The organism is Streptomyces sp. AcH 505 (assembly GCF_000818175.1).
GTDB lineage: Bacteria > Actinomycetota > Actinomycetes > Streptomycetales > Streptomycetaceae > Streptomyces.
This window is the reverse complement of record NZ_JTIY01000002.1, coordinates 93,272-142,112: the sequence shown is the minus strand read 5'-3', so window position 1 is coordinate 142,112 and position 48,841 is coordinate 93,272. Positions and strand designations below refer to the sequence as shown.

General features: G+C 71.0%; 55 protein-coding genes and 1 riboswitch. Of the genes, 29 read left to right on the top strand and 26 right to left on the bottom strand.

What is annotated here, in order from left to right:
* Both HY68_RS30790 and HY68_RS30785 read left to right on the top strand, forming a co-directional pair.
* Window positions 1-619: ABC transporter ATP-binding protein (locus HY68_RS30790; protein WP_157874533.1), on the top strand; the 619-nt coding region annotated here is incomplete at its 5' end.
* Window positions 616-2,397, top strand: coding sequence for an ABC transporter ATP-binding protein (locus HY68_RS30785; RefSeq protein ID WP_041998002.1), 1,782 nt, complete (start codon window positions 616-618; stop codon window positions 2,395-2,397). The genes HY68_RS30790 and HY68_RS30785, both read left to right, overlap by 4 nt.
* A gap of 79 nt (window positions 2,398-2,476) precedes the next feature.
* Here HY68_RS30785 and HY68_RS30780 read toward each other — a convergent pair whose 3' ends face one another.
* Window positions 2,477-3,094, bottom strand: coding sequence for a TetR family transcriptional regulator (locus tag HY68_RS30780; RefSeq protein WP_041998000.1), 618 nt, complete (start codon window positions 3,092-3,094; stop codon window positions 2,477-2,479).
* 94 nt (window positions 3,095-3,188) lie between these two features.
* Here HY68_RS30780 and HY68_RS30775 point away from each other — a divergent pair, with 94 nt between their 5' ends.
* Window positions 3,189-4,238: an NAD(P)-dependent alcohol dehydrogenase gene (locus HY68_RS30775; RefSeq protein WP_041997998.1), complete on the top strand. Its 1,050-nt coding sequence runs from the start codon at window positions 3,189-3,191 to the stop codon at window positions 4,236-4,238.
* Between the two features lie 18 nt (window positions 4,239-4,256).
* On the opposite strand, the gene HY68_RS30770 is transcribed toward HY68_RS30775, so the two are convergent.
* Window positions 4,257-5,048, bottom strand: coding sequence for a metal-dependent hydrolase (locus HY68_RS30770; RefSeq protein WP_041997996.1), 792 nt, complete (start codon window positions 5,046-5,048; stop codon window positions 4,257-4,259).
* Window positions 5,049-5,109: 61 nt separating this feature from the next.
* On the opposite strand from HY68_RS30770, the gene HY68_RS30765 reads away from it, so the two are divergent.
* Window positions 5,110-7,683: a DEAD/DEAH box helicase gene (locus HY68_RS30765; RefSeq protein WP_198533454.1), complete on the top strand. Its 2,574-nt coding sequence runs from the start codon at window positions 5,110-5,112 to the stop codon at window positions 7,681-7,683.
* 79 nt (window positions 7,684-7,762) lie between these two features.
* Window positions 7,763-8,251 carry a glutathione peroxidase gene (locus tag HY68_RS30760; RefSeq protein WP_041997994.1) on the top strand — a complete coding sequence of 163 codons (489 nt, stop codon included), beginning with the start codon at window positions 7,763-7,765 and terminating at the stop codon, window positions 8,249-8,251.
* 21 nt (window positions 8,252-8,272) lie between these two features.
* Here HY68_RS30760 and HY68_RS30755 read toward each other — a convergent pair whose 3' ends face one another.
* Entirely contained in the window at window positions 8,273-9,499 is a 1,227-nt protein-coding gene (locus HY68_RS30755; RefSeq protein ID WP_042000260.1) for an acyl-CoA dehydrogenase family protein, read from the bottom strand.
* A gap of 189 nt (window positions 9,500-9,688) precedes the next feature.
* On the opposite strand from HY68_RS30755, the gene HY68_RS30750 reads away from it, so the two are divergent.
* Entirely contained in the window at window positions 9,689-10,333 is a 645-nt protein-coding gene (locus HY68_RS30750; protein ID WP_041997992.1) for a TetR family transcriptional regulator, read from the top strand.
* A gap of 20 nt (window positions 10,334-10,353) precedes the next feature.
* Here the strand turns inward: HY68_RS30750 and def are convergent, their stop codons facing one another.
* The gene (gene def / locus HY68_RS30745) at window positions 10,354-10,893 is read right to left on the bottom strand and encodes a peptide deformylase (RefSeq protein ID WP_041997990.1); all 540 of its coding nucleotides are present in this window, start codon (window positions 10,891-10,893) and stop codon (window positions 10,354-10,356) included.
* Window positions 10,894-11,008: 115 nt separating this feature from the next.
* On the opposite strand from def, the gene HY68_RS30740 reads away from it, so the two are divergent.
* From HY68_RS30740 to HY68_RS30710, 7 genes are all read left to right on the top strand, one after another.
* Window positions 11,009-12,247: a MurT ligase domain-containing protein gene (locus tag HY68_RS30740; RefSeq protein WP_041997988.1), complete on the top strand. Its 1,239-nt coding sequence runs from the start codon at window positions 11,009-11,011 to the stop codon at window positions 12,245-12,247.
* An 18-nt stretch (window positions 12,248-12,265) separates the two neighbouring features.
* Window positions 12,266-12,994, top strand: a complete 729-nt coding sequence (locus tag HY68_RS30735) for a glutamine amidotransferase (protein WP_041997986.1) — start codon at window positions 12,266-12,268, stop codon at window positions 12,992-12,994.
* A 185-nt stretch (window positions 12,995-13,179) separates the two neighbouring features.
* Window positions 13,180-14,205: a 6-phosphofructokinase gene (locus tag HY68_RS30730; RefSeq protein WP_041997984.1), complete on the top strand. Its 1,026-nt coding sequence runs from the start codon at window positions 13,180-13,182 to the stop codon at window positions 14,203-14,205.
* Between the two features lie 99 nt (window positions 14,206-14,304).
* Complete coding sequence (locus tag HY68_RS30725) at window positions 14,305-15,255, top strand: cytochrome c oxidase assembly protein (RefSeq protein ID WP_041997983.1); 951 nt, start codon at window positions 14,305-14,307, stop codon at window positions 15,253-15,255.
* A gap of 100 nt (window positions 15,256-15,355) precedes the next feature.
* Entirely contained in the window at window positions 15,356-15,514 is a 159-nt protein-coding gene (locus tag HY68_RS44255; protein ID WP_041997981.1) for a hypothetical protein, read from the top strand.
* Between the two features lie 101 nt (window positions 15,515-15,615).
* Window positions 15,616-16,071: an SRPBCC family protein gene (locus HY68_RS30715; RefSeq protein WP_041997980.1), complete on the top strand. Its 456-nt coding sequence runs from the start codon at window positions 15,616-15,618 to the stop codon at window positions 16,069-16,071.
* Between the two features lie 7 nt (window positions 16,072-16,078).
* Complete coding sequence (locus tag HY68_RS30710; protein WP_052457327.1) at window positions 16,079-16,468, top strand: metalloregulator ArsR/SmtB family transcription factor; 390 nt, start codon at window positions 16,079-16,081, stop codon at window positions 16,466-16,468.
* Window positions 16,469-16,508: 40 nt separating this feature from the next.
* On the opposite strand, the gene HY68_RS30705 is transcribed toward HY68_RS30710, so the two are convergent.
* The 8 genes from HY68_RS30705 to HY68_RS30665 form a co-directional block, all read right to left on the bottom strand.
* Window positions 16,509-17,732 (bottom strand): flotillin family protein, encoded by a 1,224-nt coding sequence (locus HY68_RS30705; protein WP_041997978.1) that lies wholly within the window; start codon window positions 17,730-17,732, stop codon window positions 16,509-16,511.
* Window positions 17,733-18,256: 524 nt separating this feature from the next.
* Entirely contained in the window at window positions 18,257-19,018 is a 762-nt protein-coding gene (locus HY68_RS30695; RefSeq protein WP_041997973.1) for an amino acid ABC transporter ATP-binding protein, read from the bottom strand.
* A complete protein-coding gene (locus tag HY68_RS30690) occupies window positions 19,015-19,887 on the bottom strand; it encodes an amino acid ABC transporter permease (RefSeq protein ID WP_241778812.1) in 873 nt (290 codons plus the stop codon). Before HY68_RS30690 ends, HY68_RS30695 begins: the two co-directional genes overlap by 4 nt.
* Entirely contained in the window at window positions 19,884-20,771 is an 888-nt protein-coding gene (locus HY68_RS30685; protein WP_041997969.1) for an ABC transporter substrate-binding protein, read from the bottom strand. Before HY68_RS30685 ends, HY68_RS30690 begins: the two co-directional genes overlap by 4 nt.
* Window positions 20,772-20,846: 75 nt before the next feature.
* The gene (locus HY68_RS30680) at window positions 20,847-21,320 is read right to left on the bottom strand and encodes a hypothetical protein (protein WP_052457325.1); all 474 of its coding nucleotides are present in this window, start codon (window positions 21,318-21,320) and stop codon (window positions 20,847-20,849) included.
* A gap of 41 nt (window positions 21,321-21,361) precedes the next feature.
* Window positions 21,362-21,805, bottom strand: a complete 444-nt coding sequence (locus HY68_RS30675) for a cupredoxin domain-containing protein (protein WP_041997967.1) — start codon at window positions 21,803-21,805, stop codon at window positions 21,362-21,364.
* 48 nt (window positions 21,806-21,853) lie between these two features.
* Window positions 21,854-22,432 (bottom strand): hypothetical protein, encoded by a 579-nt coding sequence (locus tag HY68_RS30670; RefSeq protein ID WP_041997965.1) that lies wholly within the window; start codon window positions 22,430-22,432, stop codon window positions 21,854-21,856.
* A 148-nt stretch (window positions 22,433-22,580) separates the two neighbouring features.
* A complete protein-coding gene (locus HY68_RS30665; RefSeq protein ID WP_241778811.1) occupies window positions 22,581-23,114 on the bottom strand; it encodes a hypothetical protein in 534 nt (177 codons plus the stop codon).
* Between the two features lie 74 nt (window positions 23,115-23,188).
* Between HY68_RS30665 and HY68_RS30660 the strand changes: the two genes are divergently transcribed.
* Window positions 23,189-23,917, top strand: coding sequence for a lysophospholipid acyltransferase family protein (locus tag HY68_RS30660; RefSeq protein WP_042000251.1), 729 nt, complete (start codon window positions 23,189-23,191; stop codon window positions 23,915-23,917).
* Window positions 23,918-23,935: 18 nt separating this feature from the next.
* Here HY68_RS30660 and HY68_RS30655 read toward each other — a convergent pair whose 3' ends face one another.
* From HY68_RS30655 to HY68_RS30620, 8 genes are all read right to left on the bottom strand, one after another.
* Window positions 23,936-25,513, bottom strand: a complete 1,578-nt coding sequence (locus HY68_RS30655) for an alpha/beta hydrolase (protein ID WP_041997960.1) — start codon at window positions 25,511-25,513, stop codon at window positions 23,936-23,938.
* Window positions 25,514-25,640: 127 nt separating this feature from the next.
* Window positions 25,641-26,372, bottom strand: a complete 732-nt coding sequence (locus HY68_RS30650; RefSeq protein WP_041997959.1) for an urease accessory protein UreD — start codon at window positions 26,370-26,372, stop codon at window positions 25,641-25,643.
* On the bottom strand, window positions 26,369-27,070 hold the full coding sequence (gene ureG / locus HY68_RS30645; RefSeq protein WP_041997957.1) for an urease accessory protein UreG: 702 nt from the start codon (window positions 27,068-27,070) through the stop codon (window positions 26,369-26,371). The genes HY68_RS30650 and ureG overlap by 4 nt, the downstream gene beginning before the upstream one ends.
* A 45-nt stretch (window positions 27,071-27,115) precedes the next feature.
* Window positions 27,116-27,778 (bottom strand): urease accessory UreF family protein, encoded by a 663-nt coding sequence (locus HY68_RS30640; protein WP_041997955.1) that lies wholly within the window; start codon window positions 27,776-27,778, stop codon window positions 27,116-27,118.
* Window positions 27,778-29,499, bottom strand: coding sequence for an urease subunit alpha (locus HY68_RS30635; protein WP_041997953.1), 1,722 nt, complete (start codon window positions 29,497-29,499; stop codon window positions 27,778-27,780). The genes HY68_RS30640 and HY68_RS30635 overlap by 1 nt, the downstream gene beginning before the upstream one ends.
* The gene (locus tag HY68_RS30630; protein WP_041997951.1) at window positions 29,492-29,803 is read right to left on the bottom strand and encodes an urease subunit beta; all 312 of its coding nucleotides are present in this window, start codon (window positions 29,801-29,803) and stop codon (window positions 29,492-29,494) included. Before HY68_RS30630 ends, HY68_RS30635 begins: the two co-directional genes overlap by 8 nt.
* A 16-nt stretch (window positions 29,804-29,819) precedes the next feature.
* A complete protein-coding gene (locus HY68_RS30625) occupies window positions 29,820-30,122 on the bottom strand; it encodes an urease subunit gamma (protein ID WP_041997949.1) in 303 nt (100 codons plus the stop codon).
* A gap of 87 nt (window positions 30,123-30,209) precedes the next feature.
* The gene (locus HY68_RS30620) at window positions 30,210-30,527 is read right to left on the bottom strand and encodes a type II toxin-antitoxin system Phd/YefM family antitoxin (RefSeq protein WP_041997947.1); all 318 of its coding nucleotides are present in this window, start codon (window positions 30,525-30,527) and stop codon (window positions 30,210-30,212) included.
* A gap of 69 nt (window positions 30,528-30,596) precedes the next feature.
* Between HY68_RS30620 and HY68_RS30615 the strand changes: the two genes are divergently transcribed.
* Together HY68_RS30615 and HY68_RS30610 are read left to right on the top strand one after the other, a co-directional pair.
* A complete protein-coding gene (locus HY68_RS30615) occupies window positions 30,597-31,241 on the top strand; it encodes an ATP-dependent Clp protease proteolytic subunit (RefSeq protein WP_041997945.1) in 645 nt (214 codons plus the stop codon).
* 329 nt (window positions 31,242-31,570) lie between these two features.
* Window positions 31,571-31,741, top strand: a riboswitch (cyclic di-AMP (ydaO/yuaA leader).
* A 3-nt stretch (window positions 31,742-31,744) separates the two neighbouring features.
* On the top strand, window positions 31,745-32,218 hold the full coding sequence (locus HY68_RS30610; protein ID WP_041997943.1) for a C40 family peptidase: 474 nt from the start codon (window positions 31,745-31,747) through the stop codon (window positions 32,216-32,218).
* Between the two features lie 14 nt (window positions 32,219-32,232).
* Here HY68_RS30610 and HY68_RS30605 read toward each other — a convergent pair whose 3' ends face one another.
* Window positions 32,233-32,664 carry an ATP-binding protein gene (locus HY68_RS30605; protein WP_041997941.1) on the bottom strand — a complete coding sequence of 144 codons (432 nt, stop codon included), beginning with the start codon at window positions 32,662-32,664 and terminating at the stop codon, window positions 32,233-32,235.
* 248 nt (window positions 32,665-32,912) lie between these two features.
* Here HY68_RS30605 and HY68_RS30600 point away from each other — a divergent pair, with 248 nt between their 5' ends.
* Window positions 32,913-33,767 carry a helix-turn-helix transcriptional regulator gene (locus tag HY68_RS30600; RefSeq protein WP_041997939.1) on the top strand — a complete coding sequence of 285 codons (855 nt, stop codon included), beginning with the start codon at window positions 32,913-32,915 and terminating at the stop codon, window positions 33,765-33,767.
* 8 nt (window positions 33,768-33,775) lie between these two features.
* A complete protein-coding gene (locus HY68_RS30595; RefSeq protein WP_041997937.1) occupies window positions 33,776-33,982 on the top strand; it encodes a DUF397 domain-containing protein in 207 nt (68 codons plus the stop codon).
* Here HY68_RS30595 and HY68_RS30590 read toward each other — a convergent pair.
* Window positions 33,976-35,118 (bottom strand): 8-amino-7-oxononanoate synthase, encoded by a 1,143-nt coding sequence (locus tag HY68_RS30590; protein WP_041997935.1) that lies wholly within the window; start codon window positions 35,116-35,118, stop codon window positions 33,976-33,978. The genes HY68_RS30595 and HY68_RS30590 overlap by 7 nt on opposite strands.
* A 156-nt stretch (window positions 35,119-35,274) precedes the next feature.
* On the opposite strand from HY68_RS30590, the gene bioB reads away from it, so the two are divergent.
* The 10 genes from bioB (at window position 35,275) to mug (ending at window position 44,649) form a co-directional block, all read left to right on the top strand.
* Window positions 35,275-36,411 (top strand): biotin synthase BioB, encoded by a 1,137-nt coding sequence (gene bioB, locus HY68_RS30585; protein WP_041997933.1) that lies wholly within the window; start codon window positions 35,275-35,277, stop codon window positions 36,409-36,411.
* Window positions 36,404-37,693, top strand: coding sequence for an adenosylmethionine--8-amino-7-oxononanoate transaminase (locus tag HY68_RS30580; RefSeq protein WP_041997931.1), 1,290 nt, complete (start codon window positions 36,404-36,406; stop codon window positions 37,691-37,693). Before bioB ends, HY68_RS30580 begins: the two co-directional genes overlap by 8 nt.
* Before the next feature lies 1 nt (window position 37,694).
* Entirely contained in the window at window positions 37,695-38,414 is a 720-nt protein-coding gene (gene bioD, locus HY68_RS30575; RefSeq protein ID WP_041997929.1) for a dethiobiotin synthase, read from the top strand.
* A gap of 10 nt (window positions 38,415-38,424) precedes the next feature.
* Complete coding sequence (locus HY68_RS30570) at window positions 38,425-38,772, top strand: VOC family protein (RefSeq protein WP_041997927.1); 348 nt, start codon at window positions 38,425-38,427, stop codon at window positions 38,770-38,772.
* A gap of 59 nt (window positions 38,773-38,831) precedes the next feature.
* Complete coding sequence (locus HY68_RS30565; RefSeq protein WP_041997925.1) at window positions 38,832-39,254, top strand: GNAT family N-acetyltransferase; 423 nt, start codon at window positions 38,832-38,834, stop codon at window positions 39,252-39,254.
* A 146-nt stretch (window positions 39,255-39,400) separates the two neighbouring features.
* Window positions 39,401-40,759 carry a hemolysin family protein gene (locus HY68_RS30560; RefSeq protein WP_041997924.1) on the top strand — a complete coding sequence of 453 codons (1,359 nt, stop codon included), beginning with the start codon at window positions 39,401-39,403 and terminating at the stop codon, window positions 40,757-40,759.
* Window positions 40,756-41,769 (top strand): hemolysin family protein, encoded by a 1,014-nt coding sequence (locus HY68_RS30555; RefSeq protein WP_041997922.1) that lies wholly within the window; start codon window positions 40,756-40,758, stop codon window positions 41,767-41,769. Before HY68_RS30560 ends, HY68_RS30555 begins: the two co-directional genes overlap by 4 nt.
* A 35-nt stretch (window positions 41,770-41,804) precedes the next feature.
* Window positions 41,805-42,605 (top strand): SGNH/GDSL hydrolase family protein, encoded by an 801-nt coding sequence (locus HY68_RS30550; RefSeq protein WP_041997920.1) that lies wholly within the window; start codon window positions 41,805-41,807, stop codon window positions 42,603-42,605.
* A gap of 45 nt (window positions 42,606-42,650) precedes the next feature.
* Window positions 42,651-44,090, top strand: coding sequence for an adenylosuccinate lyase (gene purB, locus HY68_RS30545; protein WP_041997918.1), 1,440 nt, complete (start codon window positions 42,651-42,653; stop codon window positions 44,088-44,090).
* Between the two features lies 1 nt (window position 44,091).
* Window positions 44,092-44,649 (top strand): G/U mismatch-specific DNA glycosylase, encoded by a 558-nt coding sequence (gene mug / locus HY68_RS30540; protein WP_041997916.1) that lies wholly within the window; start codon window positions 44,092-44,094, stop codon window positions 44,647-44,649.
* A gap of 62 nt (window positions 44,650-44,711) precedes the next feature.
* On the opposite strand, the gene HY68_RS30535 is transcribed toward mug, so the two are convergent.
* The 4 genes from HY68_RS30535 to HY68_RS30520 all read right to left on the bottom strand — a co-directional run bounded on the left by HY68_RS30535 (window position 44,712) and on the right by HY68_RS30520 (window position 47,639).
* Window positions 44,712-45,257 carry a hypothetical protein gene (locus HY68_RS30535; protein WP_041997914.1) on the bottom strand — a complete coding sequence of 182 codons (546 nt, stop codon included), beginning with the start codon at window positions 45,255-45,257 and terminating at the stop codon, window positions 44,712-44,714.
* 221 nt (window positions 45,258-45,478) lie between these two features.
* Window positions 45,479-45,916, bottom strand: coding sequence for a hypothetical protein (locus HY68_RS30530; RefSeq protein WP_041997912.1), 438 nt, complete (start codon window positions 45,914-45,916; stop codon window positions 45,479-45,481).
* Window positions 45,917-45,956: 40 nt separating this feature from the next.
* Entirely contained in the window at window positions 45,957-46,703 is a 747-nt protein-coding gene (locus HY68_RS30525) for an ABC transporter permease (RefSeq protein WP_041997910.1), read from the bottom strand.
* Between the two features lie 3 nt (window positions 46,704-46,706).
* Complete coding sequence (locus tag HY68_RS30520; RefSeq protein WP_041997908.1) at window positions 46,707-47,639, bottom strand: ATP-binding cassette domain-containing protein; 933 nt, start codon at window positions 47,637-47,639, stop codon at window positions 46,707-46,709.
* Between the two features lie 107 nt (window positions 47,640-47,746).
* Between HY68_RS30520 and HY68_RS30515 the strand changes: the two genes are divergently transcribed.
* Window positions 47,747-48,841 (top strand): histidine kinase (locus HY68_RS30515; protein ID WP_052457323.1); only part of this gene is annotated, 1,095 nt, incomplete at its 3' end.

The following is a 48,841-nucleotide window of genomic DNA, read 5'->3' as shown; positions in this document are numbered from 1 at the left end:
TGCCGCCGAGGAGGAGAAGAGCCCGTCGGTGCTGCTCGGCGGGGTGGCGCTGGACGATCTGCCGCTGGACGCTGCGCGGGCCAGTGTGCTGGTCCAGGACAAGGATCCGGTGCTGCTGTCGGGGACCCTCGACGAACTGCTCGACGTGCCGTCGTCGGGCGCCGTCGACCCGGCGAAGGCACTTGCCGCCGCGCAGTGCGGCGATGTGCTCGACGCGCTCGTGCAGGCGTCCGTCGACGGGACGGGCGACCCGATGCGTTCGCGGATCACCGAGCGCGGCCGGTCGCTCTCCGGCGGCCAGCGCCAGCGCCTGGCGCTGGCCCGTTCGCTGGTCACCGACCCGGAGGTGCTGGTGCTCGACGAGCCGACGTCGGCGGTCGACTCGCACACGGAGGCGCGGATCGCGGAGGGCGTGAAGGCCCTGCGGACCGGCCGCACGACGGTGGTGTTCGCCTCGTCGCCGCTGCTGCTCGACCACGCCGACCGGGTGGTGTTCGTGCACGACGGCGCGGCGACGGCCGCGGGCAGCCACCGCGAACTCGTCCGCGACAACGGCGAGTACCGGGCGGTCGTCACCCGGGAGACCGAACAGGAACAGCTCATCGAGGAGTCCGCATGATCGGCGTGGCACGACCGGAGTACGACCCGGCGGCCCCGGAGTCGGCGACGACCCTGCCGGTCGGCACACCGGCGACGGTCCGGGCGTATGTGTCCGAGCTGCTGAAGCGGCACCGTACGGCGTTCGTCGTGCTGATCGCGGTGAACGCCGTGTCGGTGATCGCCTCGATGGTCGGCCCGTACCTGCTGGGCAACATCGTGGAGGAGCTGTCCGACGGGGCGCGCGAACTGCATCTGGGGCGCGTGGCCGCGGTGTTCACTGTCGCCCTGGTCATCCAGACGGTCTTCACCCGGACGGTCCGGCTGCGCGGCGCGATGCTCGGCGAGGAGATGCTGGCCGATCTGCGCGAGGACTTCCTGGTCCGGTCGGTCGGGCTGCCGCCCGGGGTGCTGGAGCGGGCGGGGACGGGCGATCTGCTGTCCCGGATCACCACCGACATCGACCGGCTGGCGAACGCCATGCGCGAGGCGGTGCCGCAGCTGGCGATCGGTGTCGTGTGGGCGCTGCTGCTGGTCGGCGCGCTGATCGTGACCGCCCCGCCGCTGGGTCTCGCCGTGCTGGTGGCGCTGCCGCTGCTGGTCGTCGGCTGCCGCTGGTACTTCAAGCGGGCGCCTTCCGCGTACCGCTCGGAGGCGGCGGGGTACGCGGCGGTCGCGGCGATGCTGACCGAGACCGTGGACGCGGGCCGCACGGTCGAGTCGCACCGGCTCGGCGGGCGCCGGGTGGCGCTGTCGGACCGGCGGATCAAGGAGTGGACCGGCTGGGAGCGGTACACGCTGTTCCTGCGCTCGGTGCTGTTCCCGGTCATCAACCTGACCAATGTGGTGATCTTCCTCGCGGTCCTGGTGATGGGCGGCGCCTTCGTCCTGGAGGGCTGGATCGACGTCGGCCAGCTCACGACGGGAGCGCTGTTCGCGCAGATGCTGGTCGACCCGGTGGGGCTGATCCTGCGCTGGTACGACGAGTTGCAGGTCGCCCAGGTGTCCATCGCCCGGCTGGTGGGCGTACGGGACATCGAACCGGCGGCGGGCGACGAGTCGGTGGTGCCCGCGGGCCGCGCGGTCAGCGCGGACGAGGTGCACTTCGGCTACCGCGAAGGGGTGGACGTACTGCATCAGGTGACGCTGAACGTCAGTCCCGGCACCCGGCTGGCGCTGGTCGGCCCGTCGGGCGCGGGCAAGTCGACGCTGGGGCGGCTGCTCGCCGGTATCTACGGTCCGCGGACCGGTACGGTCACGCTGGGCGACGCCGAGCTGTCCCTGATGCCGGCCGAGCGGGTGCGGCAGCATGTGGCCCTGGTCAACCAGGAGCACCATGTCTTCGTCGGCACGCTGCGGGACAACCTGCGGCTCGCCCGTACCGGCGCCGACGACGCCGAGCTGTGGACGGCGCTGGAGGCGGTCGACGCCGACGGCTGGGCGCGCGGCCTCGCCGAAGGGCTCGACACGGAGGTGGGCTCGGGCAGTGTCGCGCTCACCCCTGCGCAGGCGCAGCAGGTCGCGCTGGCGCGGCTGGTCCTGGCCGATCCGCACACCCTGGTGCTCGACGAGGCCACGTCGTTGCTGGACCCCCGGGCCGCCCGGCATCTGGAGCGCTCACTGGCCCGGGTCCTCGAAGGGCGCACGGTGGTGGCGATCGCGCACCGGCTGCACACGGCGCATGACGCGGATGTGATCGCGGTGGTCGAGCAGGGCCGGATCAGCGAACTGGGCAGCCACGACGAGCTGGTGGCGGCGGACGGGGCGTACGCGGCGCTGTGGCGCTCCTGGCACGGCTAGGGAGTGTCCGCGAAGTATCGTCGTCCGCCCTCGGGGCGGGGCTCGCGCCGTGGTCCGGCCCCGTCCTCTCGCTGCGTGGTCACACCGGTGATGACGCGGCGTCGGCCGGCGCCGTGGCACGTCTGACGCTTTCGCGCAGGAGTGCCCGGCGCTGTTCGTGCACCTCGGCGGGCTCTCCGGCGGTCGCCGCGTAGACGTTGCTGACCGGCGACCAGGCCATGGACATCGCGATGACCATGGCCATCAGGTCGAACGGGTTCCCCTGCCGTACCAGCCCCGCCGCCTGTGCCTCGGCGATGACCCGCAGTTTGCGCTGGTCGAGGCGTTCGTGTTCCTCGACGAGGTGCCCTGCCGGGCGACGCTCCAGGCGCGCCCAGGTGGCGAGCCGGATGAGGTCGGGGCGGGCGAGGTACTCGTCGTAGAGGCGTACGGCCCAGTCGGCGAGGTCGCCGGGGTCGCCCGCGTCGATGGGGACGACGTTGACGATCCGCTCCATCATGCCGAAGAAGATCGCGTCGAACAGCCCTTCCTTGTTGCCGAAGTAGGCATAGAGCTGCGCCTTGTTGGTGCGGGCCGCCGCCACGATCCGCTCGATCCGCGCCCCGGCGATCCCGTGCTCGGCGAACTCCACGGTCGCCACGTCGAGGATGCGTTTGTGGGTCGCGGCGCCGCGCGCGGTCAGGGACTGGTCGGCCATGTCCGCCACCTTACCAAACAGAACAGTTGGTTTGCTTGGCGGCCTCGATGGGCCTACGCTAAAACAGACCGAACAGTCTGTTTGAGGAGTTGGCATGAGGACCACAGTTGGCTGGCGCGCCGAAGGACCCGGCACGACGCTGCGCCGCACCCCGTTGGAGCGCCGCGAGCTGCGCCCCGACGACATCGCCGTACAGGTGGACTTCTGCGGTGTCTGCCACACCGATCTGCACGCCCTGACCGCCCGTACCGGTGCGCAGGACGCGCCGCTGGTGCCGGGCCACGAGTTCACCGGGACCGTGACCGAGGTCGGCCCCGAGGTCACCCGTTTCGCGGTGGGCGACCCGGTGGCCGTGGGCAACATCGTCGACTCGTGCGGCGTGTGCGTCATGTGCGAGGCGGGGCAGGAGAACTTCTGCCGGGAGTTCCCGACCCTGACGTACAGCGGCACCGACCGCCATGACGGCTCGACCACCCTCGGCGGCTACTCACGCGAGTACGTCGTACGCGACCGCTTCGTCTACGCGCTGCCCGCCGGCCTCGACCCGGCCGCGGCGGCCCCGCTGCTGTGCGCCGGAATCACCGTGTGGGAGCCGCTGCGCGCCCTCGGCGTGGGCCCCGGCACCCGGGTCGCCGTGGCAGGGCTCGGCGGGCTCGGCCATCTCGCGGTCAAGTTCGCCGTGGCGCTCGGCGCCCGGACGACGGTCATCAGCCGCACGGCGGACAAGGCGGACGACGCCCGCAAGCTGGGCGCCGACGATCTGCTGGTCTCCACGGACGAGGCGCGGATGGCCGAGGCGCGTGACCGCTTCGACGTCGTCATCGACACCATCTCGGCCGTCCACGACCTCGGCCCGTATCTGCGCGTGGTGGCCATGGACGGCACCCTCAGCCAGGTCGGGTATCTGGGCCCCGTCGCTGTGGAGACGATGGACCTGCTGGCCGGCCGCAAGAAGCTCACGTCGGCCGGCAGCGGCGGTACGCCGGCGACCGCCGCGATGCTGGAGTTCTGCGCGGAGCACGGCGTCACGGCCGATATCGAGCTGCTGCCCTCGGCGCGGGTGAACGACGCCCTGGACCGGCTCGGCCGTAACGACGTGCGCTACCGCTTCGTGCTCGACATGTCCGACCTGTCGGCCGGCTGACGCGCGAGCGGCGCCGGGTCAGAACACGCCCAGCGCCGCCGCGGCGCCGACCCCTCCCAGCACCATGAACGCGGGCATCAGGACCTTGATCTCCACCCAGGCGCCCGCCCTGAAGCGGATGAACTTCGGCGGCCCGATCGGGTACCAGCGCTTACGGCCCAGCGGGATCGGCCACAGGATCGGGCAGCCGGAGACGGTGATCGCGTCACCGATGTCGTGCACGAGCGCGCCGAGGATGATCGGCAGCCCCAGCCAGACGTACTCGTGACCGACCCCGGTGAACAGCCAGTGCGCGCCGTTGCCCGGCTCGTCCAGGATGTCCGCCAGCATCCACGCGCTGGTCGCGCCGAGCAGCCAGACCAGGACGTCGCTCGACATCCGCGCCGCCCGCCACAGCAGCCCCTCCACGGCCAGCACCATGTGCACGAAGAGGATGAAGAGGACCGCCCAGCGGCCGCCGACGATCGCGAGGCCCGAGGCCCCAGCGCCGACCAGGACCGCCCACAGCCAGGTGTGGGTCAGGGTGCGGTGGCCGCCGTTCCTGCGCGGGTCGCCCTTCTTCCTCGTCGCCTTGTAGACGGCGGTCGACATCCTGTCGACGATCTCGCACAGCCCGCGTGAGATGGGTCCGAAAGCCCGCGAGATGGTCGCCGCCTTGTGGTCCAGATCGGGGGCGAGCGCGGCGCCCGCGCATATCAGGGCGCCCACGGCCAGTACCGGCCACGGCATGCTGTGTCCTGCGGCTGCCGCCGCCGCACCCACCCCCAGCCAGGCCGCCGCCCCTGACAGTGAGTGTGCCGGTCCCATCATCGTCGTACCCGCCCCATTGCAGTTGTTATTCATGGTCAGTTGAGACCGCAGGCTACCTTCCATGATCTTCGAGGCGTCGTCCGGTTCCCTCATCCGGGCGGAAGGCAGGCAAGATGGGGTGGTGACCCTCATCGATCAGCTGCCGCCGGATGCCGACCCCGATGCCCTCTTCGAGGCGTTCTCCTCCTGGACCGAAGGCCAGGGCATCGCGCTCTACCCGGCTCAGGAGGAGGCGCTGATCGAGGTGGTCTCGGGAGCCAACGTGATCGTCTCGACCCCCACCGGGTCGGGAAAGAGCCTGATCGCGGCGGGTGCGCACTTCACGGCGCTGGCCCAGGACAAGGTCACCTTCTACAGCGCGCCGATCAAGGCGCTGGTCTCGGAGAAGTTCTTCGACCTGTGCAAACTCTTCGGCACCGAGAACGTCGGCATGCTGACCGGTGACGCCTCCGTCAACGCCGACGCGCCCGTCATCTGCTGTACGGCGGAGGTGCTGGCCTCCATCGCGCTGCGTGACGGCAAGTACGCCGACATCGGCCAGGTCGTCATGGACGAGTTCCATTTCTACGCCGAGCCGGACCGCGGCTGGGCCTGGCAGATCCCGCTGCTGGAACTGCCGCAGGCCCAGTTCATCCTGATGTCGGCGACGCTCGGTGACATGTCGCGGTTCGAGGAGGATCTGACCCGGCGTACGGGCCGGCCGACCTCCGTCGTACGGTCGGCGACCCGCCCGGTGCCGCTGTCGTACGAGTACCGTCTGACGCCGATCACGGAGACGCTGACCGAGCTGCTGGAGACCCGGCAAGCCCCGGTGTACATCGTGCACTTCACCCAGGCGGCGGCCGTCGAGCGTGCCCAGTCGCTGATGAGCATCAACATGTGCACCCGCGAGGAGAAGGACAAGATCGCCGATCTGATCGGCAGTTTCCGCTTCACCACCAAGTTCGGCCGCAACCTGTCGCGTTACGTCCGCCACGGCATCGGCGTGCACCACGCTGGCATGCTGCCCAAGTACCGCCGGCTGGTCGAAAAGCTGGCGCAGGCAGGCCTGTTGAAGGTGATCTGCGGTACGGACACCCTGGGCGTCGGCGTCAACGTCCCCATCCGCACGGTGCTGTTCACCGCCCTGACCAAGTACGACGGCACCCGGGTACGCACCCTGCGCGCGCGGGAGTTCCACCAGATCGCCGGCCGGGCGGGCCGCGCCGGGTTCGACGTGGCGGGGCTCGTGGTGGCGCAGGCGCCCGAGCACGTGGTGGAGAACGAGAAGGCGCTCGCCAAGGCGGGGGACGATCCGAAGAAGCGCCGCAAGGTGGTACGCAAGAAGGCGCCGGAGGGCTTTGTCGCCTGGTCGGAGACCACCTTCGACAAGCTCATCGGCTCCGACCCTGAGCCGCTGACCTCACGCTTCCGCGTCACACACACGATGCTGCTGTCGGTGATCGCCCGTCCCGGCAACGCCTTCGAGGCGATGCGCCATCTGCTGGAGGACAACCACGAGCCGCGCAGGCAGCAGTTGCGGCACATCAGGCGGGCCATCGCGATCTACCGGTCGCTGCTGGACGGCGGTGTGGTGGAGCGCCTGGAGACCCCGGACGCCGAGGGCAGGATCGTCCGGCTCACCGTCGACCTCCAGCAGAACTTCGCGCTGAACCAGCCGCTTTCGACCTTCGCGCTGGCCTCCTTCGAGCTGCTGGACCCCGACTCCCCCTCCTACGCGCTGGACATGGTCTCGGTCGTCGAGTCGACCCTGGACGACCCGCGGCAGATCCTCGCCGCGCAGCAGAACAAGGCGCGCGGCGAGGCGGTCGGCCAGATGAAGGCCGACGGCATCGAGTACGAGGAGCGGATGGAGCGGCTCCAGGACGTCACGTACCCGAGGCCGCTGGAAGAGCTGCTGGTGCACGCGTACAACACGTACCGCACGAGCCATCCGTGGGTCGGCGACCACCCGGTCTCCCCCAAGTCGGTCATCCGTGACATGTACGAACGCGCCCTGACCTTCACGGAGTTCACCTCGCACTACGAGCTGGCCCGCACCGAGGGGATCGTGCTGCGCTATCTGGCCGGCGCGTACAAGGCGCTGGAACACACCATTCCGGACCATCTGAAGTCGGAGGATCTGGAGGACCTCACGGCGTGGCTCGGTGAGATGGTCCGGCAGGTCGACTCCAGCCTCCTCGACGAGTGGGAGCAGCTGGCCAATCCCGAGGTGGACACGGCCGAGCAGGCCCAGGAGAAGGCCGACCAGGTCAGGCCGGTCACCGCCAACGCGCGTGCCTTCCGGGTCCTCGTCCGCAACGCCATGTTCCGCAGGGTCGAGCTGGCGGCGCTGGACAAGGTCGGTGAACTGGGCGAGCTGGACGCCGAGTCGGGCTGGGACGCCGACAAGTGGGGCGAGGCGATGGACGCGTACTGGGACGAGTACGAGGACATGAGCACCGGCCCGGACGCCCGCGGCCCGAAGCTGCTGGCCATCGAGGAGGACGCGGCCCACGGCCTCTGGCGGGTGCGCCAGACCTTCGCCGACCCGAAGGGCGACCACGACTGGGGCATCAGCGCCGAGGTGGACCTGGCGGCCTCGGACGAGGGGGGTCTCGCCGTCGTCCGGGTGACGTCGGTGGGTCAGCTCTGAGCCGGGCGGGGGGCCTGTTCACGGCCGTCGATCTCCTGGGTCCACACTGGAAGGACTACTGAGTACCGAGGAGATTCCGATGGCGCTGTACGACATCCCGCTGCGCACCCTGGCCGGCGAGCCCACTTCTCTGGCCGAGTACCGGGGCAAGGCCGTGCTGGTGGTGAACGTGGCCTCCAAGTGCGGGCTCACCCCGCAGTACGCCGGGCTTGAGCAGCTTCAGAAGACCTACGGCGACCGGGGCTTCACCGTCCTCGGCGTGCCGAGCAACCAGTTCGCCGGACAGGAGCCCGGTACGGCCGAGGAGATCCAGACGTTCTGCTCGGCGACGTACGGGGTCACCTTCCCGATGCTGGAGAAGACGGACGTGAACGGGGAGAGCCGGCACCCGCTGTACGTGGAGCTGACGAAGACCGCGGACGGCGCGGGCGAGGCCGGGGACGTCTCGTGGAACTTCGAGAAGTTCCTGCTCTCCCCGCAGGGCGAGGTCGTCGCCCGGATCCGCCCGCGCACCGAGCCGGACGCCCCCGAGGTCGTCTCCGCGATCGAGGCGCAGCTCCCCGCCTGACCGCCGCCTTCTCCGTACGCCCTAGCGGATCTGCACGCCCGAGATGGTGCGGGCGATCACCAGGCGCTGGATCTCGCTCGTCCCTTCGAAGATCGTGTAGATAGCCGCGTCCCGGTGCATCCGCTCGACCGGGTATTCGCGGGTGAAGCCGTTGCCGCCCAGGATCTGTACGGCCTGGGCGGTGACGGCTTTCGCGGTCTCGCTGGCGAACAGCTTCGACATGGAGCCCTCGGCCGAGGTGAACGGCTTTCCCGCGCTCGCCATCCAGGACGCCCGCCACACCAGCAGCCGCGACGCGTCGATCCGGGTGCGCATGTCGGCGAGCTGGAAGGCGATGCCCTGGTTGTCGATGATGGGGCGGCCGAACTGGGTGCGGGTGGTGGCGTAGTCGAGGGCGACCTCGTACGCGGCGCGCGCCGTGCCGACCGCCATCGCGCCGACGGCGGGGCGGGACGCCTCGAAGGTGGCCATGGCGGCGTTCTTCATCCGCTCGCCGCCGGCCGCGGCCCGCTCACGGGCCCTGGCGAGGCGTTCGTCGAGCTTGTCCTTGCCGCCGAGCAGGCAGTGCCCCGGTATCCGGACGTCTTCGAGGACGACCTCGGCGGTGTGCGAGGCGCGGATGCCGTGCTTCTTGAACTTCTGGCCCTGGGCCAGCCCGGGGGTGCCGGGCGGGACGATGAAGGAGGCGTGGCCCTTCGAGCCCAGCTCGGGATCGACGACGGCGACCACGACGTGCACGTTGGCTATGCCGCCGTTGGTCGCCCAGGTCTTGGTGCCGTTGAGCACCCATTCGTCGGTGGCCTCCTCGTACACGGCGCGGGTCCGCATGGCGGCCACGTCGGAGCCGGCGTCGGGCTCGGACGAGCAGAAAGCGGCGAGCTTCACGTCGTCGGCGTCGCCGTACATCTGCGGTATCCAGGTGCCGATCTGCTCCTCGGTGCCGTTGGCGAGGACGCCGACGGCGGCGAGTCCGGTGCCGACGATCGACAGCGCTATCCCCGCGTCACCCCAGAACAGCTCCTCCATCGCCATCGGGATGCCGAGCCCCGTGGGGTCGAAGAACTGCTGCGCGTAGAAGTCGAGCGAGTAGATGCCGAGCTTGGCCGCCTCCTGGATGACCGGCCACGGCGTCTCCTCACGCTCGTCCCACTCGGCGGCCGCCGGGCGGACGACATCGGCGGCGAAGCCGTGCAGCCAGTCCCGCACCTGCTTCTGGTCGTCGTTGAGTTCGAGCGTGAACTCGGCCATGTTCTCCTCCAGTGCTGCGTCGCGCGCCGTGTCGCCCGAGGCGCCCACCCGCGATGGTTACCTGCGGTAACCACAGTCTGTTACCCGCAAGTAGGCCATGTCAACAGAGTTCGGCCGGATCCGCGTGGGCGGCGGGCAGGGTGTTACGTTGCGGGAGCGGCACAGAAATCGCACGGGCGGGGAGAAACGATGGAGACCACACAGCAGGCCGAGCAGCAGCGCTCGGCCCAGCAGAGACGGCGCCAGTTGCTGGAGGCCGCCGACCGCGTGGTGCTCCGCGACGGACCCCAGGCGTCCATGAACGCGATCGCCGCCGAGGCGGGCATCACGAAGCCCATTCTGTACCGGCACTTCGGCGACAAGGGCGGGCTGTACCGGGCGCTGGCCAAGCGGCACACCGACGCCCTGCTCGACGCCCTGCGCGCCGCGCTGGACGCGCCGGCCGAGCGGCGCCAGCGGGTCGAGGCCACGCTGGACACGTACCTGTACGCCATCGAGGCGCGCCCGCAGGTGTACCGCTTCCTGATGCATCCGGCCGAGGACGCCCAGCCGACCGAGGCCGGGTTCGACGTCGGCCGGCATTCGGCGCCGCTGCTGCGCAGGCTCGGCGAGGAGCTGGCCACCGTCATCGAGGAGCGGGTCGACCTCGGCCCCGACAGCCAGCAGCTCGCCCGCGTCTGGGGTCATGGCATCGTCGGCATGATGCACGCGGCGGGCGACTGGTGGCTCGGTGAACGTCCCTGCTCGCGTGAGCAGTTGGTGCGCACCCTGGCGGACATGCTGTGGGGCAGGCTGGCCAGCGTCGACAACCGCGCGGGCGGCCCCGGTTTCTGAACCGCCAGGACCGGGGTGCGTCAGCCGCTCCACGGCGCCCGGCGTGCCGCACGCAGCACCTTGGCCTTGCGCCATCCGGTGAGCCGGTCGGGATAGACGGTGCCGGCCACATGGTCGCACTCGTGCTGCAGGCAGCGGGCGAAGAAACCGCCGCCCTCCAGCCGTACCGGACCGCCCTCGCGGTCGGATCCCTCGACCACCGCATGGTCGAACCGCTCGGTTCCCGCCTCGATGCCGGGCAGCGAGAGACAGCCCTCGGGACCGCGTACGACGACCCCGTCCGCCTCGACGAGCCGCGGGTTGACGACGTGTCCGAGATGCCGGACGTCCTCGTCGTCGGGGCAGTCGTACACGAACACCCGCAGCCCCACGCCGATCTGATTGGCGGACAGGCCGACGCCGCGCGCCGCGTACATCGTCGCGTAAAGATCCTCGATCAGTCCGCCGAGCGCGGGGCCGAAGTCCGTGACGGGTTCACAGGGAGCGTGCAGCACCGGGTCGCCGAGCATTCGCATGGCTCGTACTCGCCCGGTACTGCCGGGGATCGGGCGGTTTCGCATGCCGGTCAGGGTACGGTCCTCGTGACCTCCGTCTTCTGCCCGGTGCCGCAGTTCGGGTCCGTGGCCGGATCTCGATAGGCTGACCCACGGACCGACCCAAGGAGGATCAAGGACGATGGCAGGCAACACGGACCCGCTGTCGCCGCGGGCCAAGCTGGCCGTGACGGCGGGCAAGGCCGCAGCGGCGGTGTCGCGCGCTGCCGGGCGTGGCAGCGGATCGGTGATCGGCGGGAAGGTGGCGCTGAGACTCGACCCCGATCTGCTGGGCCGGCTCGCGCAGCACCTCGACGTCATCCTGGTGTCGGCGACGAACGGCAAGACCACCACCACACGGCTGATCGCGGAAGCCCTGCGCGCCGCGGGGCCCGTGGTCTCGAACGCGCTCGGCGCGAACATGCCGGCCGGCATCACCTCGGCCCTGGCCGGCGGTTCCGACGCCAGGTTCGGTGTGATCGAGGTGGACGAGAAGTATCTCGCCGGGGTGGCACGCGACACGACGCCCAAGGCGATCGCGCTGCTCAACCTCTCCCGCGACCAGCTCGACCGCGCGGCGGAGACCCGGATGCTCGCCGAGAAGTGGCGCGAGGGCCTGGCCGGTACGAAGGCGGTCGTGATCGCCAACGCCGACGACCCGCTGATCGTCTGGGCCGCCTCCTCGTCCCCGAACGTGGTGTGGGTGGCGGCCGGCCAGGAGTGGAAGGACGACGCCTGGTCGTGCCCCTCCTGCGGCGGTGTGATGCAGCGCCCCGGGGACGACTGGTTCTGCGCCGAGTGCGGCTTCCGCAGGCCCTCCCCCAGCTGGGTGCTGCACGGCGACCACGTGCTCGACCCGCACGGCTCGGCCTGGCCGATCCACCTCCAGCTGCCGGGCCGCGCCAACAAGGCGAACGCGGCGACGTCGGCCGCCGTGGCGGCGACCTTCGGCGTACCGCCGCAGGTGGCCCTGGAGCGCATGTGGCAGGTGCAGGCCGTGGCGGGGCGGTACGACGTGGTGTCGTTCCTCGGCCGCGACATCCGGCTGCTGCTCGCGAAGAACCCGGCGGGCTGGCTGGAGACGTTCTCCCTCATCGACCCGCCGCCGACCCCGGTCATCCTCTCCGTCAACGCCCGTGGCGCCGACGGTACGGACACCTCGTGGCTGTGGGACGTCGACTACACCCGGCTCGCCGGACACCCGATCTTCGTCATCGGCGACCGCAAGCTGGACCTCGCGGTGCGCCTCGAGGTCGCCGGGCTCGACTTCCGGGTGTGCGAGAGCCCGGACGAGGCCGTGCGGACGGCGCCGCCCGGACGTATCGAGGCGATCGCCAACTACACCGCGTTCCAGGATCTGCGCCGCCGCGTCGGCAACTGACACGAAGGACGAGCGAGCATGAGTGAGAGCAGCCTGCGGCTGGTGTGGATCTATCCGGACCTGCTGAGCACGTACGGGGACCAGGGCAACGCCCTCGTGGTGGAGCGCAGGGCCCGGCAGCGGCGGCTCGGGGTCACCCGGGTCGACGTACGCAGCGACCAGCCGATCCCCACCTCCGGTGACATCTACCTCATCGGGGGCGGCGAGGACCGCCCGCAGCGGCTGGCGGCCGAGCGGCTGCGCAGGGACGGCGGGCTCGGCCGCGCCGTGTCAAACGGCGCGATCATCTTCTCGGTCTGCGCCGGCTACCAGATCCTCGGCCACGAGTTCATCAACGACCTGGGTGAGCGCGAGCCGGGTCTTGGGCTGCTCGACGTGGTCTCCACCCGGGGCGAGGGCGAGCGGTGCGTCGGCGACGTGCTGGGCGACATCGACCCGCAGCTCAACCTGCCGCCCCTGACGGGCTTCGAGAACCACCAGGGCATCACCCATCTCGGCCCCGCCGCGCGGCCGTTCGCCCGGGTCAGGCTCGGGAAGGGCAACGGTACGGGGGACGGTACGGAGGGCGCGTTCAACGGCACCGTCTTCGGTACGTACATGCACGGTCCCGTGATGGCGCGGAACCCGCAGATCGCGGATCTGCTGCTGAAGCTGGCGCTGGACGTCAACGCGCTGCCGCCGACGGACGACCGGTGGTTCGAGGCGCTGCGCGCCGAGCGGGTGGCCGCGGCGACACAGCCCGCCTGACCGTCGTACGAGCGCCGCAGGACCACGGCCGGGCCGCCCGCTTGAGGCCTGCTGGACCCACCTGAGCAGGTGTCCAGCAGGCGGACTGCGGGTTCGGTCCGGCCGCTTCGCGCCGGTAGGCTGGCGGCGACCAGACCGGACGATGTGGTCCGGCCCCGGCCCACGTTGCAAAGGTAATCCGGGCAATGCGAATTGGTGTGCTCACCTCCGGCGGCGACTGTCCCGGCCTCAACGCCGTGATCAGGTCCGTCGTGCATCGCGCCGTCGTCGACCACGGCGACGAGGTGATCGGCTTCCACGACGGGTGGAAGGGTCTCCTGGAGTGCGACTACCGCAAGCTCGACCTTGACGCCGTGGGCGGGATCCTGGCCCGCGGGGGCACGATCCTGGGCTCGTCCCGGGTCCAGCCCGCCCATCTGCGGGACGGCGTGGAGCGGGCCAGGGGCCATGTCGCCGACCTCGGTCTCGACGCGATCATCCCGATCGGCGGCGAGGGCACGCTCAAGGCGGCCAGTCTGCTCTCCGACGCGGGGCTGCCGATCGTCGGTGTCCCGAAGACCATCGACAACGACATCGCGTCGACGGACGTGACCTTCGGCTTCGACACGGCCGTCGGGGTCGCGACCGAGGCGCTGGACCGGCTGAAGACCACCGCCGAGTCGCACCAGCGGGTGCTGATCGTCGAGGTCATGGGGCGGCACACCGGCTGGATCGCGCTGCACTCCGGCATGGCGGCGGGCGCCCACGCGATCGTGGTGCCCGAGCGGCCCTTCGACATCGGCGAGCTGACCGAGCTGGTCGGCAAGCGGTTCTCGGCGGGCAAGCGGTTCGCCATCGTCGTGGTCGCCGAGGGCGCCAAGCCGCGCGAGGGCTCGATGGAGTTCGACGTCGGCGTGAAGGACGCGTACGGCCACGAGCGTTTCGCCGGGGTGGCACGGCAGCTCTCCATCGAGCTGGAGGAGCGGCTCGGCAAGGAGGCCAGGCCGGTGATACTCGGTCATGTGCAGCGCGGCGGTACGCCGACCGCGTACGACAGGGTCCTGGCGACCCGGTTCGGCTGGCACGCCGTCGAGGCCTCGCACCGCGGCGAGTTCGGCATGCTGACGGCGCTGCGCGGCACGGACATCGTGATGGTGCCGCTGGCGGAGGCCGTGGAGACGCTGAAGACCGTGCCGGCCGAGCGGTACGCCGAGGCGGAGTGCGTGCTGTGACGCGCGGCTGAGAGGGCCCCGCGCGCGAGGGGGATCCGGGGCGGTCCTAGTCTGGTTCGGACAACAGGTACGAATCAGGACTGTCTCGGGAGCTCACGGATGGACCACGGCGGGCACGGTATGACGATGGATCTGCCGCCGTTCACGCTGGGACGGGGGCTCGCGTACTCGCCCGACACGTTCTTCCTGGTCGGCTGTGTGCTGGCGCTCCTCCTGTACGGCTGGGGCATGGCGCGGCTGGTGCGGCGCGGTGACCGCTGGCCGGTGACGCGCGCCGTGGCCTTCGGGCTCGGCGTGCTGACGGTGGCGCTGATGATGTGCACCGGGCTGAACGACTACGGCATGGTCATGTTCAGCGTGCACATGGTGCAGCACATGGTGATCAGCATGGTCTCGCCGATCCTGCTGCTGCTCGGCGCTCCGGTGACGCTGGCCCTGCGCGCGCTGCCGGTCGCTGCGACGCGCGGCAGGAAGGGGCCGCGCGAGCTGCTGCTGGCGTTCCTGCGCAGCGGGTTCATGCGGGTGGTCACGCACCCCGCCTTCACCATCCCGCTGTTCATCGCGAGCCTGTACGGGCTGTACTTCACCCCGCTCTTCGACTTCCTGATGGAGTCGAAGACCGGGCACGTCGTGATGATGGTGCACTTCCTCGCCGTGGGTCTGGTCTTCTTCTGGCCGATCATGGGGGTGGACCCGGGGCCGCACCGGCCGGGCTACGTGATGCGGATGCTGGAGCTGTTCGCCGGGATGCCGTTCCACGCCTTCTTCGGGATCGCGCTGATGATGGCGAGCGAGCCGATGATCAACGCGTACAAGAACCCGCCGGGCTCGCTCGGCATCGACGCGCTGACCGACCAGAGCGCGGCGGGCGGTATCGCCTGGGCGTTCAGCGAGATCCCGTCCGTGCTGGTGCTGATCGCGCTGGTGTACCAGTGGTACCGCTCGGAACAGCGCCAGGCGAAGCGCTCGGACCGCGCGGCGGACCGGGACGGCGACAAGGAGCTGGCGGCGTACAACGCGTATCTCGCGTCGCTGCAGGCGAGGCAGTAGGGCCTGTCCGACGGATCAGGGCCGGACAGGCCCGTAGTAGCGCGAAGTGCGGGTGGCGGGTGAGGATGGCAGTCACGGCCCTCGGCCGGGAGGAGACGACATGTCCGGATCCACGAAGACCATGGGTGTGCTCACCGTCGGTGCACTGGTGATGGTGACCGCCTACACGGCGGCGCTCGGCAGCAACGGCTGGCTCTGGTTCGGCTGGGTGGTGCTCGGCCTGGTCACCATCGGGATGGTCGCCACACGCACCCACTGACCGCTTGGTGCAACCCAAAGGTTGCACGTCCCTCCGGCACGTGCAACTCTGGAGTTGCACGTGAAGGCCGAGAGGCTGTCTTCCGAGTGGAGGGACTTCCCATGTCCGAGGACCGGATCGAACGAGACATCACCATCGACGCGTCGATCGAGCGCGTCTGGGCGGTGCTGACCGAACCCGAGCACGTCGGCAGCTGGTTCGGGCAGGGCAAGCCCACCCCGGTCGACCTGCGGCCCGGCGGCATCATGGTGCTGGACCACGGCGAGTACGGGGTGTTCCGGACGACGGTCGTGACCGTCGACCCGCCGCGGTACTTCGCGTACCGCTGGGCGAGCGCCTTCCCCGACCAGGTGGCCGACGAGACCAACTCGACCCTGGTGGAGTTCACCCTCACCCCGCAGGGCGAGGGCACGCACCTGCGCGTGGTGGAGACCGGCTTCGCCGCCCTCGACATCCCCGAGGACCGCAGCCACGCCGCGTCGCACGCGAGCCACAGCGAGGGCTGGACCGAGATGGTGGGCAACATCCAGAAGTACGCCCAGCTCGACTCGGAGTGACCGGCGAATGACCGCTGATTCCGCGCAGGACGCGGTGACGGACGTCCTCACCGCGCTGGCCGACCCGACCAGACGCCGGATCCTGGACGCCCTCGCCGCGCACGGCGAGGCGACGGCCACGGTCCTCGCGGCGGAGCTGCCGGTCAGCCGTCAGGCGATCGTCAAACATCTCGCCGTACTGGACAAGGCGGGCCTGGTCGCGGGCCGCAGGGAGGGCCGTGAGGCGCGGTTCACGGTCCGCCCCGAAGGGCTCGGTGCGACGGCCCGCTGGATGGACCGGATCGCGGCCGACTGGGACGCCCGGCTGTCGGTCATCAAACGGCTGGCCGAGGCTCCGGCCGCCACTCCCCCGGACGCGCCACCGGAGTCGTCCCCGGACGCGCGGGAGCCCGGCTGATCCCCTGCCGGGGACGGGCCGGGCTCCTGCTGTGCGACGGTTACCTGGACTCGCCCGTACGGGCCGGTGTGTTGCCGTTCACGCTCTGGTTCGGCGTATCGCCGCCCGCACCCGCGCCGCCCGAACCGGTGCGCCGCTGGAGCGAGTTCAGGATGGCCATGCCCTGGCCGACCAGACCCGCCGCCATCTCGTTGACACCGTCGGTGCCGTTGAGGATGGTGAGGTTCGAGTCCGCCATGCCCCGCGCGGCGGCGTCGGCCAGTGCCGGCAGCACCTCGACGATGCGGTTGGCGGCGATGAGTTCCTGGTTGCCGTCCCGCAGCGACTCGGCGCGTGCGCTGTTCGCGTCGGCCTGCGCCTGGGCGAGGGTCCGTTCGGCGTACGCGCTGCCGTCCGCCTCGAACTTCGCCTGGTCGCGGGCCGCTTCGGCCAGTGTCCGCTGCCGGTACGCCTCCGCGTCGGCCGGCCGCCTGACCTCGGCTTCGAGCCGCTGGGCGGCCAGTTGGGCCTGACGCTCCGCCAGAGCCGTCTGCTGCTCGATGACTTCCTGCGACGCCTTCGCCTCGGCGAGCGGTCCCGCCTGCGCCGCGCGCGCCCTGACCTGTTCGGTCTCGGCCTGGAAGCCGGCCCGCTTGATCGAGGTGTCCCGCTCGTACTCGGCCTTCAGCGCCTCCGCCTGCTGCTCGCGCTCCGCCGCCTCCTGGTCCGCCCTGGCGGCGGCGATACGCGCCTGGCTGGCGACGGCCGCGGCGTGCGGCGCCGCGAGGTTGTTGATGTAGCCGGTGGCGTCCTCGATCTCCTGGATCTGCAGGGCGTCCACGACGATGCCGAGCTTCTCCATCTCGCTGTGGCTGCCCGCCTTCACCTCCTGGGCGACCCTGTCCCGCTCGCGGATGATCTGCTCGACGGTCAGGCCGCCGATGATGGACCGCAGATGACCGGCGAAGATCCTGCCGACCAGCTCCTCCATCCGGTCCTGCTCCGCCAGGAAGCGCCGGGCGGCGTTCGCGATCGACACCGCGTCGTCGCCGACCTTGAAGACGGTCACCGCACGCACCGTCAGCCGGATGCCCTGCTGTGTCACGCAGTCTTCGGCGATCTCCGCCTCCCGCAGCGCCAGCGAGAGCATGCGGGCCTTCTGCTTGATGGGCAGGACGAAGCTTCCGTGGCCCGTGACGATCCGGAACTGGGTGTCCTGGACCTGTCGTTTGGAGCCGGAGATCAGCATTGCCTCGTTGGGCGCTGGAACATGCCAGAACAGCATGGCGAAACTCCTGTCGTACTACATGGTTTCGTACTACACGTTTGTCCGGAGAACGGGGCCCGGGAAAATCCGGGCACCGGGGTCTCAGGACGGAAGGGGCTCCACCATCACCGATCGCGCCGAGATGCTGTCGGTGACAATCACCCTGATGTGTTGTCCGATCGGCCGGTCGGACCACGCCGCGTACGCCTCGGAGCCACCCCGTACGGCCACCAGGACCTCGCCGGGTCCCCCGTCCGGGATCGGCACGGTAACCCTGCCGACCGCTCCTACCGGGCTCTGCGAAGACTCATCTGCCGCGCACATAGGTCGTTTCCCCCACCTCCAGCGCCCCCTCACCCACATCCATAGGGCGACCACGCCTTCCGGAGGCCCACGCCTCCAACCTCGCCGGCCACCGGGGACAACCCGGTACACACGACCGACGGCGACACGCCCCCGTTACGTTCACAGTACTCCGGGGGATGTCCGCTGAGTATCACTGCCACGGGCTGTATCAGGACCGTGAAAATCGGGTGCGCGGCCTACAAGCGCCCGGCCGCCACGATCCGGCTGAGGAACCGCCGCGTCCGCTCCTGCCGGGGGTCGCCGAAGACCTCGTCCGGTGTACCGCGCTCCAGGACGACCCCGTCGTCCAGGAAGCACACCTGGTCGGCCACCTCCCGGGCGAAGGCCATCTCGTGGGTGGCGAGGACCATGGTCATCCCCTCCTCCTTGAGGTCCCGCACGACCGACAGCACCTCGCCGACCAGCTCCGGGTCGAGGGCCGCCGTGATCTCGTCCAGGAGCAGCAGCCGGGGCCGTACGGCGAGGGCCCGTACGATCGCGGCGCGCTGCTGCTGGCCGCCGCTCAGCCGGTCGGGATACTCCTGCGCCTTGTCCCCGAGCCCCAGTCTGACCAGCAGCTCCATGGCCCGCGCCGTCGCCTCCTCGCGCGGTGTGCCGAGGACCCGGCGCGGGGCGAGGGTGACGTTCTGCAGGACGGTCATGTGCGGGAAGAGGTTGTACGACTGGAACACCACGCCGATCCTGCGGCGCACCGCGTCGGGGTCGGTCCGCGGGTCGGTGATGTCCTCGCCGTCGAGGAAGATCGCCCCGTCGTCGATCTCCTCCAGCAGATTGGCGCAGCGCAGCAGTGTGGACTTCCCGGAGCCCGAGGCACCTATCAGGGCGGTCACCGTGTGCGGTGGCACGTCGAGGCTGACGTCGCGCAGCACGACCCGGCCGTCGCCGAAGGTCTTGCGTACGGCGTCGAGCCGCAGCACCGGCGTGGCGTCGGCGGTCATACGGTGCCTCCCTGGGCGCGCCTGCGGTCGGTCCGGGCGGTCAGCCAGTCGATGAAGCGGGTCATCGGGATGGTGAGCGCGACGAAGACGAGTCCGGCGACGACGTACGGCGTGAAGTTGAAGTACTTGCCGGAGAGGATCTGGGCCGCGTAGACGGCGTCGACGGCGCCGGCGATCGAGACGAGTCCGGTGTCCTTCTGGAGCGACACGAGATCGTTGAGGAGCGGCGGGATGACGCGCCGCACCGCCTGCGGCAGCACCACGTAGCGCAGGGCCTTGGCGTAGGACAGCCCGAGCGAGCGGGCGGCGGCGCGCTGGGAGGGGTGTACGGATTCGATGCCGGCCCGGAAGACCTCGGCGACGTAGGCGGAGTAGGTCAGCACGAGGGCGGCGCCGCCGAGCACCACGGGGTCGGTCGGCACCCCTTGCAGCCGCAGTGCCGGTACACCGAAGACGATGACCAACAGGCAGATGATCAGGGGCAGTCCGCGGAAGAAGTCGGTGTAGGCCGTGGCGAGGGCGCGCAGCGGGAAGAAGACGGGGCCGCGCAGGGTGCGGGCGACGGCCAGCAGCAGCCCGAGAGCCAGGACGCACACACCGCAGATGGCGAGCAGCTTCAGGTTGAGCAGCAGTCCTTCGAGGACGTCGGGCAGCGCGATCCTGGCGTACTTGCCGCTGAAGAAGACCTCACGGGTGCGCTGCCAGCCCGGCGAGCCGGTGATGACGAAGTACAGCACGGCCGCCGTCACCAGTGTGGAGAGGGTGGCCACGCCGGTGGCACGGCGGCTTCTCGCCCGCTTGTACCGTTCGCGTTCCAGCCGCCGCCGCGAGGGTGTGTAGGCCTCGCGGACGGCGGATTCCTCGGTCACTTGAGCACCGGCGCGTCCACGGCCTCGGACAGCCACTGCTTCTCCAGGGCGGCGAGCGTGCCATCCTTGCGCAGCCCGTCGACGGCCGCCGTGACGCAGCCCGTCAGTGTGCTCTCCCGGTCGAGGACGAGGCCGAACTGCTCGGGTGTGCCCGACGCCTGGGCGAACTGGCCGACCACCTTCGCGTCGGTGACCTCGGCCGATGTGATGTAGAAGCCGGTGGGCAGGTCGACGACGATGGCGTCGACCTGCTTGTTGTTCAGCGCGGACTTGGCGAAGTCGTTCTTCTGGAAGACGGCCGGCTTCCGGGTCGGCTTGATGATCTCGTTGACGGTGTCGAGGCTGGTGGTGCCGACCTGGGCGCCGAGCTTCGCGCCCTTGAGGTCGGCGACGCTCTTCGCCTTGGCGTACGGCGAGGACTTGAGCGCGATGACGGCCTGGCGGACGTCGTAGTACCCGGAGGAGAAGTCGACGGCCTGCTTGCGCTCGTCGCTGATGGAGACCTGGTTGATGTCGAAGTCGAACTTCTTCGCGCCCGGTGCGAAGGAGTTGTTGAACGGCACGGTCTGCCAGACGACCTGGTCCTTCCCGTAGCCGAGCGCCTTCGCGACGGAGTAGGCCACCGCGGACTCGAAGCCCTTGCCGTTCGCCGGGTCGTCGTCCTGGAACCAGGGCGCGTACGCCGGCTTGTCCGTCCCTACGGTCAGCTTCCCCTTGGTGGCGGTCGCCAGCTGTCCCTTGGCGCAGGAGGCGGCGGCGGGGGAAGCGGCGGACGAGGAGGAGGCGTCCGTGGACGTGGACGACTCCTGCGGGGCGCAGCCGGCGGCCGCGCCGGCGGCTATGACGAGGACGGCGGGCAGCCAGGCCCGGGCGCTGAGGTGCATGGCGCGAGAATTACACCTGGTGGGGGTGTGTGTCGAGATCGTTTCATTGCGATCAGGTGAATTCGCCCCGGTACGTCAGGTGCGCCGGCGCCGGCCGTGGCCGTGCCGCGAGCCGCCGCCGCCTGCGGTGGCGGCGTCGCGGTGCGGCCGGAAGATCAGCAGATAGACGGTGGTCACGATGGTCACCGCCTGGGCGATGACGGTGAGCCGTTTCTGGCCGTACCAGATCGGCTCGTACATGTTCGGGAACCAGCCGAGTTCCCCGACGTTGACGTAGCGGTACACCAGCAGGAGCGCGAGGCCGCCTGCCGCGACCGACCAGGCGAAGACGTCACCGGGCACCCGCCGCCACACCAGTACGAGCAGCGCCGCCAGCGCGGCGGCGCCCGCCTCGATGCGGAAGAGGGTGCCCTGGCTGATCGCGGTCGTCGTGATCGCGTCGTACCTGTCGGCCAGATGGGCGTGCAGATAGGCGTCGACCGCGAGTCCCGCGGCGGCGAGCACCCGGGCTGTTCCCCGCAGAAGACGACCGGAGGTCGATGACGGCATGGCTGCTCCATTCGAGCCGCCGGCCGGCGGCGGGGACCGGGTTATTTGACGGTGAGTGTGCCCGTCATGAACGGGTGGATCGTGCAGTCGAACGGGTAGGCGCCCGCCTTCGACGGTGCGGTGAAGGTGACGGTCTTGCCCACCGCGATGTCGCCGGTGTTGAAGGCCTTGCCCTTGGTCGCCGTCATGGTGTGCGTCGTCGTGTCCGAGTTGGTGACGGTGACCTTGGTACCGGGCGCCACGCTCAGTGTGGAGGGCTTGAACTTGAAGTTCTTGATGACGACCTTCGCCGCCGTCTTCCCCGGCTGCGCCGAGGAGGACGAACTGCCGGACGGGCTCGGTACGGCGGTGGTGGCGGCGGGAGTTGACGAACTGTCACCGCTGCCACCGCCGTTGCTGTCGGAGCAGCCGACGAGGGCGGTCAGACAGACGGCGGAGGCGACGGCGGCGAACCGTGCCCGGCCGGTGTGAAGTGACAACAGCATGAGGTCTCCGAAACGCTCGTCGGCCGGACCGGCCGCACTGGCCAGGGGTCAGTAACCGGTTCCGCCGCTGTTCTGCGCGTTCTTGGTGATCTTCTTGCCCGACGGGTCCACGACGTACCACTTGGCGCCGAAGTTGTTGAGACCCTGGCCGTTGGTGTTGCCGGCCTTCGTGTCGCCCTGGAACCGGTAGAGCGGGTGACCGTTGTACGTCACCTGCTTGAGGCCGCCGTCCCGGGTGATCGTCGTGAGCAGGTTGGCCTTGAGGCCGCTGCCCAGCGTCGGCTTGGTCTTGTCGGTCAGCGGCGGCCACGCCGTGGCGCACGCGCCCGTGCAGTTCGACTTGGTCTTGGTGTCCTTCTCGAACAGGTACAGCGTCCGGCCCTTGTCGTCGACCAGGATCTTGCCGAGCGACCCCTTCGCGACGGACAGGGTGGGCTTCGCCGCTGACGTGGCCGAAGCGGAGGCAGAGGCGGAGGCCGACGCTGCCACCTCGACCTTGCGGCCGCTGTCGTGGCTGCCGGTGGTGTGGCTGTCGTTGTCACTGCCGCTGCCGGAGCACCCGGCGACCGCCGCTGCGAACAGCAGGGCGGCGGCCGTCGCTGTGACTGTCCTGGTGTGCTGTCTCATTCAGGGACTCCTCTGGGTCCGTCCGGCCACCCCGTGCGGGCAGCGCGAGGCCGGCCCAGGCGGGGCCGCCAGCCCCAGTGGACAGCAGGCCCTGAGCCCCGGCCACCGGGACGGGTCCGTCCGGGTGCCGGGGGGTCCCGGGGAGGGGTCAGGCTTCCTCGAAGTAGGCGTCCAGAACCGCGTCGAGTTCGGCCTCCCACTCCTTGAGGCTGCTCCTGGCGGGTGCCTCGACGTCCGCCTCGTACGAGTGGCGGTCCGTGGTGTGGACCGTGACGGCGAACCGGCGCCCGAAGCGGGGGCTGCCGACTTCGACGGCGCCGATCTCGTCCCAGCGGAACTCCGCTTCTTCGCCGTCCAGTTGGAGCCGGACCCCGGAACGGTCGGCGGACATCGAGCTGCGCCGGTCGCTGACCTCGAAGACGGGCCCTCCGGCTGCGTCGGCGGCCGGCGGCACGTCGTCGTCGGCCTCCCCTGCGGCCGGTTCCGCGGCGGCGGGTTCTTCGGCGCCGGGCTCTCCCGCTGCCGGGCTCCCGGCCTCCTGCTCGGCGGCGTCCTGCGGCGCTTCCTCGGGGACGGTGTCGTCGGCCTCCTCGGCGGTACGGGGTGCCATGAGCCCAGGGATGTATCCGGGATCGGTCCCCGCTGCGGGTACGGGCTGGATTTTCGGATCGATGCGCTCCACGGCGGGCAGTATGGTCGATGAACCTGTGCGAGGACCACTCGGTCCCGGTCCGGCAGAGTGAGGAGCACAACGCCGTGTTCTACTACGTGCTCAAGTACGTCCTGCTAGGCCCGCTGTTGCGAGGTTTGTTCCGGCCGCGGATCGAGGGTCTGGAACACATCCCGGCGGACGGGGCGGCGATTGTCGCCGGCAACCATCTCTCGTTCTCCGACCACTTCTTGATGCCGACGATGCTCAAACGCCGCATCACCTTCCTCGCCAAGGCGGAGTACTTCACCGGGCGCGGCCCCAAGGGCCGGCTCACCGCGTTCTTCTTCCGGAGCATCGGTCAGATCCCGGTGGACCGCTCCGGCAAGGAGGCGGGCAAGGCGGCCATCCGTGAGGGGCTGGGGGTGCTCTCCAGGGGCGAGCTGCTGGGGATCTACCCGGAGGGCACCCGGTCGCACGACGGCCGCCTCTACAAGGGCAAGGTCGGGGTCGCCGTGATGGCGATCAGCGCCGGGGTCCCGGTGGTGCCCTGCGCCATGGTGGGCACGTTCGAGCTGCAGCCCCCCGGGCGCAAGCTCCCCCGGATCGGCCGGGTCACCATCCGCTTCGGCAAGCCGCTGGAGTTCTCCCGCTACGCGGGCCTGGAGAACGAGAAGGCGGCGATCCGCGCGGTCACCGACGAGATCATGTACGAGATCCTCGCGCTGTCCGGCCAGGAGTACGTGGACCGCTACGCGGCCGATGTGAAGGCCGAGCAGACCGGACAGAAACGGGGGCGCCCGGCTCGCGCCGGACGCCCCCGCCGTACTGGCTGACGCTCTTACCGCAGCGTCCTACGGCACCGGCGTGGCGTGCGGGCCGCACGTCGCGTCGTGCCGGTCGAGCGTGCCCTTGAGCAGGTACGCCTCTACCTTGCCGTTGATGCACGGGTTCACCAGGTTGGTGATGCCGTGCGATCCGGCGTCCTGTTCCGTGATCAGCCGCGAGCCCTTGAACCGCTTGTGCAGTTCGACGGCGCCCGCGTACGGCGTGGCCGCGTCCCGGGTGGACTGCGCGATCAGCACCGGCGGCAGGCCCTTGCCGGTCTTCACCGTCACCGGGGTCTGCTGCTTGACGCCCCAGGTCGCGCACGGCAGGTTCAGCCAGGCGTTGCCCCAGGTGAGGAACGGGTAGTCGCGGTTGAGCCGGGTGTTGTCCCGGTCCCACTTCTGCCAGCTCGTGGGCCACTTGGCGTCGGCGCACTCGACGGCGGTGTACACCGCGTTGCCGTTCTCGGCGGAGATGTTGCCCGCCGTGTTCGACAGGTCGGGACCGGCCGCGTCGACCAGTGCCTGGGTGTCGCCCTCCCGGAACTTGCTCCAGACGTCCGCGGTCGGGACCCAGCTGGAGTCGTAGTACGCGGCGCCCTGGAACAGCACGTCCAGCTCGTTGGGGCCGACGACCCCGCCGAACGGCGCCTTCTTGGCGGCGGCGCGCAGCGTCTCGTACTCCGCCGCGACCTGCGCCTTGGTCTTCCCGATGTGGAAGACCGCGTCGTTCTTGGCGACCCAGGTCATCCAGTCGGCGAACCGGCCCTCGAAGGCGACGTCCTGGTCCAGGTTGGCCTGGTACCAGATCTTCTCCTTCGACGGGTTGACGACGCTGTCGACGACCATGCGCCGCACGTGCGAGGGGAAGAGCGTGCCGTAGACGGCGCCCAGGTACGTCCCGTAGGAGACACCCAGGTAGTTGAGCTTCTTCTCGCCGAGCCCGGCCCTGATGACATCCAGGTCACGTGCGGTGTTGGGCGTCGTCATGTGCGGCAGCATCCAGCCGCTGCGCTCCTTGCAGCCGTCCGCGTACTCGGCGGCGAGCTTGCGCTGCGCGCGCTTGTCCGCCTCGCTGCCGGGCCGCGGGTCCAGCTTCGGCGCCTTGACGTACTCCTGCGGGTCGATGCAGGAGATGGGCGCGGAGTGGCCGACGCCGCGCGGGTCGAAGCCGACGAAGTCGTACGCCTTCGCCGCGCTCGCCCAGATGGCGTTCTTGTTGACGACCCTGGCGGGGAACGCCATGCCGGAGCCGCCGGGGCCACCCGGGTTGTAGATGAGCGCGCCCTGGCGCTCCTTGGCCGTACCGGTGTTGCCGATCCGGTCGACGGCGAGCTTGATCTGCTTGCCGTTCGGCTTGGTGTAGTCGAGCGGAACGCTCACCCAGCCGCACTGGATGCCCTTGGCGATGCCCCAGTCGGCGGGGCACTCCTGCCAGGCGATGCCCTTCTTCGCCGCCCGCTCGGCGGCGATCTTCGCCCCGTACGCTGCGGAGTTGTCGTGATGGCGTCCGTCGGCTGTGGCCGACGGGGCGGCCACGGCGCCGGCTATGAGCGCGCCCGCGAGCAGAGTGCCGGCCGAACCGAGCACTGCTGTGCGTCTCAAGTGGATCCTCCCCCTGTGTGGTGCGCCGCTCGTGGCAGCGCATGTCCGTTGGGCTCCCCGGGATCCTTTCGTCTGTGACCTTGCTGGGTACAGGCTGTGGAAGAACTTTTTTACCGCGCTGACCTTTTCAGCCGTCGTACAACGCCTCGTCGAGCACCCGGCGCAGCAGTCTGGCGTCCGGTGCCACGGCTGTGACCAGCGCGCCGGGGCCCGCGAGCGGGGTAAGGACGGCTGTGTCGCCGAGCAGCCGGGTCTCCCGCGGTTTCTCCGCGAACTCCGGCCCGGCGAACAGCAGCTGGCCCGCGGCCCGGTGGCCGCCGAGGACCGCGGGGCCCGCCCAGCCGCCGGGTGCGCCAGGACCGTAGGCCACCTCCTGGTCGAGGAGCGGGCGTCCGGCGTAGCGGACGGCGAGCCTGCTGGTGAGGGTGCCGGACTCCTCGCCGTGCCGGCCCAGGATCTGTTCCTCGCGCAGGACGAGCCGGCCGCCGGCCGCGATGTCGGCCTGGGTGCGGGTGCGCAGGTCGCTGCCGTGCACGGAGATGATCTGCTGGGGCAGCCAGTTGAGCGTGGCGCCGTCGCCCACCGTCAACCGGAGGTCGTAGCGGGCGTGTTCGGGGGTGCGGCCGGGCAGCGCGACCGTCGCGGCCGCCGCGTCCACGGTCAGCACCGCGCCGTCCCGTACGTCCACCTCGACGGTGAGCCGGTCGCCGCCGAGCGGCGCTGTCATCGCGCCGACGACGGTGACCCGGATGCCGGGGCCTGTGGCGCGGGTGCGGCGCAGGGCGAGCGGTCCTTCGCCGTGCAGCACGGGCAGCCCGTCCGGGGTGGCGACGATCCGGGCGGTGGCCCGGACGCTCACGCGGCCCAGGCCGTGAGCTGTGCGCGTACCCAGTCGGCGACGGGCCGCACCCCGTCGAGCGCCTCGCCGGGCGCGCCGTGCAGCGACTTCAACGAGGTGAGGACGACGGGGAGTTCGCCGCGCTGTTCCTTGGAGTCGCGGGCCATCCTGCCGAGGTCGGAGCCGACGTGCGGCGCGAGGTCGGTCTTGTTGATGACGAGCAGGTCGGCGGTGGTGACACCGGGGCCGCCCTTGCGCGGGATGTCGTCACCGCCCGCGACGTCGATGACGAAGATCTGTGCGTCGACCAGCCCTTTGGAGAAGGTCGCCGTCAGGTTGTCACCGCCGGACTCGACGAGGATCAGGTCGAGCGGTCCCACGGCGTGTTCGAGGTCTTCGACGGCTTCGAGGTTGGCGGAGATGTCGTCGCGGATCGCGGTGTGCGGGCAGGCGCCCGTCTCGACCGCCTGGATGCGCTCCGGGGGCAGGACGGCGTTGCGGAGCAGGAATTCGGCGTCCTCGCGGGTGTAGATGTCGTTGGTGACGACGGCGAGGGAGAGCTGGTCGCGCAGGACCCGGCAGAGTGCGGCGACGGTCGCCGTCTTGCCGGAGCCGACCGGGCCGCCGAGCCCGATGCGCAGGGCGCGCCGGGTGCCGTCGGGCCGTACGGCGTCGGCGCTGACGGCGCCGGGACCCGGCTGGGGGTGGTCGAGATGCATGGTGCGGCTCCTTCTTTCGGTGGTGCGTGTTCGGTGGGACGCCCGTTACGAGGCGAACAGCCGTACCGGCCAGGCGGCGTGGGCCTCCGCCGTGATGTCGAGGAGCGGCGCCGAAGCGGCGGGCAGCGCGTCGATGCCGTCGTAGGCGGCGCGCGCGGCCCGTTCGGCGACCTGGTCGAGTTCGGGGGCGAGCCGGGCGAGCACGGCGGTGGCCTGGAACGGGTCGAGGCTGAGGAGGCGTACGACGGCGGTGGCGGGGCCGCTGACCGTCTCGTACGCCGCGCAGTGCCCGGCGTCCTCGGGGGTGAGCCCGGCGGTGCGCGCCGTGAGTCCGAGGACCACCGGCTGGTGCGCGCCGCGTGGCCGGGCCGCGGCGAGTGCGTCCAGCTCCTCGCCCGGCCAGGTGGCGCGGGCGGCGCGCATCAGCTGTCTGCCGAGTTTGCGTGCGGTCGCCCGCAGGGCCGGTGACGGGGTACGGGCGTCGGCGGCCTCGTCGAGCGCGAGGGGGTCGATGCCGTGGGCGGCGGCGGCCGCGAGGGCGGCGGCGGTCAGGCCCGTGGTGTGCAGCCGGCCACGGCAGAAGGCCGCGAGGGACGTGGCGTCATGGATCCGCCCCGCCTTGACGGCCGCCTCGGCGCCGCCGGAGTGGGCGTGGCCCCCGGCGGGGAATCGCCCGTCGGCGAGGACCAGCAGCGCCGCGCGGCTCATCAGAAGAGGAAGTAACGCTGGGCGAGGGGGAGTTCGACGGCTGGGGCGGGCTCGACCGGCTCGCCGTCGATGGTGACGGTGAAGGTGTCGGCGTCGACCTCGACGCGGGGCAGCGCGTCGTTCTCCCGCATGTCGGCCTTGGTGACCTGCCGGGTGCTGGAGATCGCCTTGAACTCCTTGTGCAGGGCGAGGCGTTCGGGGAGTCCGTCGTCCAGCGCCGCCTGCGCGACGAAGTTGACCGAGCCGGCCGCGGCCGCCCGGCCCAGTGCGCCGAACATCGGTCGGGGCAGCACGGGTTGGGGGGTCGGGATGGAGGCGTTGGCGTCGCCCATCTGCGCGTAGGCGATCTGGCCGCCCTTGATGACGAGTTGCGGCTTCACACCGAAGAAGGCGGGGTCCCAGAGGACCAGGTCGGCGAGTTTGCCGGTCTCGACCGAGCCGATCTCCTGGTCCAGGCCCTGCGCCACGGCCGGGTTGATGGTGTATTTGGCGACATAGCGACGGACCCGGTGGTTGTCGGCGCGGCCGTCTCCGGGCAGTGCGCCGCGGCGCTTCTTCATCACGTGCGCGGTCTGCCAGGTGCGCATGATCACCTCGCCGATCCGCCCCATGGCCTGGGAGTCGGAGGAGATGATCGAGATGGCGCCGAGGTCGTGCAGGATGTCCTCGGCCGCGATGGTGGAGGGCCGGATCCGGGACTCGGCGAAGGCCAGGTCCTCGGGGACCGCCGGGTTGAGGTGGTGGCACACCATCAGCATGTCGAGGTGTTCTTCGATGGTGTTGACGGTGTGCGGCCGGGTCGGGTTGGTGGAGCTGGGCAGGATGTGCGGCTCGGAGACGACGGTGATGATGTCGGGCGCGTGCCCGCCGCCCGCGCCCTCGGTGTGGTAGGCGTGCACGGTGCGGCCCGCGATGGCGGCGAGGGTGTCGGCGACGAAACCGGCCTCGTTGAGTGTGTCGGTGTGCAGGGCGAGCTGGGCGCCGGTCTCTTCGCAGACGCGCAGACAGGCGTCGATGACGGCGGGCGTGGCGCCCCAGTCCTCATGGATCTTGAATCCGAGGGCGCCGCCGCGCAGTTGGGAGTGCATGGCGTCGCTCGACATCGTGTTGCCCTTGCCGAGCAGCCCGATGTTGACGGGAAAGGTCTCCAACGCCTCGAACATCCGGGCGAGATGCCAGGGTCCCGGGGTGATGGTGGTGGCCTTGGTGCCCTCGGCGGGTCCGGTGCCGCCGCCGACGAGGGTGGTGATCCCGGCCGACAGCGCCTGGTCGACCAGGGTCGGCGAGATGAAGTGGACGTGCGCGTCGACGGCACCGGCCGTCACGATCTTGCCGTTGCCCGCGATGACCTCGGTCTCGGGTCCGATGACGAGATCGGGGTGCACCCCGTCCATCGTGTCGGGGTTGCCCGCCTTGCCGATGCCGGTGATCCGTCCTTCCCTGATGCCGATGTCGGCCTTGACGATGCCCCAGTGGTCGATGACGAGCGCGCCGGTGATCACGGTGTCCGGCGCGCCCTGCGCCCGGGTCGTACGGGACTGGCCCATCGACTCGCGGATCACCTTGCCGCCGCCGAACACCGCCTCGTCGCCCGCGAGTCCTGGACCGCCGCTGCGGTCCTCCTCGATCTCGACGAGCAGCTCGGTGTCGGCGAGACGGACCCGGTCGCCGGTGGTGGGGCCGAACAGGTCGGCGTACACCGGGCGGGAGAGCTCAGCCATCGAGGGGACCTCCGGTCTGCGCCCGCAGGCCGGGGACGACACGCAGTCCGGCGAGCGGGACGAGGGTGATGTCGACGGGGATGCCGGGCTCGAAGCGGACGGCGGTGCCCGCCGCGATGTTCAGCCGCTTGCCGTGCGCGGCGGCCCGGTCGAAGTCGAGGCCGGGGTTGACCTCGGCGAAGTGGTAGTGCGAGCCGATCTGGACCGGCCGGTCGGCCACGTTGACGACGGTGAGCGCGGTGACGTCGCGGCCCTCGTTGAGGACGATGTCCCCGTCGCCGTACAGGATCTCTCCGGGAATCACGGGCGGTTCCTTCCCGTCAGACGATCGGGTCATGGACGGTGACGAGCTTCGTGCCGTCCGGGAAGGTGGCCTCCACCTGCACTTCGTGGATCATCTCGGGGATCCCGTCCATCACGTCGGCGCGGCCGAGCACCGTGCGGCCCGAGGCCATCAGTTCGGCGACGGTACGGCCGTCCCTGGCGCCTTCGAGCAGGTGTGAGGTGATCAGGGCGACGGCCTCGGGGTGGTTGAGCCGCAGTCCGCGCGCCCTGCGCTTCTCCGCCACGTCCGCTGCCACATGGATGAGCAGGCGTTCCTGCTCGTGCGGGGTCAGTTGCATGTCTCCACCTCACCGTGTCCGGCCCGTGGATGGCCGGACATTGCAGGTTAGAGGCGAAGTTTTTCCGGCGCGTTAACTGATCATGCTCTACCGCTGGTCACGCGGGTGCTCGGAGCGGTGCTGCCCGGGGTGGTGGGCGGCGATGCCGAAGCGGGCCGGTTCGCCGGGAGCGGACGGTCCCCGGCCGACGGACGAGACGGACCGGATCACCTGCTCCTCCTCCCGCTCCCGCTGCTCCTCCTGTGCCTCTTCGCGCTCAAGTCGCGCCAGGTCTGCGGCGGACACCAGGGCCACGAGCGGCTTGCCGTGCCGGGTCACGACCACGCGCTCGTCCCCGTAGACGACGCGGTTGATCAGGTCTGCCAGCTCTGCCCGGGCTTGCGTCACCGGAATCTCATAGGCCATGCTCCCCATGTTACGTGTTGTACGTCCTGTACATTTTCTACAGAGCGCCGCATGAGGAGAGCCATGCCCATGAACCGCCCTTCGGCCCGCTACGTCCTGCCCGAGTTCTCCGAGCGGACCAGCAACGGGACCCGCACGCTCGATCCGTACTCCAAGCTGTTCGAGGAGCGGATCATCTTCCTCGGCACCGCACTCGACGACACCTCGGCCAACGACGTGATCGCCCAGCTGCTGCATCTCGAATACGCGGCGCCCGACCGGGACATCTGTCTGTACATCAACTCGCCGGGCGGCTCGATCAGCGCCATGTCGGCCATCTACGACACGCTGCAGATGATCACCTGCGACGTGGAGACCACCTGTCTCGGCCAGGCCGTCTCCACGGCGGCCGTGCTGCTGGCCGCGGGCGCCCCGGGCAAGCGGATGGCGCTGCCGGGCGCCCGGATCGTGCTCCAGCAGCCCGGCTTCGAGGAGCCCGTCCAGGGCCAGCCGTCCGACCTGGCGATCCACGCCGGGGAGTTGCTGCGCCAGCGCGCCATGCTGGCGGGCATCCTCGTCCGCCACACCGGCCAGGACGACGCGCGGGTGGCCGTGGACATCGAGCGGGACACGATCTTCGACGCGGCCGGCGCCAAGGCGTACGGGCTGGTCGACCACGTGGTCCGCAACCGCAAGACGTCGCCGAGTGTCCCCGGGCCGGCCGGCGGCCGGTGAGCCGCGCCCCCCGTTCGGACGCGCCGACGGCGACACGCCCCGCACGTTCGGCGTAGGAGACGCGACGACCGGTTGACGGGCGCGAGTTGCGGGACGCGGCGGAGGTTTGCCGGGCGCGCCGCGCTCGCGCCGCAGGTGGGGCCCTCGGCGGCGGGGCGTGGGTGGCGACTGATCGTCATCCGGATCACCGGATGGGTCAAAAGTGACGTATTTCACATATCACTATTTCAACTCGGAAAACGCCCCGTGCCGGGACACGATCCCTGGGTGACAGGTCGCAAGACCCCGCCACCACGGCGGGGCGGTCCGGGCGGACGCCGAGTCCTGCCGCCGTCCGGATGCCTGGTCGACATGAGTGGATCGGCAGGAGTGGAGGACCCGAGCAGTACGGGACGGCCCGGAAACGAGTCTCCCTCGGGGTGAAGCCGCCGCGGCGGCCGGGCAACTTCGCCAGCCCGAACCCGACAGGTCATCCTTCACAGGCGGCTGACGAAGGGTTGCGCATGACTGCGCAGACACATGTCCCGTCCTTGCTCTCACGGGCCCGTACCGTCTCGGGTCTGACGCTCGTCGCCGTCGGCGGCATGCTGCTGGCGCCGGGTGCGGCCGCCGAGGCGCATGCCGCCACGCTGGCGACCAAGGCGCTGCAGATCGCCGCGTCGAAGAAGGGGGCTCCCTATCAGTGGGGGGCGTCAGGTCCGAGACGCTTCGACTGCTCAGGGCTGACGCTCTATTCGTACAAACAGGCGGGGAAGAAGCTCCCGCGCACGACACAGCAGCAGTACAACAACACCAGGCATGTCCCGGCCGCCGGACGGCGCCAGGGCGACCTGGTGTTCTTCCATTCCGGGCGCAGCGTCTACCACGTGGGGATCTACGCGGGCAGCGGCAAGATCTGGCACTCGCCGAAGACGGGCGCCGTGGTGCGGCTCGAACGGATCTGGTCCAAGAGCGTCTGGTACGGCCGGGTGCGCTGAACCGGCGGCGGTGCTCAGGTCTGCACGACGACGGGCCACGGCAGGGCGATCCAGACCGTCTTGCCGCCCTCCGCCGTCGGCACGACGGTCATCCGGCCGCCGCATTCGGCCGCGAGCCAGCGGATGATGACCATGCCCCGGCCGTTGTCCTGCTGGACCGCCGCAGGCAGCCGCTGCGGCCAGCGGGGATGACTGTCCGTGACGCCGATCCGCAGCTGCTCGTGGCGTTCGAGGCGGATGTCCACCGTGAAGGTGGGCGACTGGCCGAAGGTGTGCTGGACGGCGTTGGTCGCCAGTTCCGAGACGATCAGGCGGACCGTTTCGGCGGTGTCCGCCTCGCCGGGCAGTCCCCACTCGGCGAGGACGTCGGCGACGTATCTGCGAGCGGCCGGCACCGAGACCGGATCGCTCGGCAGGGTGACGGATGCTTCCTGATGGTCTGCCATGACGACGCTGTCCCTTTCCCGCCGGATCCGATATCCGGCACAGAACGGTTGACTGCGCGGAGGGCTCCGGATCCGTCCTCCACGTCAGAGTGTCACTCATCGTGCCTCCGCCCCGACCAATCCACCGAGATATGCATATATCTGTCGCTCGAAGCGGTGAACTCTGCGACGCGAGAGCGTATTTGGGCGGCCGAAAGATACCTTCTCCGCGATATGGCCGAAACGGGGGCGGAGAAGGGGAGTTGATCATGCGCAACGGTCCGGCGGTACGCCGCCGCAGACTCGGCGAGGAGTTACGCAGACTGCGCCGCGAGGCGGGTCTCACCAGCGACGAGACGGCGCGGCTGCTCGGCTGGCACCAGTCGAAGGTGAGCCGGATCGAGACGGGCGTCAGCGGGGTGAAGGAAGCGGATCTGCCCAGGCTGCTGGACGCGTTGGGGGTCACCGACAGCCGACTGCGCTCGGTGCTCGGCACCTTGGCGAGCGCGGCGGGCGGCGGCCAGGGGTGGTGGCAGGCGTACGGCGGGGTGATCCCGCCCCGGTACCGGGACTTCATCAGCCTGGAGTCGCAGGCCCGCACGGCGCGCACGCTGGAGACCTCGGTGGTGCCGGGGCTGTTGCAGACGCCCGGCTACGCACGGGCGGTGACCCGGGCGGCGCTGGACGGCCCGCCGGCCACGACGGTCGACTCCCTGGTGGAGGTGCGGCTCGCCCGCCAGGAGGTGCTGCGCGCGCCGGATCCGCTGGCGCTGCACGCGGTGCTCGACGAGGCGGTCCTGCGGCGCGAGGTGGGCGGGCCCGGTGTGATGCGCGAGCAGTTGTGGACCTTGCGGAAACTCGCCGCACTCCCCCACATCCGGCTACAGGTACTGCCGTTCAGCGTCGGCGGCTATGTCGGCCTCACCGGGCCTTTCGTAATCTTCTCTTTCCCGAACATTACTGATCTGGATTTGGTCGTTCTCGACCACTTGACGAGTAGCCTTTATTTGGAGCGGGAAGAAGACCTTGAGGCGTACTGCGCCGCGTTCCGCACGTTGGAGGCGCACGCCCTTTCGCCCGAGGATTCGCTGGATCTCATCGCCGGGATCGGTGACGGCGTTTAGGGAGCATCATGACCGCTTACCTCGCACACCCCACAGCGTGGCGGCGGAGCAGCCGCAGCGTAGGGATGAACAACTGCGTGGAGACGGCCCGCAAAGGCGCGGGCGAACTCGCCGTTCGTGATTCGAAGAACGTGACCCGCCCGCATCTGTCCTTCTCCGCCGAAGCCTGGAGCTGTTTCGTGTCGGCCCTGCGCGAGGAGGTGGTGGCCTACTGAGCGGCGACCGACACGATCGTCCGCACCGCCGTGTCGATCTGACGCTCCGTCAGGTCGGCACGCCCGGTGAGCCGGATGCGGGAGATGCCGTCGGGCACCGAGGGCGGCCGGAAGCAGCCGACCGAGACACCGGCGGCCCGGCAGTCCGCCGCCCAGCGGAACGCCGCCTCGGGCGACGGCGCCTGTACGGAGACGACGGCGGCGTCCGGACGTACGGCGGTCAGGCCCTCGGCGGTCAGCCGCCCGTGCAGGGTGCGCGCGACCTCCCTGGCGCGGGCGGCCAGAGCCGGCTCCGCACGCAGCAGCCGGAGGCTCGCCAGCGCGCCGCCGACCGCCGCCGGCGCGAGGCCGGTGTCGAAGATGAACGTACGGGCGGCGTTGACCAGATGGTCGATGACCCGGGCCGGGCCGAGGATCGCACCGCCCTGGCTGCCGAGCGACTTGGACAGTGTGAGGGTGGCGACCACCCCGGGCGCGCCCGCGACACCGGCCGCGTCCAGCGCGCCCCTGCCGCCCGCGCCCAGCACCCCGAAGCCGTGCGCGTCGTCGACCACCAGCGCGGCCCCGAGGTTTCGGCAGACGCCGGCCAGCTCGCCCAGCGGAGCGGCGTCGCCGTCCACCGAGAACACCCCGTCGCTGACCACCAGCGCGCGCCTGCCGCGCTCGGCCTCCAGCGTCTTGCGTACCGCTTCGGGCTCGGCGTGCGGGACGACGACGGTCTCCGCGCGGGAGAGCCGGCAGCCGTCCACGATCGAGGCGTGGTTGCCCGCGTCGGACACCAGCAGCGAGCCGCGCGCGGTCAGCGCCGTGAGCGCGGCGAGGTTGGCGGCGTAACCGGACGACAGGACGAGCGCCGCCTCGAATCCGCAGAACGCGGCCAGTTCGGCCTCCAGTTCGGCGTGCAGTTCGGTGCTGCCGGTCACCAGCCGTGAGCCGGTGGCGCCCGCGCCCCAGCGGCGGGCCGCTTCGGCGGCCGCGCCGGTGGTGACGGGATGCCGGGCGAGGCCCAGATAGTCGTTGCTCGCGAGGTCCAGCAGCGGGGAATCGGCCGGCCGCGGCCGGAGCGTACGGACCAGGCCCGACGTCTCGCGGGCGCGCGCCGCTTCGCCGGTCCAGTCGAACGGGTCCTGCTCCATGGGTCCGGTCCTTCTGTAGGTCCTTTTGTAGGCTGCGCACAGACCCTAAACCCGGCCGGACCAGGACAGGGTGTGGCCATACCCACACTTCGAAGTGGCGGAGTTGTCAGATTCCACCCTGGCATCAGGGTGCGGACGTAGGCGAAGATCGGCCCTATGGACCTGCTGAACACGCTGGTGGAGAAGGGCCTGCGGCGCGAGCCGCCGACCCGCGAAGAAGCGCTCGCCGTGCTGGCGACCTCCGACGACGACCTGCTGGAGGTGGTCGCTGCCGCGGGCAAGGTGCGCCGCCAGTGGTTCGGGCGGCGGGTGAAACTCAACTATCTGGTCAATCTCAAGTCCGGTCTGTGCCCGGAGGACTGCTCGTACTGCTCGCAGCGGCTCGGCTCGACCGCCGAGATCCTCAAGTACACCTGGCTGAAGCCGGAAGAGGCGTCGAAGGCGGCTGCCGCCGGGGTGGCGGGCGGCGCCAAGCGGGTCTGTCTGGTCGCGAGCGGCCGCGGTCCGACCGACCGTGACGTGGAGCGGGTCTCGGGCACGATCAAGGCCATCAAGGAAGAGAACGAGGGCGTCGAGGTCTGCGCGTGCCTCGGGCTGCTCTCGGAGGGCCAGGGCGAGCGGCTGCGGGCCGCGGGCGCCGACGCGTACAACCACAACCTCAACACGTCCGAGGGGACGTACGGGGACATCACGACCACGCACACCTACGCCGACCGGGTCGAGACGGTGCGGCACGCCCAGGCGGCCGGGCTGTCCGCCTGCTCCGGGCTGATCGCCGGCATGGGCGAGAGCGACGCCGACCTGGTGGATGTCGTCTTCTCGCTGCGCGCGCTGGACCCGGACTCGGTGCCGGTCAACTTCCTCATCCCGGTGGAGGGCACGCCGCTCGCCGCCGAGTGGAACCTGACCCCGCAGCGCTGCCTGCGCATCCTCGCCATGACCCGGTTCATCTGCCCCGATGTCGAGGTCAGGCTGGCCGGCGGCCGTGAGGTGCAGCTGCGTTCGATGCAGCCGCTCGCGCTGCACCTGGTCAACTCGATCTTCCTCGGCGACTATCTGACCACCGAGGGCCAGGAGGGCAAGGCCGACCTGGAGATGATCGCCGACGCCGGTTTCGAGGTGGAGGGCGCGGAGACGACGACCCTGCCGGAGCACCGGGCGGGCGGTTGCGCGGCGCCTGTCGCCGCCGTGGCCGACGAGCCCCTGGCCGACGCGGCACCGGCACCCGCGCGCAAGGACCTGGTCTCGGTGCGCCGCCGTGGAGCCGGTACGGACCTCGCGCCCAATGCCTGATCTCGCCCCGGCCGAACTGCTGGCGCTCGACCGGGCGCACGTCTGGCACCCGTACGGCCCGATGCCGGGCCGTACGGATCCGCTGGTCGTGGAGTCCGCGTCCGGCGTCCGGCTACGGCTCGCCGAACCGGCGCACGGGCAGCGCGAGTTGGTCGACGGGATGGCGTCCTGGTGGTCGGCGATCCACGGCTACAACCACCCGGTGCTCAACGAGGCGGCGCGCGGCCAGCTCGACCGGATGAGCCATGTGATGTTCGGCGGCCTCACCCATGAGCCCGCCGTACGACTCGCCACGAAGCTGGTCGACATGACGCCCGAGCCACTGCGGCATGTGTTTCTCGCCGACTCGGGCTCGGTCTCCGTCGAGGTCGCCGTCAAGATGTGTCTGCAGTACTGGCGTTCCGTCGGCAGACCCGCCAAGCAGCGGCTGCTGACCTGGCGTGGCGGCTACCACGGCGACACCTGGCAGCCGATGTCGGTCTGCGACCCGGACGGCGGGATGCACGAGCTGTGGTCGGGCGTCCTGCCCCGGCAGGTGTTCGCGGGGGTGCCGCCGGTCGAGTACGACGAGACGTACGCGGACGGGCTGCGCGCGCTGATCGCCGAGCACGCGGACGAACTGGCGGCGGTGATCGTGGAGCCGGTGGTGCAGGGCGCGGGCGGGATGCGCTTCCACTCCCCCGCGTATCTGCGGGTGTTGCGGGAGGCGTGCGACGAACACGACGTGCTGCTGATCCTCGACGAGATCGCGACGGGTTTCGGCCGTACGGGCACGCTGTTCGCCGCCGGCCAGGCCGGTGTCTCGCCCGATGTGATGTGTGTGGGCAAGGCCCTCACGGGCGGCTACCTGACGATGGCGGCGACGCTGTGCACGGCGAGGGTCGCCGAGGGCATCGCGCGGGGCGAGGTCCCCGTACTGGCGCACGGGCCGACCTTCATGGGCAATCCGCTGGCCGCTGCCGTGGCCTGCGCCTCCATCGACCTGCTGCTCGGGCAGGACTGGGTCAAGGAGGTGGAGCGGATCGGCACGGGCCTGCGCGAGGGGCTCGCGGAGGCGGCGGAGCTGCCGGGCGTGCGTGACGTTCGGGTGCTGGGCGCCATCGGGGTGATCCAGCTCGACCACGACGTGGACATGGCGGCGGCGACCCGCGCCGCGGTGCGCGAAGGCGTGTGGCTGCGGCCGTTCCGCGACCTCGTCTACACGATGCCGCCGTATGTGACGGGTGACGACGACATCGCACGGATCTGCCGTGCGGCGTCGGCCGCGGCGCGGGAGGGCTGACATGGGCATTCTGATCGTCACGGGTACCGGGACGGAGATCGGCAAGACCGTCGTCACGGCGGCGCTGGCGGCTGCCGCGCTCGCGCGCGGCCGGACGGTCGCCGTACTGAAACCGGCCCAGACGGGTCTGGAGCCCGGTGAACCCGGCGACGCCGCCGAGGCTGCCCGGCTGGCCGGTCCGGTCACGCCGGTGGAACTGGCCCGCTTCCCCGAGCCGTTGGCACCGGCGACGGCCGCCCGGCGGGCGGGCATGACACCGGTACGCCCCGACGAGGTGGCCGTCGCCGCGGAGAAGCTGGCCGCCGAGCACGATCTGGTGCTGGTCGAGGGGGCCGGCGGCCTGCTCGTACGGTTCGACGAACACGGCGGCACCCTGGCGGACGCTGCCCGGCTACTCGGCGCGCCCGTCCTGGTCGTGGCGCCGGCGGGGCTCGGCACGCTCAACGCGACGGCGCTGACGACCGAGGCGCTGCGGGCGCGTGACGTGCGCCCGCTCGGCGTGGTCATCGGCAGCTGGCCGGCCGCGCCGGACCTGGCGGCGCGCTGCAACCTGGCGGACCTGCCGGACATGGCAGGCGCCCCGCTGCTGGGCGCGGTACCGGCGGGCGCGGGAGCCCTGCCCCCGGAACGGTTCCGCGCGGAGGCGGTGCGATGGCTGGCGCCGGAGCTGGCCGGGGAGTGGGACGCGACGGCGTTCGGCGCGGGGTTCGCCGCGCCATAGGCTGCCCCGCATGCGCGTACGTATCGACGAGATCGTCTTCGACTGTGAGAAGCCGCTGGAGCTGGCCCGGTTCTGGGCCGCTCTCCTCGGCGGTGAGCCGACCGGGCGGAGCGCCGACTGGGCGTACATCGACCCGCCGGAGTTCACCCGGATCGCCTTCCAGCGGGTTCCGGAGGGCAAGACCGGCAAGAACCGCCTCCATCTGGACCTGCTGGCCGACGACATCCCGGCCGCGACGGCCGAGGCGGTCCGGCTCGGGGCCGAACAGGTCGGCGGGATCGTCTCCGACACGCCGGGCAGCTTCCAGGTGCTGCGCGACCCGGAGGGCAACGAGTTCTGTTTCGTCACCCCGGCCTGACCGCGCCCGCACCCGGAATCCGCTCGCCTCGCCGGTCGCCGCTCTGCTTGGCTCGGGGCATGAGTGACCTCCAGATCCGCTGTGCCCGACTCGCCGACATCGACGCCGTGCTGTCCTTCTGGCGGCTGGCCGCCGAGGGCACCAGCATCAGCGACGACCACGACGGGATGACCCGGCTCGTCACGCGCGACCCCGAGGCCCTGCTGCTCGCCGAGCGCGACGGCCGGCTCGTCGGGACCGTCATCGCCGGGTTCGACGGCTGGCGGTGCTCCGCCTATCGGCTGGCCGTCCATCCGGAGCAGCGCAGACGAGGTGTCGCCACGGCGCTGCTGGACGCCGCCGAGCAGCGGTTCGCCGCCATCGGCGGGCGACGGGTGGACGCGATGGTGCTGGAGGACAACACGCGGGCGCGGCGGGCCTGGGCGTCGGCCGGGTACCACCGCGAGGATCATTGGCGGCGCTGGGTGAAGCCCCTGCGGTAAGCCATTTTGCCGATCCTTTACCATGGGGGTTCGTTGTTCCGTACAACCGAAAGGTGTGAACGTCCGCTCATGGGCGAGCCTCCCAGTATCAGCAGACACCGCGCAGCCCTCCGCCAGCTGACCGATCATGTGACGGAGGTGAACCGATGACCGAAGTGCTTCTGCTCATCCTGGCCGTGCTGCTCGCGCTGCTCTGCGGAGCGTTCGTCGCCGCCGAGTTCTCGCTCACCACCGTCGAGCGGGGTGATCTGGAACGGGCCGCCGAGCGCGGCGAACGGGGCGCCGCCGGCGCGCTGAAGGCCGTACAGAGCCTCACCTTCCAGCTCTCCGGGGCGCAGCTCGGCATCACCGTCACCAATCTGGTCGTCGGTATGCTCGCCGAGCCGTCCGTCTCCAAGCTGATCCGGGGGCCGGTCGAGGCGACCGGCCTGTCGGAGTCCGTGGCGTCCTCGGTCGCCCTGGTCATCGGTACGGCCCTGTCGACCGTCGTGCTGATGGTCGTCGGCGAGCTGGTCCCCAAGAACTGGGCGATCTCGTCCCCGCTGGCCGTCGCCAAGGTCGTCGCCACGCCGCAGCGCCACTTCACCGCCGTCTTCCGCCCCTTCATCGCGCATCTCAACAACACGGCGAACCGCATCGTGCGTGCCATGGGTCTTGAGCCGACCGAGGAGCTGGCCTCCGCCCGGTCACCTCAGGAACTGGTCGCGCTGGCCCGGCACTCGGCGAAGGAGGGCGCGCTGGAGGCGGACACCGCCGAGCTGTTCGTACGGACCCTGAGTCTGGCGGCGCTCACCACGGAGAACGTGATGACGCCGCGCGTCCAGGTCATGGCGCTGGACGTACAGGCGACGGCCGAGGACGTGGCCAACGCGACCCGGGCCACCGGTCTTTCCCGCTTCCCCGTCTACCGGGGCAATCTGGACACGGTCGTGGGCATCGCGCACATCAAGGACGTGCTCGCGGTGCCGGCCGAGCGCAGGGTCCGGCACCCCGTCAGGGAGCTGCTGCGGGAGCCGCTGCTCGTCCCGGAGACACTGACCGTGGACAAGCTGCTCGACCGGCTCTCCGGACGTTCCACGATGGCGGTCGTCATCGACGAGTACGGCGGCACCGCCGGTGTGGTGACGCTGGAGGACATCGTCGAGGAGGTCGTCGGCGAGGTGCGCGACGAGCACGACCCGCACGAGACCCCGGATCTGGCCCCGGTCGGTGAGGACGCCGAGGGCCGGCCGCTGTGGTCGGCGGACGGCGCCGCACGCGCCGACCAGCTGGAGAAGATCGGGCTGCGGGTGCCCGAGGGGCCGTACGAGACGCTGGCCGGTTTCGTCGCGGCCGAGCTGGGCCGGATCCCCGCCGAGGGAGACGAGGTCGAGGTCGGCGGCTGGCGGCTGGAAGTCTCCGACGCCTCGGGCCGCCGCGCGGCCCGGCTGACCCTGCACGGCGCGCTGCCCGGCGCCGACAGCGACACGGATGCTGACGACACGGAAGAGGAGGCCGGACGATGACCGCGATCCAGCTGATCATCGGCTTGCTGACGCTGGTCGTCAACGCCTTCTTCGTCGGGGCCGAGTTCTCCCTGATCTCCGTGCGCCGCAGCCAGATCGAACCGGCGGCCGAGAACGGCGACCGCAGGGCGCGCAGTGTGATCTGGGGCCTTGAGCATGTGTCGGCCCTGCTCGCCGCCGCCCAGCTCGGCATCACACTGTGCACGCTGGTGCTGGGTATCGTCGCCGAGCCCGCCATCGCCCATCTGCTGGAGCCGGTCTTCAACGGCGTCGGGGTGCCGCACGGCCTGGTGCATCCGATCTCGTTCGTGATCGCGCTGGTCGTGGCGACCTATCTGCACATGCTGCTGGGCGAGATGGTCCCGAAGAACGTCGCGCTGGCGGGCCCCGTCCGTACGGCGCTGCTGCTCGGGCCTCCCCTGGTGGCCCTGTCGCGGGCGCTGCGGCCGGTGATCTTCACCGTCAACGCCTTCGCCAACACGCTGCTGAAGCTGCTGCGGGTGGAGGCCAAGAGCGAGGTGTCGGCGACGTTCTCCGACGACGAGCTGGCCCGGCTCGTCACCGACGCGGGACATGCGGGACTGCTCGACGACCGGGCGACCGAGCGGCTGCACGACGCGCTGGAGCTGGGCCGCCGTCCGGTCCGAGACGTGGTGCTGCCGCTGGAGCGGGTCGTGACGGCCGAGGTGGGGGTGACCCCCGAGGAGCTGGAGGCGATGGCCGCCACGTCCGGCTTCTCGCGCTTCCCCGTGGTCGACCCTTCGCGGCGGATCCTGGGCTATCTCCATGTGAAGGACGCGCTGGACGCGCTGCCGCGTGACGTGCCGTTCCCGGTCACGGGGATGCGCGCCATCGCGCGGGTGAAGGACGAGACGCCGATGGACGACGTCCTGACGGCGATGCGCCGCAGCCGTACGCATCTGGCCGCCGTGCTGGACGCGGACGGCAAGCTCGAAGGCATGGTGACCATGGAGGACGTGCTGCGGGAGCTGGTGGGGCGGCACGCCTGAGTCCGGTCCTACCGCACGGTAGGATCGGGGCCGCCATGGAGATGAATGCCAACTACACCAGTTTCGTCGCTGTCGGTGACTCCTTCACCGAAGGCATGTCCGACCTGCTGCCCGACGGTACGTACCGGGGCTGGGCCGATCTGCTCGCCGGCCGGCTCGCGGCCCGTAACCCGGGGTTCCGGTACGCGAATCTCGCCGTACGCGGCAAGCTCATCGGACAGATCGTGGACGAGCAGGTGGACGTCGCCGCCGCGATGACACCGGACCTGGTGACCCTGGTCGGCGGACTCAACGACACCCTGCGGCCCAAGGTCGACATGGGACGGGTGCGCGGGCTGCTCGAAGAGGCCGTCGAGCGGCTCGCGCCGTCCTGCAAACAGCTCGTCCTGATGCGCAGCCCCGGCAGGAACGGTCCGGTGATGGAACGTATCCGGCCGCGCATGGAGGAGCTGTTCACGTACATCGACGAGCTGGCGGCGCGGCACGACGCGCTCGTCGTCGACCTGTACGGCGGGAACGTCCTCGGTGACCAGCGGCTGTGGGACGTGGACCGGCTGCATCCCACCGCCGAGGGCCACCGGCGTATCGCCGAGGCGGTCTGGCAGGGGCTCGGCCTCGACGCCGAGGACGACTGGCGCGCGGCGCTGCCGCCCGCGGCCCCGGCCCGCTGGCTGATGCGGCGCGGCAGCGACGTACGGTTCGCCCGGCAGTATCTCGGGCCCTGGGTGATGCGCAGGCTGACCGGACGCTCGACGGGCGACGGCAGGCTGCCCAAACGCCCTGAGCTCCTGCCTTACGAGCCGTACGCGCCGGAGTCCGCCGACGGGACCCCGTAGGACCGTGGCGCGGTCCTCCGCCGGGCCCCAGTAGAATCCGCTTACGTGACTCCCGTGTCGAAGCCCCGTATCCCCAATGTCCTTGCCGGCCGCTACGCCTCGGCGGAGCTGGCCGTGCTGTGGTCCCCCGAGCACAAGGTGAAGCTGGAGCGCCGGCTGTGGCTGGCCGTGCTGCGCGCGCAGCGGGACCTCGGGATCGAGGTGCCGGAGACGGCCGTCGCCGACTACGAGCGGGTGGTCGAGCAGGTCGACCTGGCGTCGATCGCGGAGCGCGAGAAGGTCACCCGGCACGATGTGAAGGCCCGGATCGAGGAGTTCAACGCCCTCGCCGGCCATGAGCAGGTGCACAAGGGCATGACGTCGCGGGATCTCACGGAGAACGTCGAGCAGCTCCAGATCCGGCTGTCGCTCGAACTCATGCGGGAGCGTACGGTCGCCGTGCTGGCCCGGCTGGGCAAGCTGGCCGGGGAGTACGGACCGCTGGTGATCGCCGGCCGTTCGCACAACGTGGCGGCGCAGGCCACCACCCTGGGCAAGCGGTTCGCGACGGCCGCCGACGAGCTGCTGGTCGCGTACGGCCGTCTTGAGGACCTGCTGGAGCGCTACCCGCTGCGCGGGATCAAGGGCCCGGTCGGCACGTCGCAGGACATGCTGGACCTGCTGGGCGGTGACGCGGCGAAGCTGGCTGACCTGGAGGGCCGGATCGCCGGACATCTGGGCTTCGCGCACGCCTTCACCTCGGTGGGCCAGGTCTACCCGCGCTCGCTCGACTACGACGTGGTGACCGCGCTGGTGCAGCTCGCGGCGGCGCCGTCGTCGGTGGCGAAGACGATCCGGCTGATGGCCGGGCACGAACTGGTCACCGAGGGCTTCAAGCCGGGCCAGGTCGGCTCGTCCGCGATGCCGCACAAGATGAACACCCGGTCCTGCGAGCGGGTCAACGGGCTGATGGTGATCCTGCGCGGCTACGCGTCGATGACCGGTGAGCTGGCGGGCGACCAGTGGAACGAGGGCGACGTGTCGTGCTCGGTGGTGCGCAGGGTGGCGCTGCCCGACGCGTTCTTCGCGTTCGACGGGCTGCTGGAGACGTTCCTGACGGTGCTGGACGAGTTCGGCGCGTTCCCCGCCGTGGTCGCACGTGAGCTGGACCGCTACCTGCCGTTCCTGGCGACGACGAAGGTGCTGATGGCAGCCGTACGGGAGGGCGTCGGCCGGGAGGCGGCGCACGAGGTCATCAAGGAGCACGCGGTGGCGTCGGCGCTGGCCATGCGGGAGCAGGGCGCCGAGCGCAACGAACTGCTCGACCGGCTGGCGGCGGACGACCGGATCCCGCTGGACCGGGCCCGGCTCGACGCGCTGATGGCCGACAAGCTGTCGTTCACGGGCGCGGCGGAGGACCAGATCGGCGCCGTGGTCGCCCGGATCGAGGAGATCGTGAAGCAGCGTCCGGAGGCCGCCGGGTACACCCCCGGATCGATCCTCTGAGATGCGCCCCGAGGAACTGGACGCGGCCCGCGACCGGCTCGTGCCCGACGTGGCGGGGCCGGGGCTGCGGGTGCTCTTCTGCGGTATCAACCCGGGTCTGATGTCGGCGGCGACGGGTCATCACTTCGCCCGCCCCGGCAACCGGTTCTGGCCGGTGCTGCATCTTTCCGGCTTCACACCGCGCCAGTTGAAGCCGGCCGAGGAGCAGGAGCTGCTGACGCACCGGCTGGGCATCACCAACGTCGTGGCGCGGGCCACGGCGCGCGCCGACGAGTTGAGCGACGAGGAGTTCCGCGAGGGCGGCGCGATCCTCACGGCGAAGGTGGAGCGGCTGCGACCGCGCTGGCTCGCGGTGGTCGGCGTCACCGCGTACCGGGTGGCCTTCGCCGACAGGAAGGCGCGGATAGGCCCGCAGGAGCGGACGATCGGCGCGACCCGCGTCTGGGCCCTGCCGAATCCGAGCGGACTCAACGCGCACTGGACGGCGCAGACGATGGCGGAGGAGTTCGGCCGGCTGCGCGCGGCGGCCGAGGGGGACGAGGGCCCGGCCGCCACATAGCGCCGTCCGCCCGCAGGGGCGGGACGGCGCCATGCGTCCGACGCGGGGCCGGTGTTCCTTCGCTAGCTGACCATGATCGGGCCTGCGGTGGCGGTGCACTTCGTCTGGTCGGCGGCCACGGTCGCGCAGCCGCTGCCCGGGGTTGCCGTGTAGCCGGCCGGGGTGAAGATGATGACGTTGCTGTTCAGGCCCCACGCGCCCGGCGGCACGTTCACCCGGCCGACCGTCTCGGCGATGGTGCCGGTGATGTCGTAGGTGCTGCCCGGGTAGTACGCGATGTCGCTGCCCCACACGTACGAGGCGCTGACCCCGTACATGCGCACGACGACGCCGCACACGATGACCGACCGCCAGGAGAGCTGGTGGGGCTGGGTCGGGGGGTAACCGATGCCGGAGGGCATGGTGACCTCGCAGGTGTACACCCCGCCGTCGTTGTTGTTGGTGAACGTGACGAAGGCGCTGCCCGCGTCGGCCGGTGCGGAGGCTGCCGTCGGCGCGGCCGGCGCGGCCGCCTGGGCCGATCCCGCGCCCATCGCGAGTGAGAGGGCCGCGACGCCGAACGCCGCGAGGACCGCGCCGGTTCGGCGCCGGAGGGAGTGGGGGGACACGGGGGTACCGGCCTTTCGTGGGGGCGGATCACGACGGAACATGGGGGGACCGCGAAGCGCCGCGGCACGCACGCGCGCCTCGGTCACCGGACGATCGTGACTGCCGCGCCAGAGCCACGTCAAGAGTTTAGAACGTTCCAATTGGCCGGCCTACCTCCCCTCACGCACCAACTCGCCTGCCTGGAGGATGCGTTGTCACAGGTCAGGGAGGTGTTCGGGGGCTAGGGCGGGTCCGTTTCCGTTATCAGGGCCATCAGTTGGTACGGCAACTCCGCACCCCGATGGGCCACGCCTATCGCCGTCCAGCGGTTCTCCGTCCGCCAGATCCACAGCGAATCGACCGCCGCGCTCAGCTCGTACCAGGGCTCGGGCAGTTCCTCGCCCGCCATGCCTCTGGCCCGCATGCTCCACAGGCTGAACCGCTGCGCGGGGCCCCAGCGCGCGTCCAGGCGGCCGGCCAGCGCCTCGCCCAGCGCCTCGTACTGCTCGGCCGCCGGGCCGCTGCCGCTGCCGTCGTCGTCCCAGAACTCCTCGCTGGTGCTGAGCGCGGCCAGGTGGTAGCCGGGGCCGCCGGTGACCGTCCCTGAGCCGCCGCGCTCCGCGGGGAAGTCCCGGGTGCGCAGCAGCTCCACGAGGGCGAGTTGCCGGGCGATGTCCATGCCTCCAGTAAACCCGCCCGCGCCGACAGTTGGCTTCCCGTCAGGCGTCGCGGCGGCGCAGCGCGAGTCCGCCCGCCAGTACGGCGGCGGCCGTCCAGCCGATCAGCACGGCAAGTCCGGTCCAGGCGCCGGGCGTTCCTGCCGGGTCCAGCACGAGCATCCGCTGTCCCGCCTGGCCGGGAAAGAAGTCCGCCACCTTTCCGTTGCCGGACACGTCCCCGAGGACGAAGGGCAGCAGCAGGAACACCGGTACGAGCACGCTCAGCGTCCCCGCCACACTGCGCAGCACCGCGGCGACACCTGCCGCCAGCAGCGAGACGCAGGTGAGGTACAGGCCGCAGCCGAGGATCGCGCGCGGCGCCGCCTGGTCGCCGAGGCCGATGCCGAACGCCGTCCCGATCAGGGCCTGTCCGCCGACGAAGCAGGCGAGGCCCGTGACGAGCCCGACGGCGAGGGCCAGTACGGCGACGACGGCAAGCTTCGCCGTGTAGAAGGCGCGTCTGTCCGGTACGGCGGCCAGCGAGACCTGGATGGCGCCGCCGCGGTACTCGGACGCCATGGCGACCGCGCCGAAGACGATGGCGGCGAGCTGGCCGAAGCTCAGGCCGGCATACGACAGGAGCAGCGGGTCGAAGTCGGCGCCCGCGATGTCGTCGGGGCCGAGCGTGCCGCAGATCAGCAGGGAGAAGACCGTCGTCACCAGGAAGGCACCGGTCAGCGAGGAGGGCAGGACCCACAGGGAGCGGACCTTGAGCCATTCGGCGTGGGCGGCTGCGGGGAGTGACATGGCTCAGGCCTCCTGCGGGTGGGGAGCGGTGGCGGACGTGTACTGCGCCACGTCCTCGGTGAGGTGCAGATAGGCCTGTTCCAGCGTGCCGACCTCGTCGGCGAGTTGCAGGATGGGGATGCCTGCGCGGGCTGCGAGCGGTCCGATCTCCACCACCCGGGCGCCCTCGACGGTCCAGCCGCCGTCGTCGTCCTCGACGGGCGAGAAGCCCTTCGCCCGCAGCAGGGTGCGCAGCCGGGCGCCCTCGGTGGTGCGCAGTCTGACGCGCGGGCGTACCCGTGCGTCGATGAACTCCCGCAGCGGGGTGTCGGCGAGGAGTCCGCCGCTTCCCAGGACCACGAGATGGTCGGCGTAGGACGCCGTCTCGTTCATGAGATGGCTGGCGACCAGTACCGTTCTGCCCTCGTCCGCCAGCCGGCGCAGCAGTTCCCTGATCCAGCGCATGCCCTCGGCGTCCAGGCCGTTGGACGGCTCGTCCAGCATCAGCACCGGCGGGTCGCCGAGCAGCGCCGCCGCCATGCCGAGCCGCTGGCGCATACCGAGCGAGTACGTCCTGACGCGCCGCCCCGCGACGGACGCGATGCCCACCTCTTCGAGCACGTCGTCCACCCGCCGGGCGGGGATGCGATTGCTCGCCGCGAGTATCCGCAGGTGCGCCCGTGCGGTGCGCGCGCCCAGGGCGGCTCCCGCGTCCAGCAACGACCCGACCTCGCGCAGCGGTTCGGCGAGCCGCGCGTACTGCTGGCCGCCGACGGTGGCGCTCCCGGACGTCGGCCGGTCGAGGCCGAGCACCAGCCGCATGGTGGTGGACTTCCCGGCGCCGTTGGGGCCGAGGAAGCCGGTGACCCGGCCGGGTTTCACCTGGAACGTGAGCCGGTCGACGGCGCGGACCGCCCCGTACTCCTTGGTGAGTTGCTGGATGTCGATGCTGGTCATGGCCTCAGCCTGGCCGCCGCGCCGGGCCCTGCCCTCCCCCGCCGGTGGAGACCGTCTCCCCCGGCCGGGGGAGGCTCGCACGGCGCCGCCGCTGGCACGATGGGGGCATGCGCCGACTCCTGGGACCGCTGGCCCGCACGGTGACGTACACGCGCGTCCTGCATCTGGGCATCCCGCTCGCCCTCCTCGCGGTCTGGATGTTCGTCGATCCGAATCATCCGTACGTCCCGCTGCTGTTCCTCGTACCGATCGGGCTGCTGCCGGGGATGCGGCTGGCGGAGGGCGTACAGGCCCAGTTGCTCCTCACGCCGCGTGAGCGGAGCGGTCCTGATCCGGTCATCTCGGCCGGGGCATCGGCGACCTGGGCCGACCGGTGGCGGACGGTGCTCTGGCTGGAGGCACGCTCGGTGCTGTCGGTGCTGATGCTGGGGTGTGTCGTCTGGCTGCCGCTGCTCGGCGTCGATCTGATCGCGCGGGCCGCCGGGCACACGCCGCCCATGCTGCCGGTGCTGTCGGGGACGGCGCCGCGGGTGTGGTGCGCGGTGCTCGCGCCCGTACCGCTCGTCGTCGCGGCCGTGGGGGTGGTGGCGATCGGGCGGCTGGCAGCCGCGGTCGCCAGGCGGCTGCTGGGGCCTTCGCCGGCCGAACGGCTCGCGGCGCTGGAGGAGCGTACGGAGCAGCTGCTCGAGCGCACCAGGATCGCCCGTGAGCTGCACGACTCGATCGGCCACGCGCTCACCGTCGCCGTGCTCCAGGCGGGGGCGGCCAGGGCGGCGGGCGACGCCGCGTTCACCGACCGTGCGCTCGGCACGATCGAGGAGACGGGCCGGGCGGCCCTGGAGGATCTGGAGCGGGTGCTTCTGGTGCTGCGGGAGTCGGCGCGGCCCGCCTCGCAGCGGCCGACGCTCGTCGATGCCGCCCGGCTGCTGGACTCGGCGCGCGCCTCGGGGGCGCTGGTGGAGGCCACCGTCACCGGGCCGCTGGAGCGGGTGCCCGCACCGGTCTCGCGGGAGGGTTACCGGATCCTCCAGGAGGCGCTGACGAATGTGCTGCGGCACGCGGCAGGGGCGGCGCAAGTGCGGGTGTGTGTCGAGGTGACGGGGGTGGCGCTCGGCATCGAGGTCACCAACCCGTTCACCGGTGCGTCCTTCGGACCTCCGACGGCGGACGGGCCGGCGGCGGACGGCCCGACGGCGGCGGAC

What these genes read in the sequence shown, in the direction of transcription:
- HY68_RS30785 (WP_041998002.1), top strand. Translation starts at nt 616, where the DNA reads ATGATCGGCGTGGCACGACCGGAGTACGACCCGGCGGCCCCGGAGTCG.
- HY68_RS30780 (WP_041998000.1), bottom strand. Translation starts at nt 3,094, where the DNA reads ATGGCCGACCAGTCCCTGACCGCGCGCGGCGCCGCGACCCACAAACGC.
- HY68_RS30775 (WP_041997998.1), top strand. Translation starts at nt 3,189, where the DNA reads ATGAGGACCACAGTTGGCTGGCGCGCCGAAGGACCCGGCACGACGCTG.
- HY68_RS30770 (WP_041997996.1), bottom strand. Translation starts at nt 5,048, where the DNA reads ATGATGGGACCGGCACACTCACTGTCAGGGGCGGCGGCCTGGCTGGGG.
- HY68_RS30765 (WP_198533454.1), top strand. Translation starts at nt 5,110, where the DNA reads ATGATCTTCGAGGCGTCGTCCGGTTCCCTCATCCGGGCGGAAGGCAGG.
- HY68_RS30760 (WP_041997994.1), top strand. Translation starts at nt 7,763, where the DNA reads ATGGCGCTGTACGACATCCCGCTGCGCACCCTGGCCGGCGAGCCCACT.
- HY68_RS30755 (WP_042000260.1), bottom strand. Translation starts at nt 9,499, where the DNA reads ATGGCCGAGTTCACGCTCGAACTCAACGACGACCAGAAGCAGGTGCGG.
- HY68_RS30750 (WP_041997992.1), top strand. Translation starts at nt 9,689, where the DNA reads ATGGAGACCACACAGCAGGCCGAGCAGCAGCGCTCGGCCCAGCAGAGA.
- def (WP_041997990.1), bottom strand. Translation starts at nt 10,893, where the DNA reads ATGCGAAACCGCCCGATCCCCGGCAGTACCGGGCGAGTACGAGCCATG.
- HY68_RS30740 (WP_041997988.1), top strand. Translation starts at nt 11,009, where the DNA reads ATGGCAGGCAACACGGACCCGCTGTCGCCGCGGGCCAAGCTGGCCGTG.
- HY68_RS30735 (WP_041997986.1), top strand. Translation starts at nt 12,266, where the DNA reads ATGAGTGAGAGCAGCCTGCGGCTGGTGTGGATCTATCCGGACCTGCTG.
- HY68_RS30730 (WP_041997984.1), top strand. Translation starts at nt 13,180, where the DNA reads ATGCGAATTGGTGTGCTCACCTCCGGCGGCGACTGTCCCGGCCTCAAC.
- HY68_RS30725 (WP_041997983.1), top strand. Translation starts at nt 14,305, where the DNA reads ATGGACCACGGCGGGCACGGTATGACGATGGATCTGCCGCCGTTCACG.
- HY68_RS44255 (WP_041997981.1), top strand. Translation starts at nt 15,356, where the DNA reads ATGTCCGGATCCACGAAGACCATGGGTGTGCTCACCGTCGGTGCACTG.
- HY68_RS30715 (WP_041997980.1), top strand. Translation starts at nt 15,616, where the DNA reads ATGTCCGAGGACCGGATCGAACGAGACATCACCATCGACGCGTCGATC.
- HY68_RS30710 (WP_052457327.1), top strand. Translation starts at nt 16,079, where the DNA reads ATGACCGCTGATTCCGCGCAGGACGCGGTGACGGACGTCCTCACCGCG.
- HY68_RS30705 (WP_041997978.1), bottom strand. Translation starts at nt 17,732, where the DNA reads ATGCTGTTCTGGCATGTTCCAGCGCCCAACGAGGCAATGCTGATCTCC.
- HY68_RS30695 (WP_041997973.1), bottom strand. Translation starts at nt 19,018, where the DNA reads ATGACCGCCGACGCCACGCCGGTGCTGCGGCTCGACGCCGTACGCAAG.
- HY68_RS30685 (WP_041997969.1), bottom strand. Translation starts at nt 20,771, where the DNA reads ATGCACCTCAGCGCCCGGGCCTGGCTGCCCGCCGTCCTCGTCATAGCC.
- HY68_RS30680 (WP_052457325.1), bottom strand. Translation starts at nt 21,320, where the DNA reads ATGCCGTCATCGACCTCCGGTCGTCTTCTGCGGGGAACAGCCCGGGTG.
- HY68_RS30675 (WP_041997967.1), bottom strand. Translation starts at nt 21,805, where the DNA reads ATGCTGTTGTCACTTCACACCGGCCGGGCACGGTTCGCCGCCGTCGCC.
- HY68_RS30670 (WP_041997965.1), bottom strand. Translation starts at nt 22,432, where the DNA reads ATGAGACAGCACACCAGGACAGTCACAGCGACGGCCGCCGCCCTGCTG.
- ureG (WP_041997957.1), bottom strand. Translation starts at nt 27,070, where the DNA reads ATGCATCTCGACCACCCCCAGCCGGGTCCCGGCGCCGTCAGCGCCGAC.
- HY68_RS30640 (WP_041997955.1), bottom strand. Translation starts at nt 27,778, where the DNA reads ATGAGCCGCGCGGCGCTGCTGGTCCTCGCCGACGGGCGATTCCCCGCC.
- HY68_RS30635 (WP_041997953.1), bottom strand. Translation starts at nt 29,499, where the DNA reads ATGGCTGAGCTCTCCCGCCCGGTGTACGCCGACCTGTTCGGCCCCACC.
- HY68_RS30625 (WP_041997949.1), bottom strand. Translation starts at nt 30,122, where the DNA reads ATGCAACTGACCCCGCACGAGCAGGAACGCCTGCTCATCCATGTGGCA.
- HY68_RS30620 (WP_041997947.1), bottom strand. Translation starts at nt 30,527, where the DNA reads ATGGCCTATGAGATTCCGGTGACGCAAGCCCGGGCAGAGCTGGCAGAC.
- HY68_RS30615 (WP_041997945.1), top strand. Translation starts at nt 30,597, where the DNA reads ATGAACCGCCCTTCGGCCCGCTACGTCCTGCCCGAGTTCTCCGAGCGG.
- HY68_RS30610 (WP_041997943.1), top strand. Translation starts at nt 31,745, where the DNA reads ATGACTGCGCAGACACATGTCCCGTCCTTGCTCTCACGGGCCCGTACC.
- HY68_RS30605 (WP_041997941.1), bottom strand. Translation starts at nt 32,664, where the DNA reads ATGGCAGACCATCAGGAAGCATCCGTCACCCTGCCGAGCGATCCGGTC.
- HY68_RS30600 (WP_041997939.1), top strand. Translation starts at nt 32,913, where the DNA reads ATGCGCAACGGTCCGGCGGTACGCCGCCGCAGACTCGGCGAGGAGTTA.
- HY68_RS30595 (WP_041997937.1), top strand. Translation starts at nt 33,776, where the DNA reads ATGACCGCTTACCTCGCACACCCCACAGCGTGGCGGCGGAGCAGCCGC.
- HY68_RS30590 (WP_041997935.1), bottom strand. Translation starts at nt 35,118, where the DNA reads ATGGAGCAGGACCCGTTCGACTGGACCGGCGAAGCGGCGCGCGCCCGC.
- bioB (WP_041997933.1), top strand. Translation starts at nt 35,275, where the DNA reads ATGGACCTGCTGAACACGCTGGTGGAGAAGGGCCTGCGGCGCGAGCCG.
- HY68_RS30580 (WP_041997931.1), top strand. Translation starts at nt 36,404, where the DNA reads ATGCCTGATCTCGCCCCGGCCGAACTGCTGGCGCTCGACCGGGCGCAC.
- bioD (WP_041997929.1), top strand. Translation starts at nt 37,695, where the DNA reads ATGGGCATTCTGATCGTCACGGGTACCGGGACGGAGATCGGCAAGACC.
- HY68_RS30570 (WP_041997927.1), top strand. Translation starts at nt 38,425, where the DNA reads ATGCGCGTACGTATCGACGAGATCGTCTTCGACTGTGAGAAGCCGCTG.
- HY68_RS30565 (WP_041997925.1), top strand. Translation starts at nt 38,832, where the DNA reads ATGAGTGACCTCCAGATCCGCTGTGCCCGACTCGCCGACATCGACGCC.
- HY68_RS30560 (WP_041997924.1), top strand. Translation starts at nt 39,401, where the DNA reads ATGACCGAAGTGCTTCTGCTCATCCTGGCCGTGCTGCTCGCGCTGCTC.
- HY68_RS30555 (WP_041997922.1), top strand. Translation starts at nt 40,756, where the DNA reads ATGACCGCGATCCAGCTGATCATCGGCTTGCTGACGCTGGTCGTCAAC.
- HY68_RS30550 (WP_041997920.1), top strand. Translation starts at nt 41,805, where the DNA reads ATGGAGATGAATGCCAACTACACCAGTTTCGTCGCTGTCGGTGACTCC.
- mug (WP_041997916.1), top strand. Translation starts at nt 44,092, where the DNA reads ATGCGCCCCGAGGAACTGGACGCGGCCCGCGACCGGCTCGTGCCCGAC.
- HY68_RS30530 (WP_041997912.1), bottom strand. Translation starts at nt 45,916, where the DNA reads ATGGACATCGCCCGGCAACTCGCCCTCGTGGAGCTGCTGCGCACCCGG.
- HY68_RS30525 (WP_041997910.1), bottom strand. Translation starts at nt 46,703, where the DNA reads ATGTCACTCCCCGCAGCCGCCCACGCCGAATGGCTCAAGGTCCGCTCC.
- HY68_RS30520 (WP_041997908.1), bottom strand. Translation starts at nt 47,639, where the DNA reads ATGACCAGCATCGACATCCAGCAACTCACCAAGGAGTACGGGGCGGTC.